Annotated in this window: 55 protein-coding genes and 2 pseudogenes (2 of these 57 cut by a window edge); 34 read left to right on the top strand and 23 right to left on the bottom strand. The window is 35.5% G+C overall.

Features of this window, described 5'->3' with window-relative positions; all coding sequences use genetic code 11:
* Together ABWU55_RS05340 and ABWU55_RS05345 are read right to left on the bottom strand one after the other, a co-directional pair.
* Positions 1-622, bottom strand: the 5' portion of a protein-coding gene (locus tag ABWU55_RS05340; RefSeq protein WP_353286211.1) for a DNA modification methylase. It extends 590 nt beyond the left edge of the window; the window shows 622 of its 1,212 coding nt (coding positions 1-622); its start codon is at positions 620-622; its stop codon lies beyond the left edge, outside the window.
* Positions 623-724: 102 nt separating this feature from the next.
* Positions 725-1,186, bottom strand: a complete 462-nt coding sequence (locus ABWU55_RS05345; protein WP_265017690.1) for a crossover junction endodeoxyribonuclease RuvC — start codon at positions 1,184-1,186, stop codon at positions 725-727.
* A 582-nt stretch (positions 1,187-1,768) separates the two neighbouring features.
* Here ABWU55_RS05345 and ABWU55_RS05350 point away from each other — a divergent pair.
* The 21 genes and pseudogenes from ABWU55_RS05350 (at position 1,769) to ABWU55_RS05450 (ending at position 20,765) form a co-directional block, all read left to right on the top strand.
* Positions 1,769-2,263 carry a sigma-70 family RNA polymerase sigma factor gene (locus tag ABWU55_RS05350; RefSeq protein ID WP_019236463.1) on the top strand — a complete coding sequence of 165 codons (495 nt, stop codon included), beginning with the start codon at positions 1,769-1,771 and terminating at the stop codon, positions 2,261-2,263.
* Between the two features lie 93 nt (positions 2,264-2,356).
* On the top strand, positions 2,357-3,178 hold the full coding sequence (locus ABWU55_RS05355; RefSeq protein WP_265017278.1) for an ATP-binding protein: 822 nt from the start codon (positions 2,357-2,359) through the stop codon (positions 3,176-3,178).
* 11 nt (positions 3,179-3,189) lie between these two features.
* Complete coding sequence (locus ABWU55_RS05360) at positions 3,190-3,978, top strand: AAA family ATPase (protein ID WP_226079816.1); 789 nt, start codon at positions 3,190-3,192, stop codon at positions 3,976-3,978.
* Positions 3,979-4,015: 37 nt separating this feature from the next.
* Positions 4,016-4,516 carry a hypothetical protein gene (locus ABWU55_RS05365; RefSeq protein WP_019236461.1) on the top strand — a complete coding sequence of 167 codons (501 nt, stop codon included), beginning with the start codon at positions 4,016-4,018 and terminating at the stop codon, positions 4,514-4,516.
* Positions 4,501-5,751, top strand: a complete 1,251-nt coding sequence (locus ABWU55_RS05370) for an AAA family ATPase (protein WP_264735618.1) — start codon at positions 4,501-4,503, stop codon at positions 5,749-5,751. Before ABWU55_RS05365 ends, ABWU55_RS05370 begins: the two co-directional genes overlap by 16 nt.
* A gap of 17 nt (positions 5,752-5,768) precedes the next feature.
* The gene (locus ABWU55_RS05375; protein ID WP_353286212.1) at positions 5,769-7,817 is read left to right on the top strand and encodes an AAA family ATPase; all 2,049 of its coding nucleotides are present in this window, start codon (positions 5,769-5,771) and stop codon (positions 7,815-7,817) included.
* 90 nt (positions 7,818-7,907) lie between these two features.
* On the top strand, positions 7,908-8,609 hold the full coding sequence (locus ABWU55_RS05380) for a hypothetical protein (protein WP_353286213.1): 702 nt from the start codon (positions 7,908-7,910) through the stop codon (positions 8,607-8,609).
* A 15-nt stretch (positions 8,610-8,624) separates the two neighbouring features.
* Positions 8,625-10,553: a DUF4815 domain-containing protein gene (locus tag ABWU55_RS05385; protein ID WP_353286214.1), complete on the top strand. Its 1,929-nt coding sequence runs from the start codon at positions 8,625-8,627 to the stop codon at positions 10,551-10,553.
* Positions 10,554-10,565: 12 nt separating this feature from the next.
* Positions 10,566-11,753 (top strand): hypothetical protein, encoded by a 1,188-nt coding sequence (locus tag ABWU55_RS05390; protein ID WP_353286215.1) that lies wholly within the window; start codon positions 10,566-10,568, stop codon positions 11,751-11,753.
* 4 nt (positions 11,754-11,757) lie between these two features.
* On the top strand, positions 11,758-11,952 hold the full coding sequence (locus ABWU55_RS05395) for a hypothetical protein (protein ID WP_015589010.1): 195 nt from the start codon (positions 11,758-11,760) through the stop codon (positions 11,950-11,952).
* Entirely contained in the window at positions 11,949-13,361 is a 1,413-nt protein-coding gene (locus tag ABWU55_RS05400; RefSeq protein WP_353286216.1) for a hypothetical protein, read from the top strand. The genes ABWU55_RS05395 and ABWU55_RS05400 overlap by 4 nt, the downstream gene beginning before the upstream one ends.
* Before the next feature lie 10 nt (positions 13,362-13,371).
* Positions 13,372-13,932: a hypothetical protein gene (locus ABWU55_RS05405; protein ID WP_265017958.1), complete on the top strand. Its 561-nt coding sequence runs from the start codon at positions 13,372-13,374 to the stop codon at positions 13,930-13,932.
* Positions 13,925-15,099, top strand: a pseudogene (locus ABWU55_RS05410) (phage tail sheath subtilisin-like domain-containing protein). The gene ABWU55_RS05405 and the pseudogene ABWU55_RS05410 overlap by 8 nt, the downstream one beginning before the upstream one ends.
* A gap of 11 nt (positions 15,100-15,110) precedes the next feature.
* A complete protein-coding gene (locus ABWU55_RS05415) occupies positions 15,111-15,617 on the top strand; it encodes a phage major tail tube protein (RefSeq protein ID WP_353286217.1) in 507 nt (168 codons plus the stop codon).
* Between the two features lie 46 nt (positions 15,618-15,663).
* Positions 15,664-15,921 carry a phage tail assembly protein gene (locus ABWU55_RS05420; protein WP_353286218.1) on the top strand — a complete coding sequence of 86 codons (258 nt, stop codon included), beginning with the start codon at positions 15,664-15,666 and terminating at the stop codon, positions 15,919-15,921.
* 109 nt (positions 15,922-16,030) lie between these two features.
* Positions 16,031-18,316, top strand: coding sequence for a phage tail tape measure protein (locus tag ABWU55_RS05425; protein ID WP_353286219.1), 2,286 nt, complete (start codon positions 16,031-16,033; stop codon positions 18,314-18,316).
* Entirely contained in the window at positions 18,316-18,663 is a 348-nt protein-coding gene (locus tag ABWU55_RS05430; RefSeq protein ID WP_353286220.1) for a phage tail protein, read from the top strand. The genes ABWU55_RS05425 and ABWU55_RS05430 overlap by 1 nt, the downstream gene beginning before the upstream one ends.
* Positions 18,664-18,689: 26 nt before the next feature.
* Complete coding sequence (locus tag ABWU55_RS05435; protein ID WP_265038503.1) at positions 18,690-18,869, top strand: tail protein X; 180 nt, start codon at positions 18,690-18,692, stop codon at positions 18,867-18,869.
* Positions 18,866-19,831, top strand: coding sequence for a phage late control D family protein (locus ABWU55_RS05440; protein ID WP_353286221.1), 966 nt, complete (start codon positions 18,866-18,868; stop codon positions 19,829-19,831). Before ABWU55_RS05435 ends, ABWU55_RS05440 begins: the two co-directional genes overlap by 4 nt.
* A gap of 151 nt (positions 19,832-19,982) precedes the next feature.
* Positions 19,983-20,411 carry an ankyrin repeat domain-containing protein gene (locus ABWU55_RS05445; RefSeq protein ID WP_353286222.1) on the top strand — a complete coding sequence of 143 codons (429 nt, stop codon included), beginning with the start codon at positions 19,983-19,985 and terminating at the stop codon, positions 20,409-20,411.
* A 141-nt stretch (positions 20,412-20,552) separates the two neighbouring features.
* Positions 20,553-20,765, top strand: a complete 213-nt coding sequence (locus ABWU55_RS05450) for a hypothetical protein (RefSeq protein WP_353286223.1) — start codon at positions 20,553-20,555, stop codon at positions 20,763-20,765.
* Here ABWU55_RS05450 and ABWU55_RS05455 read toward each other — a convergent pair whose 3' ends face one another.
* Positions 20,766-21,287, bottom strand: a complete 522-nt coding sequence (locus ABWU55_RS05455) for a phospholipase D family protein (RefSeq protein ID WP_353286224.1) — start codon at positions 21,285-21,287, stop codon at positions 20,766-20,768. It lies immediately after the preceding gene.
* Between ABWU55_RS05455 and ABWU55_RS05460 the strand changes: the two genes are divergently transcribed.
* Entirely contained in the window at positions 21,286-22,221 is a 936-nt protein-coding gene (locus ABWU55_RS05460; RefSeq protein ID WP_353286225.1) for a patatin-like phospholipase family protein, read from the top strand. The two genes, ABWU55_RS05455 and ABWU55_RS05460, sit on opposite strands and share 2 nt — an antisense overlap.
* Positions 22,222-22,260: 39 nt before the next feature.
* Here ABWU55_RS05460 and ABWU55_RS05465 read toward each other — a convergent pair whose 3' ends face one another.
* The 7 genes from ABWU55_RS05465 to rnhA all read right to left on the bottom strand — a co-directional run bounded on the left by ABWU55_RS05465 (position 22,261) and on the right by rnhA (position 29,874).
* A complete protein-coding gene (locus ABWU55_RS05465; protein ID WP_353286226.1) occupies positions 22,261-23,187 on the bottom strand; it encodes a helix-turn-helix transcriptional regulator in 927 nt (308 codons plus the stop codon).
* Positions 23,188-23,276: 89 nt separating this feature from the next.
* Positions 23,277-24,191 carry a helix-turn-helix domain-containing protein gene (locus ABWU55_RS05470; RefSeq protein WP_353286227.1) on the bottom strand — a complete coding sequence of 305 codons (915 nt, stop codon included), beginning with the start codon at positions 24,189-24,191 and terminating at the stop codon, positions 23,277-23,279.
* Between the two features lie 86 nt (positions 24,192-24,277).
* Entirely contained in the window at positions 24,278-25,465 is a 1,188-nt protein-coding gene (locus ABWU55_RS05475; RefSeq protein WP_353286228.1) for a hypothetical protein, read from the bottom strand.
* A gap of 170 nt (positions 25,466-25,635) precedes the next feature.
* Positions 25,636-26,310 (bottom strand): RadC family protein, encoded by a 675-nt coding sequence (locus tag ABWU55_RS05480; protein ID WP_353286229.1) that lies wholly within the window; start codon positions 26,308-26,310, stop codon positions 25,636-25,638.
* 171 nt (positions 26,311-26,481) lie between these two features.
* The gene (locus ABWU55_RS05485; protein WP_353286230.1) at positions 26,482-27,408 is read right to left on the bottom strand and encodes a helix-turn-helix domain-containing protein; all 927 of its coding nucleotides are present in this window, start codon (positions 27,406-27,408) and stop codon (positions 26,482-26,484) included.
* 67 nt (positions 27,409-27,475) lie between these two features.
* Positions 27,476-29,347: a DNA mismatch repair endonuclease MutL gene (mutL, locus tag ABWU55_RS05490; protein ID WP_353286231.1), complete on the bottom strand. Its 1,872-nt coding sequence runs from the start codon at positions 29,345-29,347 to the stop codon at positions 27,476-27,478.
* On the bottom strand, positions 29,338-29,874 hold the full coding sequence (gene rnhA / locus ABWU55_RS05495) for a ribonuclease HI (RefSeq protein WP_410530055.1): 537 nt from the start codon (positions 29,872-29,874) through the stop codon (positions 29,338-29,340). The genes mutL and rnhA overlap by 10 nt, the downstream gene beginning before the upstream one ends.
* 426 nt (positions 29,875-30,300) lie before the next feature.
* Here rnhA and ABWU55_RS05500 point away from each other — a divergent pair, with 426 nt between their 5' ends.
* From ABWU55_RS05500 to tnpC, 5 genes and pseudogenes are all read left to right on the top strand, one after another.
* A complete protein-coding gene (locus tag ABWU55_RS05500) occupies positions 30,301-31,647 on the top strand; it encodes an IS110 family transposase (protein WP_353286232.1) in 1,347 nt (448 codons plus the stop codon).
* Between the two features lie 262 nt (positions 31,648-31,909).
* Positions 31,910-32,155: pseudogene (locus ABWU55_RS05505) on the top strand (PD-(D/E)XK nuclease family transposase); the annotation flags it as partial.
* A gap of 633 nt (positions 32,156-32,788) precedes the next feature.
* Entirely contained in the window at positions 32,789-34,336 is a 1,548-nt protein-coding gene (gene ltrA / locus ABWU55_RS05510; protein WP_151807757.1) for a group II intron reverse transcriptase/maturase, read from the top strand.
* Positions 34,333-35,115 carry an Rpn family recombination-promoting nuclease/putative transposase gene (locus ABWU55_RS05515; RefSeq protein ID WP_353286233.1) on the top strand — a complete coding sequence of 261 codons (783 nt, stop codon included), beginning with the start codon at positions 34,333-34,335 and terminating at the stop codon, positions 35,113-35,115. The genes ltrA (ABWU55_RS05510) and ABWU55_RS05515 overlap by 4 nt, the downstream gene beginning before the upstream one ends.
* 221 nt (positions 35,116-35,336) lie before the next feature.
* Positions 35,337-36,692, top strand: a complete 1,356-nt coding sequence (tnpC, locus tag ABWU55_RS05520) for an IS66 family transposase (RefSeq protein ID WP_353286234.1) — start codon at positions 35,337-35,339, stop codon at positions 36,690-36,692.
* A 336-nt stretch (positions 36,693-37,028) separates the two neighbouring features.
* Here tnpC and ABWU55_RS05525 read toward each other — a convergent pair whose 3' ends face one another.
* The 4 genes from ABWU55_RS05525 to ABWU55_RS05540 all read right to left on the bottom strand — a co-directional run bounded on the left by ABWU55_RS05525 (position 37,029) and on the right by ABWU55_RS05540 (position 42,371).
* Complete coding sequence (locus tag ABWU55_RS05525) at positions 37,029-37,532, bottom strand: latrotoxin-related protein (protein ID WP_353286572.1); 504 nt, start codon at positions 37,530-37,532, stop codon at positions 37,029-37,031.
* The gene (locus ABWU55_RS05530) at positions 37,459-40,338 is read right to left on the bottom strand and encodes an ankyrin repeat domain-containing protein (RefSeq protein ID WP_353286235.1); all 2,880 of its coding nucleotides are present in this window, start codon (positions 40,336-40,338) and stop codon (positions 37,459-37,461) included. The genes ABWU55_RS05525 and ABWU55_RS05530 overlap by 74 nt, the downstream gene beginning before the upstream one ends.
* 628 nt (positions 40,339-40,966) lie before the next feature.
* Complete coding sequence (gene ltrA, locus ABWU55_RS05535) at positions 40,967-42,280, bottom strand: group II intron reverse transcriptase/maturase (protein WP_353286236.1); 1,314 nt, start codon at positions 42,278-42,280, stop codon at positions 40,967-40,969.
* Positions 42,243-42,371, bottom strand: coding sequence for a hypothetical protein (locus tag ABWU55_RS05540; protein ID WP_255324786.1), 129 nt, complete (start codon positions 42,369-42,371; stop codon positions 42,243-42,245). The genes ltrA (ABWU55_RS05535) and ABWU55_RS05540 overlap by 38 nt, the downstream gene beginning before the upstream one ends.
* 541 nt (positions 42,372-42,912) lie before the next feature.
* On the opposite strand from ABWU55_RS05540, the gene odhB reads away from it, so the two are divergent.
* Positions 42,913-44,085: a 2-oxoglutarate dehydrogenase complex dihydrolipoyllysine-residue succinyltransferase gene (gene odhB / locus ABWU55_RS05545; protein ID WP_353286237.1), complete on the top strand. Its 1,173-nt coding sequence runs from the start codon at positions 42,913-42,915 to the stop codon at positions 44,083-44,085.
* Between the two features lie 38 nt (positions 44,086-44,123).
* Here odhB and ABWU55_RS05550 read toward each other — a convergent pair whose 3' ends face one another.
* The 3 genes from ABWU55_RS05550 to ABWU55_RS05560 are packed head-to-tail and all read right to left on the bottom strand — an operon-like array spanning position 44,124 to position 48,126.
* Positions 44,124-45,470: a tetratricopeptide repeat protein gene (locus ABWU55_RS05550; RefSeq protein WP_353286238.1), complete on the bottom strand. Its 1,347-nt coding sequence runs from the start codon at positions 45,468-45,470 to the stop codon at positions 44,124-44,126.
* Entirely contained in the window at positions 45,458-47,533 is a 2,076-nt protein-coding gene (locus tag ABWU55_RS05555; protein WP_353286573.1) for a tetratricopeptide repeat protein, read from the bottom strand. Before ABWU55_RS05555 ends, ABWU55_RS05550 begins: the two co-directional genes overlap by 13 nt.
* Entirely contained in the window at positions 47,503-48,126 is a 624-nt protein-coding gene (locus ABWU55_RS05560; protein ID WP_353286239.1) for a hypothetical protein, read from the bottom strand. The genes ABWU55_RS05555 and ABWU55_RS05560 overlap by 31 nt, the downstream gene beginning before the upstream one ends.
* A gap of 219 nt (positions 48,127-48,345) precedes the next feature.
* Between ABWU55_RS05560 and secA the strand changes: the two genes are divergently transcribed.
* Positions 48,346-51,006 carry a preprotein translocase subunit SecA gene (gene secA / locus ABWU55_RS05565; RefSeq protein ID WP_244663065.1) on the top strand — a complete coding sequence of 887 codons (2,661 nt, stop codon included), beginning with the start codon at positions 48,346-48,348 and terminating at the stop codon, positions 51,004-51,006.
* Between the two features lie 9 nt (positions 51,007-51,015).
* Here secA and ABWU55_RS05570 read toward each other — a convergent pair whose 3' ends face one another.
* A complete protein-coding gene (locus ABWU55_RS05570; RefSeq protein WP_353286240.1) occupies positions 51,016-51,207 on the bottom strand; it encodes a hypothetical protein in 192 nt (63 codons plus the stop codon).
* 49 nt (positions 51,208-51,256) lie between these two features.
* On the opposite strand from ABWU55_RS05570, the gene ABWU55_RS05575 reads away from it, so the two are divergent.
* Positions 51,257-52,116, top strand: a protein-coding gene (locus ABWU55_RS05575; protein WP_156518142.1) for an IS630 family transposase whose coding sequence is annotated in 2 segments (ribosomal slippage) — positions 51,257-51,581 and positions 51,581-52,116 — 861 coding nt in all. Because the reading frame shifts where the segments join, the coding sequence is not laid out codon by codon here.
* A 25-nt stretch (positions 52,117-52,141) separates the two neighbouring features.
* Here the strand turns inward: ABWU55_RS05575 and ABWU55_RS05580 are convergent.
* From ABWU55_RS05580 to ABWU55_RS05590, 3 genes are all read right to left on the bottom strand, one after another.
* Positions 52,142-53,077: an ankyrin repeat domain-containing protein gene (locus ABWU55_RS05580; protein WP_264705607.1), complete on the bottom strand. Its 936-nt coding sequence runs from the start codon at positions 53,075-53,077 to the stop codon at positions 52,142-52,144.
* A 336-nt stretch (positions 53,078-53,413) separates the two neighbouring features.
* Positions 53,414-54,055, bottom strand: a complete 642-nt coding sequence (fsa, locus tag ABWU55_RS05585; protein ID WP_007552982.1) for a fructose-6-phosphate aldolase — start codon at positions 54,053-54,055, stop codon at positions 53,414-53,416.
* Between the two features lie 39 nt (positions 54,056-54,094).
* Positions 54,095-54,436: a hypothetical protein gene (locus ABWU55_RS05590; RefSeq protein ID WP_213862869.1), complete on the bottom strand. Its 342-nt coding sequence runs from the start codon at positions 54,434-54,436 to the stop codon at positions 54,095-54,097.
* Positions 54,437-54,706: 270 nt separating this feature from the next.
* Here ABWU55_RS05590 and ABWU55_RS05595 point away from each other — a divergent pair, with 270 nt between their 5' ends.
* From ABWU55_RS05595 to ABWU55_RS05610, 4 genes are all read left to right on the top strand, one after another.
* Positions 54,707-54,970: a transposase gene (locus ABWU55_RS05595; protein ID WP_010082296.1), complete on the top strand. Its 264-nt coding sequence runs from the start codon at positions 54,707-54,709 to the stop codon at positions 54,968-54,970.
* Positions 54,971-55,139: 169 nt separating this feature from the next.
* Complete coding sequence (locus ABWU55_RS05600; RefSeq protein WP_353286574.1) at positions 55,140-55,355, top strand: IS3 family transposase; 216 nt, start codon at positions 55,140-55,142, stop codon at positions 55,353-55,355.
* A gap of 84 nt (positions 55,356-55,439) precedes the next feature.
* Positions 55,440-55,604: a DDE-type integrase/transposase/recombinase gene (locus tag ABWU55_RS05605; protein ID WP_156768648.1), complete on the top strand. Its 165-nt coding sequence runs from the start codon at positions 55,440-55,442 to the stop codon at positions 55,602-55,604.
* Positions 55,594-55,758, top strand: coding sequence for an IS3 family transposase (locus ABWU55_RS05610; protein ID WP_080717620.1), 165 nt, complete (start codon positions 55,594-55,596; stop codon positions 55,756-55,758). Before ABWU55_RS05605 ends, ABWU55_RS05610 begins: the two co-directional genes overlap by 11 nt.
* Before the next feature lie 523 nt (positions 55,759-56,281).
* On the opposite strand, the gene folD is transcribed toward ABWU55_RS05610, so the two are convergent.
* Positions 56,282-57,160 (bottom strand): bifunctional methylenetetrahydrofolate dehydrogenase/methenyltetrahydrofolate cyclohydrolase FolD, encoded by an 879-nt coding sequence (folD, locus tag ABWU55_RS05615; RefSeq protein WP_209472766.1) that lies wholly within the window; start codon positions 57,158-57,160, stop codon positions 56,282-56,284.
* Positions 57,144-57,671 carry the 3' portion of a UbiX family flavin prenyltransferase gene (locus ABWU55_RS05620; RefSeq protein WP_010082294.1) on the bottom strand. It continues 48 nt past the right edge of the window, so the window shows 528 of its 576 coding nt (coding positions 49-576); its start codon lies beyond the right edge, outside the window — the gene reads right to left on this strand; it ends in the stop codon at positions 57,144-57,146. Before ABWU55_RS05620 ends, folD begins: the two co-directional genes overlap by 17 nt.

The following is a 57,671-nucleotide window of genomic DNA, read 5'->3' on the forward strand; positions in this document are numbered from 1 at the left end:
TCTTTTTATCTTCCCTACTACCATAATCAACGTTATATGGAGGATCACATACGGTAATATCTGCCATTTTATCATCTAACAGCGCTTTATATGATTCAACTACAGAGCTATCACCACAATAGATTCGATGATCACCTAAAATCCAAAGATCACCTGGTTTTGTTATTTCTACCTTTTTGTCATCAACAACTAAGTCAGAAAGATCTTCTTTTTCACCATCTAAATCATCAAGAAAGTTTTGAACTTTTTCTAATTCAAATCCAGTCATTTTAAGATCAAACTGTAAATCTTCTAGCTCTTGAATTTCTACTTTCAAAAGCTCATCGTCCCACTTTGCCCAGTTAGCTGATTGATTAGCAAGTAGTCGAAAAGCTTTAGTTTGTGGTTCATTTAAATTATCACTTAAGACCACTGGAATACTCTCCATACCAAGTTTTCTTGCTGCTTTAAGTCTTAAATGACCATCAACCACAGTGCCATCGCTTTTTGCAACTATTGGAATACGAAAGCCGAATTCCCGAATAGAAGCACACATTCTGTTGACTACATCGTCATTTTTACGTGGATTACGATCATATTCAACTAGGTTTTCAACAGGATAGTAGTGGATTGCTAAATTCATATCTTAATAATTAAAAAGTTAATATTCAAAATATCTCTGACGCTAAAGAAGGCCTGAGATCAGCACCACCAAACCCGCCAGTATGGCCGAAAGGACCCACTTTTACGGTATTTTTAATGTGTTAAAATCTTTACTAAGATTCATAACGTAGAACATTAATGCCAAAGCATCTGCTTGATTATCATCTCTAGGTGAAAAACCTTTTTCACGTATCGCTTCAATAACTTCACTCTTACTTGCATTACCTTTGCCTGCTATAAAGCGTTTTATAGTTTTAACATTAACACCTTGGTAGGGAATATTGTTCTCTTCACACCAAGCAGATAGAACGGCAAGAAAACCACCGTAGCAATGCGCTGCATCAGTTCCTAGATGTCTTCTTACTTCCTCAAAATACACTGCAGTGAACTCATGTTTCAAAGAATTAAGCCAATTGTGAAAACTTAAAAAACACATTCCACCTCCACTGAAACGGCTACCATGAAAACTTTTGCTTCCACTTTCAATTACTCCATCTGTAAGAATTGCCCAGCCTGTTTGCTTGCCGAGATCTAGCGTTAAGATTGACGTACAAAAACTCCTTTGTGTAATTAAAGTTCAATGCCCTGTATAATATATATGTACGATGACTCGCAAATTCGTCCGCAATTTTGAAAAAAAATTAAAAAAAATTTCATATCCTGCCATTTGAGTTTTTACTTATCTTAATAACTATTTTACATAACTTATATTACGCCAATATTTATATTATTATATTATCATATATTATATTTTACCTGTATTTAAATATATATATAATATATATAAGACTTCAGTAATCCGTAAACCCTCTTTACTGGCCGATTTTAGCCACTTAACTTTAGAAACGGCTTTTAGGAATAGAACATAAAAAAGACAATATTATCAATAACTTAACGATCACTGCTTTCTGAAATACTAATTAGTAACTCAGAAATTAGGTACGAAATTGGTAGTTTTTTACCTATGAAAAAGTAGCTTCAGTAGTGTATCAAAACGTTTAAATCTTATTTTAATTTTTAAAGATTTTATTCTTTTAGATAAAAAAATTATTACTACTTTTTTATAATAAATTAGTCATACAAAGTCTTGGTAAAAATCTCTATTCATGAAACTTTTGGAGTTTTTATGAAGAATTCTTATCAAGGAATCGATTCTACAATTGTTAAACATGTGAGATTTCAAGCTTCGCGCCTTAAATCCAAAAGCTGTTTTATTAACGAAAGTCTCGAAGATATAGAACAAGAGCTTTTTTGTCAGGTTTGGCAATATCTGAACCAGCACGATGAGAAAAGAAGTAGTTTTAGTACTTTCGTTGCTAGATTAGCTAATTATTGTGCTCGCAATATGTTACGCAATCAGTTGTGTCTAAAACGTAATATAACTTTTGATGATATAAACGACGATATTCCAGATCATAGGAACTCGGAAATCGAAGCGATAATTCGCACTGATATAAATAATATAATTTCAACTTTGTCTGAAAAAGATAGTAATTTATGTCAATTACTTAAGGTATTTACTATTACTGAAGTTTCTGTAATAACCAAAATACCAAAGACAACTATCTATCGCACACTAGAACGAATACGCGATAAATTCTCAGTTTTAGAGAAGTTATAAGCTCTCGATTATATTTGCTCAAAATTTTTTTTTGCAAATTGCGGACGAATTGCCTAGGTCATCGTACATATATATTTAGGTACTGGGAGAAAAATGAAAATAATGAACAGCAATGAACGGCTAAAAGTTCAAACAGGTATAAAAATGGTCATCTTTGGTCCTTATGGTATAGGTAAAACTAGTCTCTTAAAGACCATAAATGAACCAACACTTTGTCTTGATTTTGAGGCAGGTTTACTTGCTGTTCAAGATTGGCAAGGGGATTCTGTAAGTATTCGTACTTGGAATGAGGCAAGAGATATTGCATGTCTCATAGGTGGTCCTAATCCTGCGTTAAAATCTGACTCAGCATATAGCCAAAGACACTATGAGCATGTATCCAGTAAATACAAAGAGCTTGCTTCGGAGTTTCTCAAGTATCGATGTGTTTTTATCGATAGTATTACAGTAGCCTCGCGTTTATGTCTTTTATGGGCAAAAATGCAACCTGAAGCTTTTTCTGAAAGATCAGGAAAACAAGATATGAGAGCTGCTTACGGGTTACTTGCTCAAGAAATGATGGCTTGGCTCAATCAGTTTCAACATATTCCAAATAAAGACATCATTATAGTTGGAACTCTTGGGCAATACCTTGATGATTTCAATCGCTCGACTTGGCTACCTCAATGTGAAGGTGCTAAAACCGCAAGTGAAATTCCTGGCATTGTTGATGAAGTAATTAGCATGGTTGGAATCAAGAAAGATGATGGTACAGAAATTCGTTCATTTGTCTGTCAGACGATTAATTCTTGGGGATATCCTGCTAAAGATCGAAGTGGTTGCCTTAATATGGTTGAAGAACCGCATCTAGGAAAACTTCTTACAAAAATTAAAACTAAAGCTTTTGCAATTCAACCTGTCACGCCCAACATATAGGAGGTTATTATATGCTACAAAACTTTTTAACTATTGGTCAAAAAATTCCTTTTTTCAGTGTGAAAGAATACTTGGACGATCGATCGCCAATACCAGAGGATATAATCTCACCAAGAATTCTAACTAAAAGAGGTTTGTTAGTATTTGGTGGCCCTCCTAAGATTGGCAAAAGCGACTTTTTGATCTCTTGGCTTGTTTACATGGCTGCTGGTAGATCATTTCTCGGTATGACACCAAATAGACCTTTGAAAATCTTCTACATGCAAACTGAAATTGAATATGAATATATGAAAGAACGTTTGCAACAACTTGATAATGAACTTTTGAATGTAGCTGCTAACAACTTAATCATTACGCCAAAAGTGCACTTATCATTTAATCATGATGAAATAAGTGAAATTAAGGAGATTGTAAATGAACGCTTTAAACCTGATGTTTTGGCCATAGATCCATTACGTAACATCTTTAGCAGTGAATATGGAAATGAAAATGACAATAGTGCTATGCTGTTTTTTCTGCAAAAGACTCTTGAAAAGCTACGCAGTGCTGTCAATCCAGATGCTTGTATTGTACTTACTCATCATACAAAAAAATTATCAAAAAAGATGCTCGAAGAAGATCCATTCCAAGGCCTAAGTGGTGCTGGATCTTTACGTGGATTTTACAGTACTGGTATGGTGATGTTTGCTCATGATGAAGAAAGTAGTGTACGCCAGATAGTATTTGAGCTTCGTAATGGTGAACGCGTGCAAAATAAACTTGTCGATAAGATAAATGGTCATTGGCAGCTAATGGAATAGCTAATTTTCACTTTAAAGTCAACTTATAGGAGAGCGTATGCTACAAGATTTTTTAACTGATTTTAATAACGCAAAACTGCAAAGCAGTTTAATACCAAAAGGTACAATAGTCAAGGTAAAAATGGCAATAAAGCCTGGAGGTTATGAAAATTGGTTCACTAAAAACTACACTACTGGCAGTATCTATTTAAATGTAGAATTTACCGTCACTGAAGGCCCATATGCAAAACGCAAGATTTTTCAGATTATAGGTATCAAAAATGGCAAAGCAGAAGGTGAAGAAGACATCTGGGGAGAATCTGGACGTTCTATGCTGCGTAGTATTTTGGAATCATCCAGAAATATTCATGCAAATGACACTTCAGAGAAAGCAGTTACTGCTAGAAGAATAAACTCTATAGCTGATTTCAACGATTTAGAGTTTACAGCAAAAGTAGGCGTTGAAACTAATAATACATACGGAGATAGAAATAGGATTACTACAGTTATTACTCCAGAATTACAAAAAAGTTTTCAAGATGATTGGTTGCCATTTTGAAGTATGACGAAGGAAAGTTGTGGGCTGCTGTTATTACTAGAGCTATTCAGGATGCAGCAGGAAAAAACCCTAAACTTAAAAAAGAGGCTTGTCAATGGATTCGCTCACGATCTTTTGAAACTGTTTGTGAGCTGGCTAATCTTGACTTTAAACGTCTAAAAAATATGTTGAACAAATTTGGAATAAACAAGGAGAATTTTATGGATTTTTCATCTAAAAATGCTTTGAAAATAAAATCATTATTAATTAATAATATCAAAGATTGTTTATCTTATTTGTTACCTGAAGGCAAATCTTACCAAAATAAATTCTATATTGGCAGTAGAAATGGAAATAAGATAATAGTTGAAATGGAAGGAGAAAATGCAGGAAATTGGTACAACCTGATCGAAGAAAAGAAAGGAAATATAATAGACCTTTGGACTTTAGTTAAAGGTAATATAGATTCTGCTGAAACATGGTTGAACAGTAAAGATGAAAGAAGTTCCATATTACAAGAAAAACAAAACGAAGGAAAAGCATTTTCTGTAAACCATTACTTAAATGACAAATCACCAATGCCACAAGATATAATAGGCCCAAGAATTTTGACACCAGGTGGTCTTTTGGTCATAGGTGGTACTCCAAAGATTGGCAAAAGTCATTTTCTTCTTTCTCTATTAGTACATCTGGCAGCAGGAAGATCATTTCTTGGCATGAAGCCTACAAGACCGCTAAAAATATTCTATCTACAAAACGAAATGGAATATGACTATATTAGAGAACGTATACAACAACTCAATAAACTTCCTCATTTAGCAACAGAAAACTTAATTGTGACGAACAAGATGAATTTGACCTTAAATGAAGAAGGTATAGAAAAAATAAAAAATATGGTAGAGGAAAAGTTTGATTTAGTTGTGATTGATTCTCCTTATAATTCCGTTAACTATGGTCTGCAGCATGCAATAGAAAAACTACGTTCCAAGATTAATCCTATGGCTGGAATAATCATCACAAATCACACCAAAAAAGTACCTACCTCTATATTGGAAAAGAATCCATTTCAAGCTCTCGTTGGTGCTAACGCTTTAAGAAGTTTTTATACATCTGGAATAGTAATATTTCAACCCAATAAACGTACAAATATCTTGCAAGTAGTATATGAACTTAGAAACGGTAGATCTATACCAACAAAATTCATCAATAAGATTAATGGATGTTGGAAAACTGCTAACGTTATAGCTAGAACATAAAAATTCTTCAGGTAGGTATGGATATTTATTGTTCACAAAGAAATGGATATTATAAATTATTAGGGAAGAAAGAACAGTTAAGAACTCAACTCCTATCAAATATAAGGTCATGTCTTTCTTATTTACTGCCAAGAGGAACTTTTCGTGGTGATAAGTTCTATGTAGGTGATCTAAAAGGCAATCAAGGAAAAAGTATGATAGTGGAGTTAACTGGCAGTAAAGCCGGATTATGGCATGATTTTTCTACCGGAGAAGGAGGAGATATTTTTGATCTTTGGGCTGCTGTTACTGGAAAAAATCAATTTACTGATACGATAGAAGATATTGCTAAGTGGATTGGTTATTCGGAAAAAAATAACACTCTGGGGCAACCAACGGCATCATGGAACTATTACGATGAAAGTGATCAAGTGATTGCTACAGTTTATCGTTATAACACTGATTCAGGAAAAAGATATCTTCCTTTTGATGTAAAAAGGTCTAGTTTTACTCTACCAGAGACCAGGCCTTTATATAATATTTCAGGTATTATGAAATCTGATAAGGTGATTTTAGTTGAAGGTGAAAAGTGTGCAGATGCTCTGATAGAGCAAGGTATAACTGCCACAACTGCAATGTTAGGAGCAAATGCACAAATAGAAAAAACAGACTGGTCACCACTTAAGGGTAAGCATGTTATTATTTGGCCAGACAATGATGAACCAGGTAAACAATATGCTGAGAAAGTTGTGAAAAAGCTTACTTTTCTTGGTGTTTTATCACTTACTCTTCTTGAAATACCGGAGAATAAACCAAAAGGATGGGATTCAGCTGATGGTATAGAAGAAAAGATGAATATTCCTGAATTCATTGAAAATAACTCGAAAAAAATCATCGTTAAGCAATTTCTTAATATTCAAGAATGGAGTGTGGAACGTTTTATAGGTCCAGTACCAGAGCAAAAGTTTCTTGTTGAAGGGTTATTTCCTTTAGGAGTGACATCTATTCTAGCTGCAATGGGAGATACTGGCAAAGGTATGCTTCTGCTTGATTTAGCACTGAAAGTTGCGAGTAGAAAAGATCAGCCATGTGGTTTTGGTCCTTTAGTTACTGAACATGGATCTGTGGTAATTTTCTCAGCAGAAGATGATATGAGTGAAATACATCGTCTTTTAGAGCGTCTTGATTCGCAATGCGAAAGATTAAAATATAAAGATAGGCTCTTTATTGTACCATTACCAAATGTTAGTGGATCACTTACAATCATAAAGAGTGTTTCAGGTAAAGTTATAGAGACTTCTCCTGAATTTGAATCTATAACAAAACAACTTAATAAAATAAAAGACTTAAAATTAATCGTATTTGATCCACTTGCATCATTTGTGCATGCTGATTTAAATACTGACCCAGCCGTAGGCGATTATTTGATGTCTTTATTATCTGATTTAGCAGGTAGCACTGGAGCATCAATAATTACTGCCCATCATATGAGAAAGCCAAAAAGTGAAAAACCTATATCGACTGTTGAGCAAGCACGTGATGCCATTAGAGGTACATCTGCTCTTGTTAATGGTGTTAGGTGTTCATACGCTTTTTGGTCTGTAGAAGATGCAGCTAAACCGACAATTTTTAAATCAATAGGAGAATCTGTAAGACAGAACGCATTATTTTATGGAGCAATTGTTAAAGCAAACGGTTTGGCTGATCGCACTTTACGCACTTATTTAAGAAATGAAGAAACAGGATTGTTAGAGGACATAACTGAAAGATTAAGAATAAAAAATATGAACGAAAAAGATTCAAAGCAGCATCTTATAACTGCAATTACACGAGCAGCAATTTCTGGACATCCATTTACCCATACAGGAAGTACAGGAGTGTATAAACAGCGGCATAGACTACCTGAGGAGTTTCACAGTATAGGAAGAGATAGAATGGAGCGTATAGTTCAAGAGCTGTTACAAACACGGAAGCTGGTTAAGGGAATGGCTACTGGTTCAAAAGAAGATAAATGGCTTGACATTCCTAGCGGACCATTTGCTCGCGGCGTTGGAAAGTTTAGCTGTGGAGCTGAGCTATTCTCCTAAAAAATTTTTCTGATATAAAAAAATATTTTGATTTTTGCGGACGAATTTTGAACTCACCGTACATATATAATATAGGGGGCTTAATTAAAAATGTCAATTCTCACACAGTCAGGAAGAGCAGCAATAGCAGCCAGCATCAAAAAGCAATCTATCCATCTTGCTTGGGGAAGTGGTGATTCAAGCTCTGGAAGTAGCCACAAAGTAGAAAAAACTTTCGTTAAGGGTGAAATAAAATTTGATCATCAACCTATTTTTGATCGTCAACCTATTAAAGATGTGAAGGTTTTTACAGGGCAAACAACTTATCAGCCAAGTATTGACTATACAGTTAATGGCAGTACTGGTGTAATAAAACTTACGGAAAATAGCTCTATTCCAGTAAGTGATAAAGTTACTGTAGAGTATAGTGAAAGCACACCACCAGAGCTGATAACTTCTGAAAAGCTGCTCAATGAACTTGGCAGACGTACTGCAGATGAGGTTCTCTTTTGCACAGGTGATGAGAATGGAGAGCTTTTGACTCCAACAGGGAGGTTTAGGTCCTCAAATGTACCAACCAATAATTTGTACCTTAAATTTACTTTCGATTTCACGGATGCAGCAAATCAAGTGATAAGGGAACTAGGAGTTATGGTTGGTACAAGGGTAAAAGAAAAATTGCCTCCTGGACAAAGGTATTTTGAACCACAAGATATAGAAGACCCAGGGATCTTATTAGTTTTAGAACATACAGTACCGCTCATTAGGACTTCAGCAACCAGGGAAACTTTTTCGTTTGTAGTGACATTTTAGAAAAAGAGAAAAAAGATGACCTTAAATAGCTATTATAACCGCTTTAATCCTGACAAAGAATACGAAAAAAGCTTGTTTCTAGCAGGAAGAGGTCTACAGTCTGCAGAATTAAACGAGACTCAGGAGTATGCTCTCTCTAAGCTTAAAGGCATAGGCGATGCAATATTTCGTGATGGTGATGTTATAACAGGAAGCAATTGTATTATAGATAGAGAAACTGGTAAAGTTACTCTTGAGTCAGGAAAAATCTATCTTCGTGGAGCAGTTAGAAAAGTAGAAGCAAAAGAGTTTGTTATTCCACTGAGTACCACAGTGCGTATCGGTGTTTATTATCTAGAATCTACGATTACAGAACTTGAGGACGAAAATCTTCGTGATCCTGCTGTTGGTACACGTAATTATCAAGAAGTAGGGGCAGCAAGGCTTAAAGTTTCCACCATTTGGGGATACCAAGTAGAAAGTGTTACTGTTAACTCTACAAATGGCGAATTTTACCCAATTTACAATATTGAAAATGGAGTATTGATAGAACATTCACCGCCACCACAAGCAAATATAGTAACTACTGCTCTTGCTCGTTATGACAAAGAGGCAAATGGTTCCTACGTTGTAAATGGCCTTGAAGTAATGTTCCTGCAAAAGGAAGAGGGGGAAGGAGGAAAAAAAATATTTGTAATTAATGAGGGCAAAGCTCATGTTGATGGTTATGAAATTGAGTTACCTCACAGTATTCGCATTTCTTTTGATGAAGATCCAGATATAAAATCAGTTGAATCAGAACCACATACTTTTCAGCCAAATAGCCAAAGAGTAATGGAACTGAAGGTTAATGATTTTCCAATAAGTGAAATTAAAAAAGTAGATATAACTGTTCAAAAAACCATTACCATTACTCATGGTTCATATTCAGGAGCTGTTGATCCAATACCTGACTCTGCAGTACTTGAAATTATTCAAATTAAACAAGGTAATGTTATTTATGAAAATAGTGTAGATTATAAACTAAACGCAGGAAATATTGATTGGTCATTACCCGGCAAAGAACCAGCTCCTGGAAGTAGTTATCAAATAACTTACCGCTGTCGCACTCATGTAAGCCCTGAGGATATAAGTGAGCAGGGGTGTAAAGTAAAAGGAGCAGTTGATAACAGCTTGGTTTTGATAGATTATACCTGGAAAATGCCCCGCTTTGATTTAATTACTATCGATAGCAAAGGGGTGGTAAGGAGAATAAAAGGAATTTCTCACCCTTGGCGACCATCAATGCCTAGAGCGCCTAGTGGACAACTTTTGCTCTGCTACATTCATCAGACGTGGAAAAAAGGCGAAGGGGTAAAAATAGTGAATAATGCTATTCATGCTGTACCGATGAATGAGCTTGAAGCAATGAAAAAAGGAATAAATGATCTTTATGCACTTGTTGCACAGGAGCGTTTACGCAATGATGCAAATTCAAGAGAACCTACCACCAAAAAAGGAGTATTTGTCGATCCCTTCTTTGATGATGATATGCGTGATCAGGGAATAGGACAATCTGCAGCAATAGTAAATAAGGAACTAATTTTACCGATAGACGTGGAAATTATTGATGTTGAAAGAGGCAAAGAACCGTATCTTTTGCCGTATGAACTTGAGCCGGTACTTGAACAGCTTTTACAGACTAAAAGTGAAAGGATTAATCCTTATCAAGCTTTCGATCCAGTACCGGCAAAAGTTACCATGAACAAAAACATCGATCACTGGACAGAGGTAAAAACAAATTGGTCAAGTCCAGTGACAAGAGAATTTAATACTAGAGAAACAACAGAGCTATTGTCAAGTAATTCATATGAAGCTGAATTTATGAGAGAAGCAGTACAAGATTTTGAGATCGAAGGTTTTTCGGTTGGTGAGAAACTTAAAGAAATAAAATTCGATGGCATCGTCATTCAACCCGTGGCATAGAGGGAAAAAAAAGTGGAAAAAAGAGCTAACAATCAAGGACAAATAAGTGGAAAAATAAAAATCCCAGCAAATATTCCAGCGGGTACTAAATTAGTACAGTTTTATGGGGATAAAGGAAGCTATGGAGAGACAACTTATACTGGTAAAAAAACTATTACCATAGAAGAAAGAAGAAGAGTGATCGCAGCAAGACGAGTTGATCCATTAGCGCAAACATTTACGCTAAATGAAAGTAGGCACATAGGAGGCGTGGAGCTATGGTTTGTAAATAAAGGCAAAAAACGTGTTGTTGTTCAGATTCGGGAAACAGCAGTGGGAATGCCCTCGCAGACTGTTATTGCTGAAAGCTATATTGAGCCGAAAGATATAAAAGTAGATGGCATAGCAACACGTATAGAATGGTCGCCAGTGTTTTGCCATGCAGGAGAGGAGTATGCAATAGTGCTACTTACTGATGATCCTGGTACTGCGGTAAAAATAGCAGAACTTGGCAAATATGATGCAGTAAATAGCCGTTGGGTAACAAGCCAGCCATATCAAGTAGGAGTATTACTGTCATCAAGCAATGCAAGCACCTGGACTCCACATCAAAATTTAGATTTAACGTTTCGACTACTAGCTGCAAAATTTAGCGAAAATTCTTATGTTATTGATCTTGGCAAAGTTACAGCAACCAATACTTCAGATTTAATTGTTTTGACGAACGTCGAAAAAGTAGCATTTGATACCAATGTAGAATTTATTCTGACAGATGAAGAGGGAAAAGAAAATTTTCTATCTGATAACTTGTCGCTCGCGCTGCGTGAAAGACTATCTGGAAAGTTAACAGTAAAGGCAAATTTAAAAGGGTCAAAAGAAAAAAGTCCAGTGCTATATCCAGGGTTACAGCTAGTTCTAGGTAATCTTTCAGAGTCCGGAGATTATGTAACGAGAAGCATTACAGCAGGGGCTAACACTAAGATTACCATAACATATGATGCGCTGATACCTGGCACTGCAGATGTTAAAGCATATGTACAAAAAAACGTGGATTGGCAATTAGTAAATTTAACATCAGGAAAACCAATTGGAGAAAATTTGGTAGAGAGAACTCATGTGCTATCAAATTTTAATGGTAATGATACAAGGATAAAATTGGTTTTAAGTGGAACGGTTGTCTATCGTCCAAAAGTCAAAAATCTACGAATCATTATCACTTAGCAGAATGTCAGATGATAAAACAAGTAGAGGATACTCTTTGCCTCATCCAGAAAACATTGCTGTGCAAGATGTTGTTCGTATCCGTACCACAATTAAGAAAATAGATGAAGATATTACCGAAAGAGAAGATGAGCATAATCAACTTAAGAGTAATTTTGAGCGGTTTAATTTTGAGACTTTTTTAAATTTTTGGAAATGAAAGAAGCAATATACCAAAGGATAAAGGATTTAGCAGCAAACAGCACACCTGATCAACTGGCATATCTTGCAAAATCGCTGGAATTGATAGCAGATAAAAAAGCTATTGCTGACATTGTGCAGATGACTGAGGTAAAAGAGATAATTGATGCACTACAAAAGAGGCTTAAGGATTTAGCAGAAAACAGTACACCAGATCAATTAGCATATCTTGCTAAAGCATTGGAATCAATAGTCGACAAAAGTGCAGTTTCTGAAATTGTACAGATGACTGATGGTAAGCTAAAAGAACTTCTTGATAGTGCAAAAAAACACTTAACTGATCTGGATAATAAAAAAGCTAGTTCTTTAGCAGTGATCTCTGAATCAGAGAAGCAGTTATTAAAGAGAATTGATGAAAAAGGAACAACAAATTTATCGCTACTTGATACGAGAAAGAATGCCAATATTGCAGCAATAAATAGCATTAGTAACAGTCATAAAGATGGTCTTAAAGGTTTAGTAGAAGATTTTCGTGCTGTTACCACTGGCTCATCAATTATTGGGGAAATAGAAACTCGAATTGAAAACATCCTTAATGAGATAAAAACTAGAGATGATGAGCTGAAAGTGTCGCTTACACAAGAAATAAGAAAGCGCAACATGGTTGAACCTGGAGCATTACCTTTCTTATTTGGTGTACTTGGCAGAAAAAATAATTATTTTGGCCACGGAACTTTTACAACAGAGCTTGGAAAGTGGAGTAGTGATATAACAAAAACCGACTATATGTTACAACTACTAGCAGGTAGCCATACGTACAATACAGATTACGTTAGTTTTTATCGGCCAAGACAACTAAGTTTTATAGAGGGAAGTAAAGGAACATTTATTTACGGAGAGTCATGCACAAAAAGTTTTTCGGGTAGTTATGATGAGATATACTATTACCCGTATGCTGCACTTGGAGTAGTATTTGTAAAAAATACAACCAATGTGAACATAAATAAGACAATGGAATTTGTTGGATCATCGTATTCGAGTACGGAGTATGGGGGAGCAGGATTATTTGTGGGAACTCCTGATAATACTAATTCTAATAAATCAAGTATTTCAAAAATAGTATGGAAAAATGTTTACCAATACACGAGTTCTGATAGCAAGTTAGCCGGATCTGGTAATGTGGAGATTCCAGCAGGAAAAACAGTTGCAATATTACTTTACACATCATCTTATCTGTATTCCAGAACACAAGTTAGTCAAGGTATGCTTGCATCAAATTATGTACACAACTATGGTCAATTTATTCAGTGGGGGATTTATAACATACGTAGCAATTTTCTCACCACAGGGCTTGAGGTAGATGTGGAAAGGACGCTCAGGGGTTGGCAATGTCCAGGGTTAGAACGAACTGATCAAATATGGCAATGAGGAGGAATTTGTGACTATTTATATACGTTTTGAAAACCACAAGCAGATTGAAACAACAACACTTGAAAACAAGCCAACTGGAAATGATTGGTATGAAGCACCAAAGAATTTTGACTGGCAAAAAAGTTATTGTTTAACAGAAGGAGAGAAAATTGTTGAAAGGAATAAGGAAGATATTGAGCTGGAATTATTGGAAAATGCGAAACTTTCTGCACTTGATAGTGTGCGTTTTTATTTTAATAACTATACTAACGAATACGCTGGAAATTCTCACCAAAAAGCTAAATCGTATCAAATACAAGAAAAAGCCGCAAAAAGCATTCTAGCAGCACCAGAGTCTATAAGTAAAAAGGATACAGAAATTATAGAACCATTAGCAAAAGTCCGTGGTATTACAGTTATTGAAATGGCAAGAATAATTGAAGAAAAAGCAAAAAAAGCAGTAAAAGAAATAATTAAATGTGAAGAGTTGGAAGACATTACCAAGAAGAAAATTGCAGAAGCTAAAAGTGAAGTAGAGCTACAGACTTTGCTCGATGATTTCAGGAAAAAAATACAAAGAAATGGCTGAAGAATTTTTACACGGAGTAAATGTTATTGAGGTAACCTCAGGAGCAAAGACAGTACGTACAGCTAAATCATCAGTGATAGGTGTAATTGGTACTGCTCCTGAAGCAGATGAGCAAAAATTTCCACTGAATAAAAACCAGTACTGAGAGCAGGAAGCTTAAAAGAGGCTGCGAAGCTTGGTAAAACAGGTACCCTTCCACAAGCAGTAAGCTCTATCTTTACACAAATTGGTGCAACAGTAGTAGTTATTCGAGTTAAAGAAAGTGAAAACAGCGATCCAAAATTAAAAGAAGAAGAGACGCTGAAAAATATAATTGGCGGTGTTGATAAAGAGACTGGAGAGTATCAAGGGATAGAGGCATTCCTCAGTAGTGAAAGTATAGTTCATGTTGCACCAAGAATATTAATTGCGCCTCAGTTTACTCATCAATTGCCTGAATCTAAAAACCCAGTAGTAGCAGCTTTGATAGGAGTAGCAGAAAAGCTGAGGAGCATAATAGTAGCAGATGGACCAAATACCAATGATGAAGAAGCAATCAAGTGGAGAAAAGGTGTAGGCAGCTCAAGAGTTTACATCGTTGATCCTTGGGTTAAGGTATTTACTGAAGGAAAAGAAGAAATTTTGCCTCCAAGTTCATTTGTGGCTGGTTTAATAGCAAAAATAGATAGCGAACAAGGATTTTGGCACTCACCTTCAAATAAAGAGATAAATGGTATTGTTGGAACAAGCAGGCCTATTGATTTTACGCTCGGTAATATAAATTGTAGAGCAAACCACTTGAATGAAAATGAAGTAACAACGATAATTCATCAAAATGGCTATAGGCTTTGGGGAAATAGAACATGTTCAAGTGACTCAAAATGGGCTTTTCTGTCAGTGAGAAGGACTGCAGATTTAATTAATGATAGTTTACTTCGAGCTCATTTATGGGCAGTTGATCGCAATATCACCAAAACTTATATAGATGATGTAATTGAGGGGGTGAATTCCTATCTGGCAAGCTTAAAAGCACAAGGAGCGATTATCAGCGGAAAATGTTACGCAACTTCAGAATTAAACACACCAGCAAACATCGCAAGCGGAAAAGTATATTTTGACTTTGAGTTTACACCACCATATCCGGCAGAACAAATAACATTCAAATCTCATCTCGTAAATATAAGTTAGGAGAAAGCAAAGTGTTACCGAAAATACTGAGAAATTTTAACGTATTTGTAGATGGTCGTGGTTATGCAGGAAAAATCGATGAGATAACGCTACCAAAGCTTACCATAAAAACAGAAGAGTACCGTGCTGGTGGTATGGATATTCCAATAAATATTGACATGGGCATGGAAAAGCTTGAAGCAGATTTCACTTTTTCTGAATACGATACAGAGCTCTTTCGGCTATTTGGGTTGATAAATGGAAATTCAGTAGCTTTGACGCTTCGTGGTGGAATGCAAGGAAGTGGAAGTAATGATATTGAAGCAGTAATAATCAATTTAGGGGGAATATTCAAAGAATTTGATTTTGGTAGCTGGAAACCTGCTGAAAAAGCAACGCTGAAGTGTACTGTAGCTGCTCATTACTACAAACTTACGATAGGTGGTAATGAATTAATAGAAATCGATGCTGAAAATATGATTAGAAAGATAAATGGTGTTGATCAGATGGCCTTGCTGCAAACGGTTTTAGGTGTTTAGGTTTAGTTTTAAAAAGATTTTAGAATTTTATTTTTTAGGAAAAAGTATGACAACAGTAAAACTTGATAATCCAATACCAGTTGATGGAATTTCTGTCTCAGAACTTACCATTAGACGTCCAAAAGTTAGAGACTATTTGGCAATAGAACGCATTAATGGTAGTGACCTAAATAAGGAAGTAACTTTGACTGCCAATTTGACATCAGTTGCAAAAGAAGCGATTGAAGAGTTAGATATTGCTGATTATGTGAAAGTGCAGGAAGTATTAAAGGATTTTTTTTCACCAATTATTCAAAGGACTTGAGGTCAGAAGTATTAATGTTCAGCTCTGTTGTAGGGGGCGGGGTTGAGCAAATACTTGAAATGGAAATTAATGAATTTATCCTATGGAATGAAGCAGCGAGGAAGGTACAATGTCAACGTTATCTATAAAAATTGGAGCAGTCCTAGATGGCAGTTTCAGTACTGTAATAAAAGGAAGTAGCAGTCAACTTACTCATCTTGGTGAGAATATAAGAAAGCTTGACTCATCTTTAAAATCAGTATCAAAGTTTAAGCAGTTAGGTCATGATGTTTTGACTAGCAAGAGGTCATGGAAAGGCTTTGAAGATCAAGTAAAATCTTTAGCTAAACAAATGAAGGCAATAGAGAAACCGAGCAAAACTTTAAAAGCAGAATTTGACAAGGCCAAAACCTCTGCAATAAAAGCAAAAGAAGCATATTTGAAAAAGAGAGATGCTTTGCATTCATTTAATGAAGAAGTAAGAAAAAGTGGAAGAAATATTAAGTACTTAGTAAGTGACCAACATAAACTTGGCTCTTCTATTGAAGTATTAAAAGGTAAGTATGGTAAGCTTGGATCTGCAATACGTAGTCACCAAAGTTTTTTAGCAAGCAAAGCACATTTTAAGTCACAAATAATAGAAACAATTGGGCTTGGATTAACGCTTGCAGCTCCAGTTAAAGTTGCAATTGATTTTGAATCGGCTATGGCTGATGTAAAGAAAGTAGTAAGGTTTGATAGTAAAAAAGATGAAGCTAATAAATTTGCTCAAGAGCTCAAAAAGTTGTCTCGTGAAATACCCTTGTCAGCTGCAGAATTAGCACAAATAGCTGCAAGTGGTGGTCAACTTGGTATTGACAAAAATGATCTTATAAAGTTTACAACAGTAGTTGCCAAAATGACCACAGCGTTTGATATGTCGGCAGAAGAAGCTGGTAATGCTATTGCGAAAATATCCAATGTCTACGGAATTAAAGTTGATGGCATGGAAAATGTAGGTAACATAATAAACCATCTTTCAGATAATACTGCTGCCAAAGCTAAGGAAATGGTTCTTACACTGAATAGAATTGGTGGTAATGCTAAACAGTTTGGTTTAGAAATTGATCAAGCAAGTAGCTTAGCAAGTGCGTTCATAAGTTTAGGTAAACAACCCGAAAAAGCAGCAACTGCTATAAATAACTTTCTTAGTAAATTACAGACCGCAAGAGAGCAAAGTCCTGAATTTCACGATGCATTAGATGAGATGGGAACAAGTATAGAAGAGCTCGAACAAACTATTAAAAAAAATCCTCAAGAGGCAATATTGCAATTTCTTGAAACTTTAAAAAAAATAGATGACCAAGAGCGTGCCGGTATTCTTATGAATCTATTTGGCGCTGGGTTTCAAGATGACATTGCTCTTTTAGTAGGAAGCTTAGACATTTACAAGAAAGCTATTGAACATTTAGCTGATAAAGAAAAATATAACGCTTCAATGCAGGACGAATTTAACAATCGGGCAAATACTACAGCTAATAAATTACAATTACTTAAAAATGCAGTATTTGAAGCTGGCATGAATCTAGGGTCAGTAATGTTACCTACTTTAAATTATGTAGCTGGAAGTTTGAAAGCAATAACAGAGCGTATAGCTTCTTTTGCAGAAAAATATCCAACTTTAACTACAGCAATCATGAGTACTTTAGCAGCCTTGATAAGTTTGAAAGTCTTAGTAGTGGGAGTAGGCTATGGAATTACTTTATTAGGAAGTACAATTTTTGGTCTTAAAGCAACGATACTGACAACATTTTCATCTTTATCAAGTATAGTTTTTCCTGCAGTAATAACAGGGCTAAGAGCAATAACACTAGCTGTAATGACTAACCCAATTGGACTTTTAATAGCGAGTCTTGTTACTGGTGCAGCTTATGTTCTAACTAACTGGCAAAAAGTGAAAGACTTTTTCTCTAGCTTTTGGAAATCACTCATTGAACCTATAGGAAAAGCTTTTTCATGGATGGGAAATACAGTTAGTAGCATATTTGCTGAGAATAGCCCGATTAGAAAATTTGAAAATAATGGAAACGTTGTTAATAAGCTTTCTAAAAATAGCATTTTCAGTAACGGAAACCAATTGACAAGTAATAGTGCTATTAAACAATTTTCAGAAAATAGTAAAGGCAATTTTGAGAGTTTTAAAGTTAAAGGTGTTATAGAAGAAAAAAGAGCTATAGAACAAGAAGAAGTTGAGAAAGCATTCAAGAAAAGTAGATATGAAAATAGGGAATCTAAAGTATATAACCAAGCATTCTATCAAACGTTTAATATCAACATTAAGTCTGAAGATGTCCGCAGCGTTGCTGATGCAGTAATAGAACGATTTAGAGAACAAGCACGTGGGGCACTTTTTGATATAGTTGAAGAGTTACATTGATGTTGCTTGGAAAATGTAAGCTTGAACCAATAAGCCTAAGATACAGTAAAGAAAAAAGGTGGTATACAATTGAATGTATTGAAAAAACGTTGCTACAAAACATTGGCTCAGGAATTGAATGTATTGATCTGACAGGAGTGATTTATCCGCGTTATCAGAGTAACGGCTTAGAACAGCTAAAAAATATACGCGATACTCAAGAACCGCACGTTCTGGTTGATAATTCAGGAAATATACTTGGAAATTTTGTCATTACTAATGTAGAAGAAAAACAGATATTATTTTTTCCTGATGGAAACCCGAGAAAAGTTGAGTTTATTTTGAAGTTAAAAGGTTACAGTAAGTGATTTATTATTACACGAAAGAAAACGAAATGTTAGATGAAATTTGCTGGAAACATTATGGATACAGTAGTGGAGCAGTGGAGGAAGTATTGCTTGAAAATCCAGGCCTTGCAGAACATGGAAGTTTTTTGCCCGCTGGATTAAGAATTAAGCTTCCTAAAATTCAAAAAATACTGAAAGAATCTGTTATAAATATTTTAGATGAATGACACCAGATTTTGATATAGTAGCAAAAAATAACCCAGTAACAGAGGTTTTAAAAAAGAGTTTAATATTACTACGTGTAACTGATGGATCCGGTACTACAAGTGACGAAGCTGAGATATGCATTAATTATAGCTCTAGCGCTTTAGAACTTAAGGGTAATTTACAGGTTTTTCTAGGATATAAAGAAACAGGTTTATTACCTATGGGGGTATATAAGGCAAATCAAATTACAATACAAAGTCCACCGCAAACTTTAAGAATAAAATGTGATGCTGCAAGTTTAAGAGGATCATTAAAGGAAAGAAAATCAAAGGAATGGAAAGACATTACCTTGGGAGATTTGATTAAAGAAATAGCACAAGAACATGGGTATGAAGGTAAAGTCGCTGAAAGATTTGAAAATATATTTATACCACATACCATTCAAGCAGAAGAAAGCGACATGAGTTTTTTGGAAGGATTAGGCAAAAAATATGATGCGTTAGTAAAACCAGCAGGAGGATATATAATTTTTATTCCAAAGGGAGAAGCAAGATCAGCGACTGGAAAGATGTTAGGTACAACAGTATTAACACCTAAAGATATTATAAATTGGGAGGTAAATTTTAATGTGCGTAACAAATATGGATCTGTTATTGCAAAATGGCACAGTTATGAAAAGGGAGAAACTATAGAAGAGAAAGTGGGAAATGAGGGCCCAAGTTATACCTTGCAAACGCTTTACTCTACCGCAGAATCAGCAATTAGTGCAGCAGCAGCCAAGTTAAAACAACTAAAACGTAGTACATCAAGTTTAAATGTAACTGTTCCTGGTAATCCAGAATTATTTGCAGAAGCTAAGATCAGCCTTTCAGGATTTTGTCAGGAAATTGAAGGTGAATGGGTAATCAGCAGGGCAGAACATATTCTGAATAATAGAGGATATCAAACTATAGTAGAGGCAAAAGTGAGCAAAGCTATTTAAATGAAACTTAAGCAAATGATTATTTAATTCTAAAAAAATGTTAGACATGAATAAAATAAGTAAGAACATAAAGAATAAGATAAATTTTCTATGGCTTATGATAACAATTATATGTGTTGTTGTTACATGTTGCTATACAAAGAGTAAAGCTGTGAGTAATTATAAAATAGTACTACAAATTGCTTCTGAAAATTGTAACTTAGAGGTTGTAAAACTTTTGGTAGAAAATCTATTAGATGTTAATGTGCAGGTTCCTAAATTAACAGCATTACATTATGCTTCAGAAGCAGGTTGTTTAGAAGTTGTGGATTTTCTAGTGCAAAAAGGAGCTGATATAGGCGCTTCTGGGGGGTATGAGGGATGGACACCGCTGCATTATGCTGCAGATCAAGGACGTTTGGAAATTGTTAAATTTTTATTAGACAAAGGAGCAGATCCTAGTGTTGTAGCTAAAGATGGAAGAACACCTAGAAGCATGGCTGTAATATCAGAAGAACGTAATAAAGATAAAAACAAGCAATACAGAGAAGTAATAAAACTACTTTCCAATGCAGAAGGCTCGCTCAAAGATAGCAAATAATATCAAAGATATATTGGAGTCATAAGGATCTGCAGAAGAGCAATACGAATTCAAATAGTGACTACCACAGCAAAATATAGAAACTGAACATATTTCTTCTTTTATCAGTAATTTGCAATTATTTTATAACCAGTAAAAAATATGCTAAAAAAAATCCCAATTACAGTAATTATTACCATATTAATCCAAACCGTAGCATTGATATGGTGGTTATCCAAGCTAGACTCAAGGGTACAATTTCACGATAAACTTATTGAATATGGTTTAATGGAAAAAGTGTTAGTGCTTGAGGAAAGGGTAAAAAATCTTTCTGAGGAATTAGATGAATTCAAAGCTAATTTGAAGTACAAGTAATTATTCTTCTACTTTTGGTGTGTAAACATCAGATTGAGATTGACGATCCTTCCAGTTTTTGATGTATTGCTCGACTAATGGAGGATCTCCTGTTATAATTAGTAGATTCTCAGCGTTTTTTTTCTGTGCGGCATCAGAAAAATTGAAAGACCCAGTTATGATTTTTTGGTTATCAATAATCATGACTTTATTGTGAGCGATTGCTGATTTGAAATCAATATAAATCTTAATACCTTGCTCGAATAACTCATTGATGACACTATATTTTGAATGAATTTGCGACTTATCAAGAATTATCTTAACTTCTACACCTCGTTTTTTGGCTTGAATCAAGGACTCAGCAATAGGCTTTGAGGTAAATTGGTATGCTTGAACCAACACAGACCCTTTAGCATGCTCTACGGAATCAATTATTAGATTGGTGCAATTTTCCCCAGGAGTGAAACATACAGTAGTACTTGGACAAGAAACACAACCTGATAAAAGTGAGCAAGTTAACAGAATTAATAAATATCTAATCATGAAAAAATACATCCTTTCAGTTGACGGCGGAGGCATAAGGGGCATAATACCATCCATCATTCTAGCAGAAATAGAAAAAAGAACAAGAAAGAGAGTAGCTGAAATCTTTCACTTAATGGCAGGAACCTCAACCGGTGGAATTGTTATAGCAGGATTATGTAAAAAAGATAAACAAGGAAACCCTCAATATTCAGCCAATGATTTAGTTGAATTTTACCAAAAATACGGGTCATATATTTTTAAATCTTCATTTTTGAGAAGATCAATATTTTCTTGGCTTAATTGCGCACAATACCCACATAAAAATATTGAATTTGTATTGGATAAATATTTTGGTGATGATACTTTACAAAGCACCTTAAGTAATGTACTGCTTACCAGTTATGATATTCATAACAATCGTCCTTTCTTTTTTAAGAATTGGAAAGAAGATAGAGATTTTGTCAAGTTAAAGGATGCACTCAGAGCTACAACTGCAGCGCCCACTTATTTCATACCAAAACATCTAAAAATCGATCAGATAGACAGAGTATTAGTGGATGGCGGGGTATTTGCAAATAATCCAGCGGCTTGTGCATATGCAAGTGGTAAGAGGTTATTTCCAAATGATGATATTCTACTGTTATCGATAGGTACTGGCAGAACAGATAGAAGCATAGAGTATGCCAATTCAAAGAGATTTGGAAAAATAGGCTGGATAAAACCACTAATACATGTGATGTTTTCTTCAAGTTTAGATGCAGTAAACTATCAACTTAATCAAGTTATAGCTGATAAATATATACGTATACAATCACAATTGAAAATAGCATCAGCTGACATGGATAATATTACATCAAAAAATATCAAATCTCTTCAGCAAGAAGCAAATGCAATGATAGAGGACAATCAAGAAGTGATAAACAAATTCTGTATAGAAGTATTAAATATATAACTATTTTTACTTATATCTTAATATATTGTTTAACACAATTCAATTTTCACACTCATCAGCAGTTAGGCCACTTGCTCGCACAATAATATCAATAGCAATACCTGCCTTAACTAGATCTTTTGTAATCTTGATTTTCTCTGCTTTTTTAACCTTTTCTTTACCAGTTTGCATTCCTTCAGATAAAGATCTGGCTACCGTATCCAGTAATTCTTGATCCTCAATTTTTTCGCATTTACCTACAAACCGCAAAACTGGCTCATTTTCATATTCTGTTAGTCCAAGAGCTTTAATGTTAACTGATAATGTCTTTGCTATCTTATATAATATTTCAATTGGAATGTCTGTATATCCTCGTTCATAGTCATGTATTTCTTTAGGTGTTGAACCGATTTTATTTGCCAAGTCCTCCTGAGTGTATTCCCGTATTAATCTCTCCTCTTTTATCCTTTTCCCCACTTTGTAGAGTATAGAATCAGTACAAATTTCTTTCTCTATATCATCATACTCATAAGTAGATAAGCGAGTCACTTGGGAAATAATATCAACTGAAACTCCTTCTTTCACTAGATTCTTTGCTACTTCTATTTTCGCTTCTTCTTGGCTAATTTTCTCGCTAATATATACAAACCTTACTAATGGATACAGCTTCTTGCGTAATTCCTGATCCTTAATTTCTCTATGTATTTTTGTTAGATAGACTATTTCTTTATCCTCATCTTCATACCAACCGTTTTCTCTTAGTACTGTTGGTCCTGGAAGTAGATCTACAGCATTAACTGACAATGCTCCTGCTATTATATACGATTCTTTGATTGTAATAGCCTTGCACCCTAGTTCAAAGTTATGTATTTCCTTATGTGTTAAACCAATTTTGCTTGCTAATTTTGCCTGAGTATACCCTTGTACTACCCTACAGCCTTCTATTTTTTTCCCTAGCTCGTAGCTCAACATGCTCTGAATTATCATAGATAAATCCTCTAAAAGCTGTTTTTCCTACAGAAGCAAACATATATTCTATCACAAAAAAATCCACTATTGGCTAAGTTTTTATGAAATCACAAAAATTTCTTAATCATATAATTTGATAAGCCTGTCGTTTGCAAGATAATATCAACAGAAATTCCTTCTTTCACTAAATTCCTTGCAACTTCAATCTTCTTTTCCTCTCTGACCTTTTCTCTACAAACATGTATACCTTCAAATAAAGACTTGATTAGCATATCGCGTAATTCCCGACTCTCAATCTTTTTGTATTCTTCTATCAAGTTTGATAGCTTTTCTTCCGCTTCACTATCCTCATCTGATTCGGGAAGTAGATCTATGATACTGATTGATAATACCTTTGCTATTTCATCTAACATTTCAAGTGAGACAGCAGCTCTCCCTTGTTCATACTCGTATATTCCTTGATTTGTTATGCCAACTTTATCCGCTAAATCTTTTTGTGTATATCCTCGTATCAATCTCCACTCTTTTATCCTTTGCCCTACTTTGTATGGAATAGAAATTTTTTTCTCATCATTATCATATTCATCAATAGATAAACTGGTCGTTCGAGAGATAACATGAGCAGAAACTCCTACTTTCATCAAACCCCTTGCTACTTCTATTTTTACCGCTTTTCTGCTTTTTTCCTCACTCAAACGAATAAATTTGGTTAATAAATAAAATACCTCGCTTAATTCTTTATCTTTATAACCCTTTACTAAATTTAATATTTCTTCATCTTCAAAATATCTTTTTTCATCTGGTAGTGTTTCTCTACAAACTAGACCTTTAACATTTACTGATAATGCTTCTGCTATAGCATATAACTTCTTAATTGGAATTTTACGGTTCCCTTTCTCATATTGCAGTATTACCCAGTACTTTACACCAATTTTCTCAGCTAAACCCTTCTGAGTATAACCTCGCTCTAACCTCCAATTTTTTACTTTTTGCCCTACCTCACAGTCTAGACTTTTTTCCATACAAAGAACCATACATATAATATTTTCTACTATAGCTCAAAGGCTCCAGATATAATGGTAGACTCTGGAACCTTAAAATAAATGAATTAAAGCCCCCTAAAAGTTTCTTTACTATTTTCACGTACTTTATCTACCCATGAAGACAATTTTTCACTTGGGCTATCAACCTCCTTCATAAGCTGCTTGCTATTCCATATGCCACACCTCATAAAACTTCCCTTTTCTACTGCTTCTTTAAGTTTTACTCCAGCAAAAAGACAATTTTTTCCTATTTCTTCTCCTATCTGTTGTAGTTCAGCCCACATTTCCTTGTTTTCTACTCTTACTTGTACTTGATCATATTTTTTTACATCATGGTACAATATAATATTTAGTTTACCAGCGCTTGTAGGAAATTCTAACATGACAGAGCTGCCATCTGACATATCGGTATAGTTTCTTACACCTCCTTTCTCACTTTTAACCTCAACTGCATCATTGCCAATTTTTAAAATATTACTTCCTAACTCTCTAAGTATTTTGGCTACCTCTACCTTGCTATCTTCAGAGAATTCCATAAAAAGCATTTTATTATCTATCTCGATATCTATTAATTCTCCTTCCTGAACAGCACTTTCGCCAGCTTTCTCTAGTTCTTCTAGTTGCTTATCTATCTGTGGCTGAACTTCTGGTTGTAGCTCATTATAGATTTCACCTATCAATTTATTCTCCAATAAAGTATCATGAAACTCTGCACCGCTTAGCATTAATTTACGTATTAGCTTTTTACGATCAGCCTTATCAAATTTATGAAAATGTGTACCCAATATCACATATTCCGCGAAGCTCCACTCTCCATCATTACATGCATTTAGCCTTCCTCCAGAAGCTAGTACTTTGTCTATAACTTTGTGCAATTCATTTACATTCTTTGCCTCTACCACTTCACTTTTAAACCAGCTCAAAGTTTCTGCACTCGGCTTTATTTTTTTCAAAGCTGAAGCAAATGGATTTTTATCTTCTTGATCACTTACAGGTTTTGTGCCATAAACATAGTCAAATCCTTTCCCATAGTTGATTTTGTTTTCGCGAACTTCTCTACCAGGGAAAGGTGCTATTTCTTCAGGCTTTTTAGCCTTATTAATTTTGCTTACAAAGGTGGATTGCTCCTTAGTACGACCAATTCCTACAATAGCATTTAACACCTCACCTTTTGATAATCTATCAAGATCAATGTTTAACTCGTAAGTACCTCCTTCTTGATCATCAAAAGGTACAATTATTTTATTACTCATATTAGCCTCCGCTATTAAATATATTTAACTAAGTCTATAACCGACTTTATTACTTTATTATTAATCCAATATATACTTTCTCATTAATTATAAGTAAGTATTAATGCATTTGCAAATACTTTCTTCATTCAAGTAGTTAAACAACTCATGAAAATCTTCTAACATCTGCTTTATAACAGTCCTTGCTCTTTAAAGCTAAAATACCCAACACTTGTGATGATAATGTGATCCATTAACCTAATCCCTATAGTCTGACAAGCTTTAGCCAAGTCTTTAGTTACAGCTTCATCCTCATCAGATGGCTTTAACCTTCCTTCTGGGTGGTTATGCGATATTATTATTGACGTCGCTTTTCTTATTAATGCCTTTCTTGTTACTTCTCTTATGTAAAAAGGTACCTTATCCACTGTACCAGTGAACACTTCTTCCCCCTTTAAACGGCACTTTTGATCAAAATATATTATTTTCATCTTTTCCTCCTCTGAATAACCAATACTCACCCTTAAATATTTTACGATGGTTTCCAAGTTATCCATTACAGGTCCTTTCTTTAACTCTTCTCTTGGTACTCTCTTTGCAGCTTCCTTTAGGCATAAAATTACTGCTACTGTAGAGTCAGTTATCCCTTCTATAGTTTTCAAGTCATCTATTTCCTGGCCTAAAACTCCTCCTATTCCAAAACTATCTATTAGCTTTCTAGCAATAATTCGAGCTTCTTCCCTGTCATGCACTGCACTTAGAAACGTTTCTATTACTTCACGATCAAGTAGAGCTTTACCGTTGCTTTCTAATGCTCTGAATTCTATTTCTTCTCTACGATCTTTACTGTTTTCCTTATTATTCATAAAAATTACCCTTCACTAATAACAAAATGTTTTTATATATTTACTGCTGTTTTTTTGTCAGCATTGGCATAAAGCCATAGCTTTTGAGTGAAGTCAAATCAATTTCTCAATCTTTTTTGCTTATTTTTTCATTAAAAAGTAAAGATATTAATAGATACTGATTTTTTTATTTTAAATTTGTTGAATTTCGTCTAAAGAGATGCCTACTGTTTTTAAAATAATATTGATAGAAATTCCTTCCTTAACTAAATTCTTTGCAATTTTCATCCTTTCTACTCTCTCCACTTTCTCTTTGCAAATTTGTATGCTTTCAAACAGAGATTTTATTAGTATACGACGTAGTTCTTGGCTTTTAATCTTTTTGTATTCTTCTATTAACCTTGATAGTTCCACTTCACTATTCTCATTTTCTGTTGTTTCTGGAAGTAGATCTATAACACTAATTGATAGTACCTTTGCTATTTCATCTAACATTTCAAGTGAAACACCAGCTCGTCCTTGTTCATATTCATATATTCTTTGATTTATTATGCCCACTTTACTTGCTAAATCTTCCTGAGTGTATCCTCTTCTCAACCTCCATTCTTTTATTCTTTGACCTACTTTATACGGAATGGAAATTTTTTTCTCATCATTATCATATTCATCAACAGATAAATTGGTTGTTCGAGAGATAACATGAGCAGAAACTCCTTCCTTAACTAAACCCTTTGCCACTTCCATTTTTACTGCCTTTCCACTTTTTTCCTCACTAATACGGATAAATTTAGTTAATAAATAAAACGTTTCACGTAATTCTTGATCCTTAATCTCTCTATGTCTTCTTACTAGATTTAATACCTCTTCTCCCTCATTTGATACTTCTTGTACGCAAGCTAGATCTCTAGCAGTTGTTGATAATGCTTCTGCTAATTCATATAACTTCTTAATTGAAATTCTGCGTGTTCCTTTTTCATATTGCAGTATTACCTGATATGTTGTTCCTATTTTTTTTGCTAAATCTTTTTGAGTATACCCCTTCGCTATCCTACAACTTCTTACTTTCTGTCCTACTACTTTATAATATAAAAAATTAGAGTAATTATTCTCTTTTTTCACATTTTATACTCATAATCAGAAGAGCCGTTACGTATACCTAATTGGGAACCTTTTTGACAAACTGAACTCATCTCCTTTCAAACAATTTTTCTATATCACTTAGTTTCATTTCTATATACGTTGGTCTTCCGTGATTGCATTGCCCAGCATAAGGTGTTTCCTCCATTTGTCTCATCAACTCATTCATCTCCTCCAACTTCATTGCCCTTCCAGCTCTAATTGACCCATGGCACGCAATGGTAGCTAGTATCTTGTTCACTTTTTCTTCTATAGGTAGCGTATCTCCTATCTCCATTAATCTATCAACTATATTCATCACCATCTCTTTCACATTTATTGTTCCTAAAATTGCAGGTATTTCTTTCACCCTTACTTTATCTTCTGATTCTATTTCAATACCAAAACCCATTTCGAAAAGCTTATCTTTATACATTTCAACCATCTCCATTCCTGCTTGGTTTTTAATCTCGACTATTTCAGGAAGAAGAAGCTTTTGCCTTTTTATGCTTGATTTTTGTTTTAAGCACTCATAGATCAACCTCTCATGAGCTGCGTGCTGGTCTACTATAATTAATTTGCCTTTAGCCTCAGCAATAACGTAAGTATTGTAGACCTGACAGCGTGCATATCCCAGAGGATAATCCTCTATTAAATCAATTTGCTTCCTTTCTAAAACCATCGTTCCCTTTTGGGGTGGAGATTCTCCATATTTAAACGTTTCTGGTAAGCTTTGCCTTCTTTCATCTGGTGCATTGAATTCTTTCATTAGACGATTTTCTAAAAGACTTGGCCTCCTTTCGTAAAATTCTTTTTGACCCTTTACTTCTCTGCTTTTTCCATTATTAACACGCTCATTATTCCTTTGACTTTCACTAACATCAAAAGGCGAACCACCCAGTTCTTCTCCAATACCTTGACACCTAGATCCATCAATATCACTCACTGAAGAGGTACCTATTCTCATTGACAACGCTTTTATTAGCCCTCTTCTCACTATTTCATATACTAGCCTCTTGTTCTGAAACCTTACCTCTGATTTATTTGGATGCACATTTACATCTACTTGATCGTATGGTATCTCTAAGTGCAGCACTGCAAAAGGATACCTCCCACTTGGAATAAAGTCCTGATACGCATATCGAATTGCACCAATAAGTAGATTATCTTTTATTGGCCTTCCATTAACAAACGTATAGATCTGAGTTGAATTACCACGACTAATAGTTGGTTTACAGATGTGTCCCGTAAGTTTGATGCCGTCTTCTTCCTCTTTAACTTCCAGCGAATTGCTCTGAAATTCTTCTTCTATTTCACATAATCTGTTAAATAATGAAGTTTGTTTAACATATTTTAAGAGCTTTTTATTACCGGAAGTGAGAGTAAGCCCAATACTATAGTTAATCATTGCTAAGTTATTTACAATGTCAACAATACTTTGTGTTTCTGCCCTTTCGGTTTTTAGAAACTTTAGTCTATTTGGTGTAGCAAAAAATAAGTCACGAACTTCAATATATGTACCTTGCAACAAAGAACAAGGGGTAATCTCTCTTATTTTTTCTCCTCCCTCATACCTTATAGACCATGATTCCTTTGCTCCACTTGCCTTAGACGATAATTTCATTCTACTTACTGCTGCAATTGAAGGCAAAGCTTCTCCTCTAAAGCCAAGATGTTTGATTTCTATTAACTCACTATCGCTTAATTTTGAAGTAGCGTGGCGCATAAACGCAAGTTCCAAATCTTCCTTTTCTATTCCATTTCCATCGTCTGTTACAGTTATAAGATTACGCCCACCACTTTCTATTTTGATCTCTATCTCTGAACTTCCAGCATCTATTGCATTTTCTACTAATTCCTTTACTACACTTGCTGGCCTCTCTATTACCTCTCCCGCTGCTATACGATTTATAGTTTTTGTGTCTAAAAGAATTATTGCCATAATACTCCACCCAATCTATGAAACTTAGAGTTCCCTCTATTTTTTGGTGATTTCTTGATCTCACAATCTCTATATTTTAGCTTTTTAGATTCCTTTCTAGCAAGTCTATCTGCCTCTTCATTATAGGTATTACCACTGTGAGCCTTAACCCACTTCCAGTTAATATCATGCTGCAAGACAATTTCATCCAATTCCTTCCATAACTCAACGTTTTTTACTGATTTTTTATTGGCTGTCTTCCAACCATTTGTTCTCCACTTATTGATCCACTCTGTTATACCTTGTTTAATATACTGACTATCAGTGTGTAAAACAACTTTGCAAGAAACTTTCAACATCTTTAGCCCGTTAATCACAGCCTTTAACTCCATCTTGTTGTTCGTTGTGTTTTCTTCACCTCCAGAGATACGTTTTTTGATAAAGACACTTTTATTTTCATACATCATCACAGCTGCCCATCCACCAGGACCTGGATTTCCAGAACATGCTCCATCTGTATATATTATAACCTTCTTTTTTTCGCCCATACTTACAGAATATAGATTCAACGTAAATTTGCCACCGAAATGTTGACATTAAGTTTCAAGATCTTTATCATGTAAAGGTGTGGGAGGCTAATGAACCTGTCCTCACGATGTTAGGTAAATCGTAATTGAGCTTTTGGGCTCGTGTTTTTATTAGGAGCGTCGAACAAGAAAAAAATCTTGTTAAACCGGAAAGAAACTATTTCTTCACTTCCATAGCAATTTTTATATATAATTTATCAAGAAGTACTTCTGCAGTTATAACCGACTGATCAATGGTGCTTAAGTGCCCGTTTAGGAGCGTGGTTTTGGAGGAACGGTTAAACCACTGATGGAGTCTATTATGACTACCTCGATTAGAAGATTGTATAATCTAACCGTCCCAAGCTTAAGTGCTTCTTCATTATAAGTTATAGTAGGATAATTACCATGATAAAGGCAAAAAGTAAACTAGAAATAGTGAATCCTGATACAGCAGGAATTGATATCGGCTCAGCTGTACATTATGTATGTGTACCTGAAGGAAGAGATGAACAACGTGTCAAAAAATTTGGATGCTTTACAGTTGATCTTCATAACTTAGCAGGGTGGTTAAAGAAATGTAAAGTTAGAACAGTAGCTATGGAATCAACAGGAGTATATTGGATTCCTTTGTTTCAAATACTTGAGTCATATGGATTTGAGGTAAAATTGGTAAATGCACGATATATTAAGAACGTGCCTGGTAGAAAATCCGACGTTCAAGACTGTCAATGGTTACAACAATTACACAGCTATGGATTACTCCATGGGTCGTTTAGACCTGATGATCAAATGTGTGTGTTGCGTAATTACGTTAGGCAACGTAGCAACCTGATTGAAAGTGCATCCACACATATTCTACGTATGCAAAAAGCGTTAATTCAAATGAACGTTCAATTACACAAAGTCATAAGTGATATTACTGGAGTGACCGGTATGCAAATTATCAAAGCAATAATTGAAGGTGAAAGGAATCCTGAAAAATTATCAGAATTGAGAGATGTACGGATAAGAAATGATAGATCTACCATGGCAAAAGCGCTAAAAGGCGACTACAGAAAGGAACTCTTATTTGTGTTAAAGCAAGAATTTGAATTGTATAATATTTATCAGGAAAAAATAGCAGAATGCGACAAAAGCATCGAACAATATTACAAAACATTTGAAACAAAATCTGACGAGAATAAGCGATGCAGCAAAATAAAGAATAGGTTTTCAAAAAACAGACCAGACTTTCCTTTACACGAAGAACTGTATAGAGTAACCGGTATTGATTTTACTAAAGTTCCTGGGCTTGATGTGCTAACTATACAAACAATTATCTCAGAAGTTGGTTTGAACCACGATAAATGGCCATCAGAGAAGCACTTTACTTCTTGGTTGGGGCTAAGTCCTGCTAATAAAGTTACAGGGGAAAAAGTATTTGGGACGAGAACTCGCAAAGTTATTGCTCGTGCTGCAAATGGTTTTAGGATGGCTGCCCAGTGTGTGTCAAGAAGCAACAGTGGGATTGGTGCATATTGCAGAAGGTTAAAAAAACGACTAGGAGCACCGAAAGCGATTACCGCTACGGCTAGGAAATTGGCGTGCATTTTTTATAGTATGCTAAAGTATGGACAGGAATATGTAGAGAAGGGCATTGATTACTATGAAAAGTTATATAAGGAAAAAATAGTGAAGACTCTAAGCAAGAAAGCTAGTGAATTTGGTTATGTCTTGATTAAAAAAGAGCTACTAGCAGAAAGAGTTTCTTAGAAGGTTAGTCTCTTATACCCAAAATAATTGTTTTTAAAGCTCTTTATAGCTCATGAATTCATTTGCTGGGGTTTATAGAGGGAGTTGTAAAAGATGATAAAATATAACATTAAGGTGCGTAGTAGCATTCTAGGGTCATTTATGAAGGTAGTTTTTTGCCGACTCTTGAAATTTAGCTAACCTTAATAGGCTTTAGCACAAAAACGTTGAATATTTCTTCACAATTGTGTATAATTACTAATGCTTTTTAAGTGGATTTCCTATGACTTTATCTAAATTTCTTGATCCAAAAAACGATCTTAGTTTTAAGAAAATCTTTGGCTCTGAAAAGAATAAAAATATCCTCATTCACTTCCTCAACGATATCTTAGGTTTTTCTACTTCTGATCAAATAATGGAGATTGAATTCCTCAGTACTATCATGGATCCTGAAATTGCTTCTGACAAACAAAGCATTGTTGATGTTCTTTGCAAAGACTCTATTGGTAATAGATTTGTCATCGAAATGGTGCGACCTGAAAGTCTTCGGTCATATTGTTTAAAAGGAGAGGAATTCCTCCAGAAAGAAACTGAAAGGATTCTAAAACTTATTAAACCAGATGTTTTGCCATCTGAGTCTACGCATCAGTGCGAATCGGGCAACCGGTTGGTGCCAAGCGATGCGGACAATGAACCTCCTCTTGAAAAAGAAGATGCTCAATCGTGAGAGGAGCATAAACTACAAGCATCATGTGGTTGGAGAGCTAGGCTAGTGGTATGGTGAACGTAAGTGAAACTTCAAAGTATCGTAATTATGAAGGAGCTAAAGATGCTGATAAGCTCTAACCAAAAAGGTAATGTGGATAAGTTACATTTCTCATTTCTAGATGTACGCAAATAATAACTCCACCGGTATAGAGAAGTCACCTAACCCACTGTTGTATGACAGAAGGAACAGGGTAAGCCTGTATTTTCGCCTACATGGCAAGCAAACCGCAAGGAATGCTGATGGAAGTGCAGGTAAAGGAGAATGGAGAAAGCGAATGCCATTTTGTAACGAAATGGATAGAATTTGTAACATTAATTCGCGTGAAAACGAGCAGACTTCCGTTTGGTCCCTCGTGACAAGAAACTTTGTTAACCACTTAAGGTAGGAAAGCAGATGATTACAAGTAAACCTGTAAGTGCATCTACCGAAAGCTTTGAAGCATGGAAGCAGTTGCCATGGAAGAAATGCCAGAAAGTTATTGTGAGGCTACAAAGACGTATTGTTAAGGCTGTCCAAAAAGGAAGATGGGGTAAGGTAAAAGCTTTACAACATCTTCTCACACGCTCTTTTAGCGGAAAAGCTTTGGCTGTTAAGAGAGTAACTGAAAACCAAGGAAAAAACACAGCGGGTGTAGATCGTCAATTATGGTCAACTTGCAATGCTAAATTTCAAGGAATAAAGCAGTTAAAGCAAAGAGGATATAAACCTTCTCCGCTAAAACGGATTTATATCAGTAAATCTAATGGCAAAAGAAGACCTCTTGGAATACCATCGATAAAAGATAGAGCCATGCAAGCATTATATCTGTTTGCTCTGGAACCGATAGCTGAAACAATCAGTGATCGTCACTCCTATGGCTTTAGGCCTAAAAGATCCTGTGCAGATGCTACAGTAGCTTGTCATTTGTTACTGGCAAGTCGTAATCAACTACAATGGATACTTGAAGGTGATATCAAAGGATGCTTTGACAACATTAATCATGAATGGCTTATGAAGCATATTCCTATGGAGAAGAAAATTCTGCATAGTTGGTTAAAAGCTGGCTTCCTAGAATCGAAAACTCTGTATCCCACAACTGCAGGTACCCCGCAAGGTGGTATAATTTCTCCAATACTAGCCAATTTAGCCTTAAACGGACTTGAAAAGTTATTGGAAAGTCGATTTGGTAAACTCGGCAGTAGAAGAAGAAACAAAATCAGAAGTGGAGTGAACGTAATCAGATACGCAGACGACTTTATTATTTCAGGTTTCACACATGAAGTACTGGAAAATGAAGTTAAGCCTTTAGTATCATCTTTTCTTCATGAGCGAGGTTTAATTCTTTCAGAAGAGAAGACAAAGATTACATCTATCACAACAGGGTTTGACTTTCTTGGTTGTAATGTACGTAGATATAATAAGAAGTTAATTATTAAACCTTCGAAAGAAAGTATTAAAAGACTTCTTAATAAAGCACGTACATTGATAAAAGCAAATATAGCGAACACTCAGGCTATAGTAATTAAGTCACTCAACTCTCTACTGAGAGGATGGGGAAATTACTATCACCATGTGTGTGCTAAAAAAGCGTTTAGAAAGATCGACAATGAAATTTGGCATAGTTTATGGAAATGGGCAAAGAAAAGACATCCTCGTAAAGGATTACGTTGGATAAAGAATCGTTACTTCAAAGTAATGGGTCAACGCCAATGGGTCTTTGCTGCACCCATATGCAAGAACAAACCAAAAGAGATACGGTATTTAAGACTGCTTAAGCTGATTGATATACCTATCAGACGACATGTTAAAATCAGAGCGGATGCAAATCCCCTTGACTTAAAATGGAAAAAGTATTTTGATGAGAGAGTGAAACGAACAAGAATGTTAGCAAGCTCTTTCTCAAGAGAAGGTTCTCTACTGTTGGTGTCACCATTAAGAATGATGTTTCCTGAGGAATCATGAAGGACAAGCCGGTTCTAGAAAAGAAGAACTTAGATAAGGGGCTCAAGCGTAGTGTGGGGAAACCTGCATGCTGCGTTTCTAAGGGAGGGGGTAGTAGTAATACTGCTTCCTTACCTGACCAGCTCGCTAAAACTAAGGGCTTTGAAAAACGTGCTCAATACTATGCTGCTAAAGCCTATTCAAGACAGGCTGACAAAGGCGATCAATATCATGACCTTAAGGAAATTATCTTTATTGCTATAGCAGACTGTATTTTATTTCCTGATAAGTCTGAGTATAAGTCAAAGCATACCATTCGCGATGAAGATACTAATGAACATGATCTAAAAGATTTTTACTTTATATTTATTGAGTTGCCTAAATTTCCAAAAACCAAAGAAGATCAGCTTTCAAGTATAGTTGAAAAATGGGTCTACTTCTTTAGATATGCAGATGAAACTAGTGAACAAGAGCTAGAGAGAATAATAGGAAGTGACCTAATAATTAAAAGAGCATATGAAGAACTAAATAGGTTCAACTGGTCTGAAAAAGAATTTATTGCCTATGAACAAGAGATCAAGCGTATTCGTGATGAACAGGCTGTCCTTGCTCAAAAACTCGATGATGCTACTCATAAAGGTAGACAAGAAGGCATCCAAATCGGCCATGAAAAAGGTAAAATTGAAGGTAAAATTGAAGTTGCAAAAAACTCACTCAAGGCCGGTGTCTCTATAGATGTTATCGCTCAAATTACCGGTCTCTCTCATTCTGAAATTTTACAACTCAAGGAAAAAACATAATTATTCACTTCAACATTTATGAAAACCTTCTCTAAGTTCGACATATCACCTAATTAAGAATCTAGTGAACTATCTAAAATGGCTATGAAGATTGCACATAGAATTATATAAATTACTATCATAACGTTACCCAAACTTCGTAACCGTTCACGGAGATAAGGTGGTTTACAAAGTAAGTATAAAAGTGTAAAGAGATAGGAAGCTAAATATGGAATGGGTAAATGACAACAGTGCTGCAAGAAAAGGTTGTAGCAGAAAACGCTAATCTCAAGGAAGAAATAAAAGCACTGATCAGAGAAAATGATAGCTTGAAAGCAAAAATAGTTGAATTAGAAGACAAATTGGGCTTAAATTCGCAAAATTCATCGCTGCCACCATCACGAGATATATATCGTAAGAAAGCAAAAAAGAAAAGTGATAAAAAACCAGGAGGTCAGCCAGGACATAAGGTGCATAAGCGTGAATTAATGGCTGCAGACGAGGTAGTGAGATGCACAATTGATACAATTTGTATGTGTGGAGGTAAGATTACTTTAGAAGATGAAATTATTCATCAGAAGGCAGAGTTGCCAGAAATTAAGCCAATTGTAACTGAGTACAGGTTGCAAAGAGGACATTGTAGAGTATGTAATAAAAGAATTACAGCAAATTTACCCGAAGGTGTTGCAAGAGATTTTCTAGGACCCAATGCTAAAACAATTATAAGCAGCCTTAGCGGCTTTTTTATTAACTCAAAAAGAGAGGTACAGCAAATTTTGGGCAGTATTTTTAATCTAAATATAAGCCTTGGTTTAGTCTCAAATACTGAACGCAGGGTATCGAAGAAGTGTGCATCTGAATATGAGAAAATGAAGGAAGAGTTGCAAGGAAGCGAGTATTTGCATATAGACGAAACAGGGCACAGAAATCAAGGAAAGAGAGGCTGGAGTTGGGTAATAACAAACAAAGCGTTGACACTTCTGAAGGTAAGCGAGTCTCGTGGTAAGAAGGTGTTGAAGAGTTTACTGCCAGAATATGATGGTATAGTTGTGAGCGATAGATACGCTGTATACAATTACTTCAATCGTGAAAATAGACAGATATGTTGGGCACATCTGGCAAGAGATTTTGAGAGATTTGCCCATAGTAAAAATGTTGAAGTGAGCAAAATTGGCCAAGCACTAAAATCGCTCAGCAATAAGGTGTTTGTAGTAGATAAGGCAAAAAAACAAAATTTGATAGATAATTTGAGATTTTATCGACTAGTGCGAAAAATTCGGAAAAGGGTAAAACATTTTTTACGTAAAATGACGAGGGTTGCAAATAGCACTCAAGCTTCAAGAATGGCCGCTAAGATGTTACGATCTGAGGATATGATGTGGAAGTTTTTAAGAAAACCTGAAGTGATAGAAACAACTAATAACCTTGCAGAACGGCAAATTAGACGGTACGTAATTTATCGTAAAAACAGCTTTTTCATCTGGTCAGAACGTGGAGAAAGATTCGTGGAAAGAATGTTGTCGATATTTTTGACATCACGTCTAAATGGCCAGAACCCCTTTCAAAAGCTACAGAATCTAGTAGCTGTCACTGCTTAGTTCTTTAATTCATTCTCACAATCCGTGAACGGTTACAAAGATTCGTGGAAAGAATGTTGTCGATATTTTTGACATCACGTCTAAATGGCCAGAACCCCTTTCAAAAGCTACAGAATCTAGTAGCTGTCACTGCTTAGTTCTTTAATTCATTCTCACAATCCGTGAACGGTTACCAAACTTCTATATCAAAGCTACGTGCTGTAAGTTCAATAATGTCTACTTCATCCATTTTAGTATTAAGACTATCAAACTTGCTACTGGTTGTTTCCCTAATTATTTTGGCTACCCTCACTTTAAATTTTCCACTACTTGGTATATTACCCCTTACATTATAACCTACCTATTAAGATTACCTCCAAGCTTGGTTACTCCTACATCAGAAAGACAAGTTGATACTTTTGAATGTCTGTGAACTGAAGCATTACTTAAATAACTTTGAGGCTCTAAACTCATTTGCTGTTTTTTAGCACCACCAACTTCTAATGTGCCATTTTCATTGTGTAACATCTGTTGAATTGGTTGATTTAGCACAACATTTAGCCTGCTATTAAATTGAACCATAAACTTGTCAAACTTCTTCGGACTTAATTTACCAGCTTCTCCGCCAGTACATGCTTTCTTTATGTATGATTTTAAAATCCCTGAAATCTCATCAAATTTACCACTCATGATTTTTCCTGTAACTTCTTTCTGTATTTCCACAAAATCAATATTTAATCGATGCATTAACACACCACTTTTTAATCCAGCTTGCTCTACTACTTTCTCAAATCCCTTTGTAATATTTAATGCATATCCCTGTGCTTCTAGTGGAGATATAGGCTGATCTACTGTAGAAATATACTTCTGACCTGTAACTTCTAATTAATAAATCAAGTAACATTATTGTACCATTTACATCGATTGGTGCACTAATTTGTGAGATTGAACTTTGAGTGAATGTTTTCTCAGGTAAAGCAGCTCTAGAACCTAATAACCCACCTATAGAGCTCTTTACCCAACCAAATAAATCATTTATCAATGAAGATGGTCTTGTGCCACTGCTTGCTGCTATCTCAGGTTGATTACTTGAATCTATAGCAAGAGGTTTTCTTGACATATGATGACGAGCATGATCTCCATGGTGATGACGGCGTCTGCGTTGTACAGGTTTTTCCCTCTCTTTATTAAGTTCTTCCTTTAAATAATTTACAATATTATTATATCCTTGATCTCTAGCAATATCTAGAGGTGTTCTACCGTCAGCAGTTGAGGCATTAACATCAGCACCTCTCTCAACAAGACGCTCAACGATGTCTAATGAACCCAGTTGCACAGCCCAATGAAGAGGTGTCCAACCTTCATTATCTTTGACCTTAATATCAGCATTGTTATCTAAAAGAAGTTCAATTATATTAAAATTGTTCTTTTGAATGGCCCAGAACAAAGGAGTCCAACCCTGCCTACCCTGAACATTAACGTTAGCACCTTGTCTGATACTGTCTCTAATTTTTTCAATATTTCCTTTTTCTGCAGCAATTAATAATTCTTTATCTAGATCCAACTGTTTTTGTTTTAAAACTTCTACTATATTTTCGTAACCCTTTTTAATAGCTAAGTCTAAAGGTGTTTGGCCATACATATCTGCAGCCTTGATATTAGCGCCTCTATCAAGAAGTAGTCTTACTACTTTTAACTTGCCTGCCTCAACAGCAAGATGCAAAGGTTTTTTATTATATGCATTTTGAGCCTCAATATCAGCACCTTTATCAAGAAGAAATTGAACCATATTTGAATTACCTTCTTGAGCTGCAAAATGCAAGGGTGTTCCTTGATATGTGATCTCATTATTAAACTTGGCACCCTGAGCTATAAGGAACTTGACCGCATCCCATTTACTTCCCTGAGCGGCATAGATTATAGGTGTCCAACCATTATTACTATCTTGAGTATCTAAGCTAGCGCCTCGAACTACAAAATCCTTAACTTCATTAAGATTACCACCTTGTACTGCAGTTAACAACTGCCTATCTAGACCTAATTGTGTTTGTTGTAAGTATTCTACAACATTATTATATCCTTTATCTCTAGCAAGATCTAGCGGTGTTTTACCATTCCTATCTTTAGCATTGACATTGGCTCCCTTACCTACCAGGTATTCTATTATATTAAGATGGCCATTCCAAGAAGCCCAGTGCAGAGACATCCAGCCGTCTTTGTCAACCTCATTAACACTTACTCCTTTATTAAGAAGAAGTTCTATAATGTTTTTATTATCGTGCTCAGCAGCAATGTGTACAGGCTCTCTGCCATAAACGTTTTGAGGATTAATATTAGCCCCTTTGTCAACGAGAAACTTTGCAACTTCTAAACAGCCTTTCGACGCTGTATAATGTAGCGGTGCCCAACCATAGTTACTGGTATCATCAACGCTTACCCCCTTACCGAGAAGGAACTCTATAATATCTTTGTAATTTTTTTCAGCAGCAATGTGTATAGGTTCCCTACCAAAAATGCCCACATCTATAGCATTAACATTAGCACCCTGACCAACAAATTTTTTGACTTCAGAGAGATCTCCATTTTCTGTAGCAGTCAATAATTTTTTGTCTAATTCTGTTTGTTTTAAAAATCCTACTATATCTGTATAATTCCCTTGAATAGCTAAGTCTAAAGGTGTTTTTCCATCGTTAGTTTTAGCTTCAATATTAGCCCCTCGACTTGAAAGTACTCTAACTATATCAAGCCTGTCTTTGAAAACTGCATAATGTAAAGGTGTCCAATCATCTTTGGTTTTAGCTTCAATGTTAATACCTTTATCTATAAGAAATTCAATTATTTTAGGTGTAGTATTATTGTGCTGAATAGCCACATGCAAAGGCGTTAAACCATCATTAGTTTTAGCTTCAAGGCTAGCCCCTTTATCTACAAGAAGCTCAATTATTTTCAATTGACCATAAGCATTTGCTATATGTAAAGGTGTTTCCCCAATGTTAGTTCTAGCCTCAATATCAGCATTTCGATTTAAAATTGCCCTAGATATATCAAGCTTATTATCATTGTCAGCAGCACAGTGCAAAGGCGCCCAACTACGTTTATCTCTAATATTAACATCTGCACCCATACTGAGAAGATTCTCAACTTCACTAAGATTATTTCGTCTCACAGCATCAAACAGTTGCTCTGTAGATAGAATTGCTTTTTCTTTATTAAATTCCACTATAACATCTTCTGAGTTACAAATAGAAGCTATACACTTTGAGTTAGAAACTATTGCATCATTAAAAGCAAACATCATTTCTCTTGCTGGTTGATAAATTTTCCAATTCTCTACTTTTACAAGAGTGTTATTTTTATGTGATAGCAATAAGGTATCATTTATAACTCTCATATTGAAATCTAATATAGACTTATCTTTCAAATCAACTAAACCAATATCATTCTTGTTAACAGGTTGATTATGATAAATCTGTAACCCTTGCTCATCTGGCTTATAATATCTGAAAGAACTAAATTCATCAGCTCTTTCTCCAAATTCTTCTGGTTCCATAATTCTATTGTTCAGTCCTATAGATAAATCCCAGTTTTTATGAACAGAAGAATAGTAATCCGATATTGATAATGCTCCTCTATCTGATAACAATAGCAAATCATTATTTAGCTTCAAAAAAAGTACTTTGTCTGAGTCAAATGTGAAACAATTATGATGATTTAAAAGGTTAGTACCATTAACACTAAACCTTCCATCTACTTTTAAGCTATGAGAGCAATAATCTCGCTCTAATTCTCCATTCTGAAGTTTGTAATATTCTTCCCCATTAAATGTAACTGTAACATCTTTATAATTTGGTAGCAGGGTTACATTTAGGCCATTTTTATTAATCTTTATTTCTCCTTTTTTATTTTCTATAAATAGTATATCATCTAATGTACAACGTAATTGGCTAAAATCTAATATACCATTTGCTTGAGCAATCGTAATATTAGCCTTTCTGTTATCGAAAAGATAAAGATGACTTATATTACTTGGAGCTTCCCAGTAAAAATTATGATGTTCTTTATCAGGATAAAAAATATGATTACTGGAACTACCTATAGTACTATGATAATTAGCACTTGATAATTGCTTTGTAATATTAAAGTTTGAATTTTCTATTTTTCTTAAATTATCTAATTCATCATCTAGTCTGGTAGAGACTCATGACCTTGAAACCAGCGATTTGGTCTCATAACCATAGTCTCCCCAAAAGAACCGTGCTTGCGGATTTTCCGCACACGGCTCCACAATACAGCGTTCACACTAGTGCTCCTGTGTATAAAGAAACATATACCTTTGGTTTTGGTAATGGATTTACTTTTAAATAGTGTATAAATTGTTCCCAATCCATACTTTTCTTTTGACTACGTCGGTTTATCCACTTAAATGCTAACTTTGTTACCGGTCGATAGAATTGAATCAAACACCGATAATTTCCGCTAACTCCGAAGTAGCTATAGTGTCCTGTTAGTTTGGCTTTAAGTTTCTGCCACCAATCTTTGAGACAGATACGACTTCGTACCATCTTCAACCATTCTTTGATTTCTTTAATCTTTCTGGCTAGGCTTATTTTTGAAGTTTTCTGCTTCATCATAAGTTTACCATTACGACTTTTTCCACAATAATGTGTAAATCCTAGAAAGTTGAAGCTAGCCGTCCTACGTTTCTCTCTTTCTGCTTGATACCATTCTTTCTTACCAAACTTTACTATTTTTGTTTTATTTTCAGCTATTTCCAACCCAAATTTACTTAGTCTTTGTTTCAGTAATTCTAGAAATTCTTTTGCGTCTTCTTCCCTCTCGCAGCCAACTACAAAATCGTCGCAAAACCTTATTAGCTGTAAATATCCTCTGGCTTTTGGCTTAAATTTCTTTTCAAACCATAAGTCCAGCACATAGTGTAAGTATATATTAGCTAATACAGGGCTTACTATACCACCTTGTGGTGTGCCTTGATCGGTTGCTTTATAACATCCAACTTCGACTATTCCTGCCTTTAGAAATCGTTTTATTAACCACAATAAATTTGGGTCAGCTATTCGTTCCCTTAGACAATTCATTAGCCATTTATGTTGAACATTATCAAAGAACTTCTTGATATCCACTTCTACAATATAGTTAATTGGTTTGTGCATAACTGCTTTATCTAGAGCGTTTATCGCCTGATGACAATTTCTTCCTGGTCGAAATCCATACGAGCTGTCCATAAAGTTTGCTTCATAAATATTTTCTAATATCTTCTTTAGCATTACCTGTACCAACTTATCTTCCGTTGATGGTATTCCGAGACCGCGCTTCTCTTTGCTCCCGGCTTTGGGTATGTATACCCTTTTCACTGGTAGCGGTTGATATTGTTTTCTCTTCATACTATCCACTAGTGTTTTAAGTTTCTCTTCTAGATTTTCTCCATAAGCTTCCACTGTCACACGATCTATACCACAAGCCTTGTTGCGTTTTAGTTCCTTATAACACTCTGCAAGATCCTCTTCATTAATCAAATGAACTAATGATGTAAATTTTACTCGCTTATCTTGCTTAGCCCTTACTGCTATCTGGTTTAGTTTTCCTTGCATACTCCTCCAATCTCTGTTGTATTGGTATAGCAATCCCTATACCAGTCACTATATTGCTAACCGCTTCCCCTTGTATGTGGCTTTCCCACACTCCGAGTACTATCAGTTAGTCCGACTTCCTTTGCATCTTCCTCCAGTCCTCGCCTTTATTGACTTGTTCCAGAGTACCCTTACAGGAATACAAAGGATCTCCCAAGTTCACGTAAGGTCCATCTCAACACATGACGCGGCCTTCGATCCCGATGAGGTGAGTAATATCTTGCCTTAGCGTTATTACCCATGTTGCCTTCCACCAAATGTAAAGTGTCAGCCCCCATGACGCGTGAATTACGGGACTCAATACCTTCACTTTCGTTGCACCCTATGTTGTCCATTCCATTAGCTTTACTACGCTCGTTACCTTACGCAGCATAATGGTTTGTTCCAGGTTGCCGGCTAAGCTTTACCCGTGTTGGATTTTCACCAACTGTTCCTTACGCACTTCTTGGCGCACACTTAGTGTCACACGCTGGAATGACATTTGGGAGTTGTTGTCCACTTCTAAATGATAAGAGCCTCAATGAATTTATTAGTTTATTACATGTCTCTTTTCATGTATAAATCTATAGAAAGTTTTATACGGAAGTTGTTTTATGAGCAAAATTATAGAAATCAGAGCACCAAAAACTCTTGGTGGTGAATCAGTTACAGAAGGTATAGTAAAAATAAAGAAGGGTATTGGAGAAGCAGTAAAAGTAGATGACTTGATCTTTGAAATTGAAACTGACAAAACAGCACTCGAATTAACTGCAGAAGCTTCGGGGCAAATAACTGAATTTCTTATAAAAGAAGATGATGTAATAAGTCCTGATGAATTGTTAGCGAAGCTTTCCGTGGGAGAAGTAAAAGAGGAAGCAAAAAAAGAAGATAAAAGCGAAAGTTCTGCCAAAAAAGATGCTCCATCAGCTCGTAAAATTATGGAGGAAAATGCAATTAATGCAGAAAGTGTCAAAGGAACTGGCATGGGAGGCAGAATAACAAAAGCAGATGTAATAGGCCATATAAACAAAACAGAACAGCCTGCAATAAAACAATACGAATTGCCAAAAAGTGTAGTAAATGGAGAGCAAAGAGAGGAACGAGTAAAAATGAGCAAAATAAGGCAAGTAATTGCCGCTCGTTTGAAAGCATCGCAAAATACTGCTGCAATACTGACCACGTTCAATGAAATTGACATGAAGAATGTCATGGATCTAAGAGCAAAATATAAGGATGCCTTTGAAAAAAAATATGGAATAAAACTTGGTTTTATGTCGTTTTTTATAAAGGCAGCGGTGCAAGCATTGAAAGAAATTGCTGAAATTAACGCTGAAATCTCAGGCGATGAAATCATATATAAACATTACTATGACGTAGGTGTTGCTGTTGGCACCGATAAAGGTCTTGTTGTACCAGTTATTCGGGGTGCCGATCAGATGTCATTTGCAGAAATTGAGTTGACTTTAGTTGCTCTTGGCAAAAAAGCTCGTGAGGGTAAATTACAAGTATCAGAAATGGAAGGTGCAACATTTACCATCTCAAACGGTGGAGTATACGGTTCACTTCTTTCCACTCCGATAATAAACCCTCCGCAATCTGGAATACTTGGAATGCATTCAATACAAAACAGGCCAGTTGCTGTTGGTAATGCAGTAGAAATCAGACCTATGATGTACATTGCTCTCTCTTACGATCACAGAATAGTTGACGGCAAAGGAGCAGTAACTTTCCTCGTTAAAATAAAAAATTATATAGAAGATCCAAATAGATTAGTTTTGGAAGTGTAGCTCAAATGAATTGTTGTTAATCCAGTATTGCTAAAAACCTAAATGTCATCTAGTTCTGCCAGCAGTTTAGCAACTTCCGGATGATCAGGGCCATAATGTTTCTCAAAAATAGGCAAGGCCTGTTCAAGCAATTCCTCTTGTTTCTTGTGATCGCCCAAAGCGCCATAGGCAATACCAAGATTTGCCAGTAGTTTGGCAACTTGAACATGACCAGAGCCATAATGTTTCTCAAAAATAGGTAAAGCTCGTTCAAACAACTCTTTTGCTTTCTGATGATCGCCAAAAGTGCCATAAACGATACCGAGGGTTGCCAGTAATTTAACAACTTCAAAATGGTCGAGGCCGTAATGTTTCTTTCGAATTGCTAGAGCCTGTTCAAGCAACTCTTTTGCCTTCTGGGGATTACCTAAAACCCTATAAGAATTACCGAGGTTTGCCAGTGTTCTAGCAACTTCAAAATGGTCAGGCCTGTAATGTTTCTTTTTGATTGCTAAAGCCCGTTCAAGTAACTCCTTTTGTTTTTTATAGTCACCTAAATCCACATGAGAGATACCAAGGTTTGTCAGAGTAATAGCGACTTCAAAATAATCGGGGCCATAATGTTTCTCTTGAATTACTAAGGCTCGTTCAAGCAACTCTTTTGCCTTCTGAGGATCACTTAAATTCCTGTAAGCATTACCTAGATTCACTAGTGTCCTAGCAACCTCAAAATGATTAGGTTTATAATATTTCTCTTGAATTACTAAAGCTCGTTCAAGCAACTCTTTTGCCTTTTGAGGATCACCTAAAGTACCATAAACGATACCCAGGTTTGCCAGTGGTTTAACAATTTCAAAATGGTCAGAATCGTAATGTTTCTTAAAGATAACTAAAGCCCGTTCAAACAACTCTTTTGCTTTCTGAGGATCACCTAAAGCATAATGAGCGGTGCCGAGATTTGTTAGTATGGCAGTAACTTCGAAATGGTCAGGGCCATAACGTTTTTCATTAATTGCTAAAGCCCGTTCAAGCAATTCCTTTTGTTTCTTATGATCACCCAAATCCCCATAAGCGATACCGAGGTTTGTTAGTGCTATAGCAATTGTGAAATGATCGGGGCCATAATGTTTCTCAGAAATAGGTAAAGCCCGTTCAAGCAACTCCTTTTTTTTCTTGTGATCACCTAAATCTCCATAAGCATTACCTAGATTTATCAGTGTTTTAACAACTCCAGAATGACCAAAGCTATAATGTTTCTCTTGAATTATTAAAGCTCGTGCAAGCAGCGTTTTTGCTTTCTTGGGATCGCCTAAAACTATGTAAACGCCACCTAAGTTTGTCAGTAGTTTAGCAACTATAAAATGATCAGGGCCATAATGTTTCTCTTGAATTATTAAAGCCCGCACAAGCAACTCCTTTTTTTTTCATGATTACCTGACGCACCATAGGCAATACCAAGATTTGCAAGTGGTATAGCAACTTCAGGATGATCAGGACTGTAGTGTTTCTTAAGGACGGGTAAAGCCCGTTCAAGCAACTCTTTTGCTTTTTGAGGAGTACCTAAAGCCCTATAAGAGTTACCAAGGTTTGCCAGTGTCCTAGCAACTTCGAAATGGTCAGGGCCATAATGTTTCTCTTTAATTGTTAAAGTCCGTTCAAGAAGCTCCTTTTGTTTATCATGATTGCCTAAAGTCCCGTAGGAACTACTTAGGTTTGTCAGTATGGCAGCAACTTCGAAATGGTCAGGGCCATAATGTTTCTCAGAAATAGGTAAAGCCCGTTCAAGCAACGTCTTTTTTTTCTTGTGATCACCTAAATCCCCGCAAGCGATACCGAGGTTTGTCAGTGCCGTGGCGACTATAAAATGATCAGATCCATAATGTTTTCTAAAGATAGGTAAAACCCGTTCAAGCGACTCCTTTTGTCTTCTAGGATTACCCAAGTAATAATATCCATCACTCATTCGTATTAACAAATCCACAAGATAATCCTTCTCTATTGTTTGCTTTTCTAAAGGATTTTTTCCTAGCCAATCATCTATATGTGATAAGAACGTTTCTAAATGTGGTAACAACTGTCGTTTCTTAGCATAATCTTCTAATTTGTCACTGTCGTCAGGGAAGCTTTCTTTTAATAATTGAAAAACGGTTTTTATATCTTTTTTAATTTTTCCACTTTCCTTTGACTTTAGCCTAATTACATCTTGTACTAAACAGTGAATAGAAACACTACTACTCTGCTCATTGGACACTAGCATCGAATATCTCAATAATATACCTAATACTTCTTCAAAAGGTTTTTCTTCAGAATTGTTCTCTACAATCTCAGGAAATATTCTTAACAAATCTTTAGGAATATCATTGTCTAAATATGCACAAGCTACTAACAACTTGCTTGCTAGTTTAGACTCATTACGAATTGCGTCCATTGTAATATCCCAAGTAATAAACACAGGCTCATGGTTAGAATCCTTAGGTAGTGTTTTATGAGATAATAAATAAAGCTTCCTTTCTGCATAAATTTCTAAGTAACGTGAGATAGTCATTTTGTTTTCTTTGATGTAAGCGCAAGCCTGAGCTAATGCCAAAGGTAATCTACCTAACTTTTCTGCCAATATACCTATATTTGGCCTATCGCTTTCTGAAACCTGGCCTAGAATTTTCTTAACATATAATTCTGATTCTGGGGGAGTAAAAACGTCTACACCTATACTCCCTTGTGGCCATTCAGTATTACGAGACGTAACTATTATTTTGCCGCCTTTTGTAGGTCTGAGCTTAGAAATGACTTCATAATTTGATACATTATCATAAATCAACAACCAGCCTTCACGTTTAGAATCTTCTAGCCAGTTTTTCACATAATAAGCTCGCTGTGCAATAGAAATGTTGTCTTCATCGTGAATAATATTTAATTTTCTTCCTAAATTAACATATTCACTGAGTAGTTGATCTTCATCTTTTGCATTAAACCAACATATTGCCTTGTATTCTTTCCCATGCTTTTGAATAAAATCTAGCACTGACTGTGTTTTACCTACTCCACCTAACCCGTACAAAGCAGTTAATATAACTGGCTCATTTTTTGTCTTTAGATGATTTACTATTTCTTCATTGAGATATTCTCGTTCAATGAAATTTCCACTAGCTATTTTAGGTGGAATGTTCCACCGTTCAAATAGATCTTCTCTAGGTTTGAGACTATAAAGATGTTCTATAACTTCCCTAAAATAATCGTCTTTTCTTGTTAGATAAGAAACTTTGCTACCCTGTTGTGCCCACCATTTCCCTACCTTGTCATATACACGGACAAAAACTGTATCAATATCTTCTTCCCCTGATATTTTGTATATATTCCCTATTTCTTTCTTAATAATATCATCTAATTTTGAATGATTAGGTTGATCAACTACAAACCTTATTCTAAGTAAAAAATCTTCTATTTCATCGTCACTACCACACTGAAGTATTTTTTCAGTTCAGTATGATTTTTTATTTTGTAGCACGTTCCTTTTTGACCTTCATAAATATTTAAAGTGTTATCATTTGTTAACTTTGACTCTTCCAGATACTTCTCTAATGTTTCTACGCTTCCTTGTTTCTCTGTACCTTTTTTTAGGTTCACATTGACATTAGTATGAATGACAAGCGTAATATCACTGTTCTTACACTCAGGGTTTTGCTTAATCTCAGGATGAGATTCAAAATATTTGTTTAACCCGAAATCTTCTTTCTGTTGCTTTCTATCATTTCCATCAATAAACAAATCTTCAAAAGTAATATTCTTCGAAGAGCGATGTGTATTGCAGTACTTAGCTTGAACCAAGATAATTCTCGATTTGTTCTTCTGATCTTTATACTCAAAAAAAATATCATCAAAGGCTCCAAAACCTTCTATGTTTGATGCTAACCAAAAGTCAATTTTACTACTTAACCCATGAAGTAGATACAGCATTAATAATTTTACTTCATACTTGCGACCATGATCACCTGTTGATGTGCCATCTCTCTTCTTAAATGTACGATTACTAAGTACTTCAGACTGTTTGTTTTCTACATTCATACCCTACTAAACCTACGAATAACTTCTTTCTATAAAAAATTAAAGTCACCAAGTGCCTAAGATAATGCAACAGATTCTTTAACATTGTAATAACAGTGCCGAACAGGGTCAATTTTGTTTGCTGTCTTAAGCATAAAGATTCCCCGAATCTAATATGTCATTGCTGTAGGCTGCATTTAGTAATATAATCTCATATTAAATAAGACTTTACTTAAGTTTATGCTAGATTCTCCGCTAATTTTGACAGCCATTCTTATATTTTTTATTTTTACGTTGTCATTCTTTTTTATAAGAAAGATATTTGGATCAACAAACAAGAAGATAATAAAATCCTTTAGGAAAATTGTTCAGCAAATAAATGCATTAGAAACAGAAATGCAGAGCTTATCTGATGAGGAGCTTGCTGGTAAAACTGAAGAATTCAATCGAGAATTGAAAAATGGGAAAACGTTAAATGATCTTCTCGTACCTGCATTTGCAGTTGTGCGTGAAGCCTCTCGAAGATTTCTTAACATGAGGCACTTTGATGTTCAACTGATTGGTGGAATGGTGCTCCACAATGGCATGATATCAGAAATGAAAACAGGAGAGGGAAAGACACTCGTTGCAACTTTAGCAGCATATCTAAATTCCTTAGAAGGGAAAGGCGTACATGTCGTAACTGTTAACGACTATCTTGCAAAACGAGACACAGAGTGGATGAGCAAATTATATAATTCTCTTGGGGTTTCTGTTGCGTTTATTACGAATAACTTGACAGACGAAGAGAGGAAAGAGGCTTACAGTGCAGATATCGTGTATTCCACAAATAACGAGCTTGCCTTTGATTACCTGCGAGACAATATGAAATTTTCTCAAGAAGACATGGTTCAGAGAGGCTTTCACTACGGAATAGTTGATGAAGTGGACTCAATACTCATTGATGAAGCTCGCACTCCGCTTATTATTTCTGGCCCGGTTGAGGAAAACAATCAGATATATAAGCATATCAATAAAATAGTAACCAAATTAGTTGACTCCGATTATGAAGTAGATGAAAAAGGTAGAACGGTATTCTTGACTGAAGATGGTATTTCACGAGTGGAGGAACTACTAAGGTCATACAATCTCATTCCTGAAAATTCCTCGCTCTATGATACTGACAGCATGATAATGACTCATTATATAGACCAAGCATTACGTGCATATAAGCTGTTTACTGCTGATAAAGATTATATAGTAAAGGATGGCAAGGTAGTGATTATTGATGAATTTACTGGGCGTATGATGGAGGGCAGAAGATATTCCGATGGTCTTCATCAGGCACTTGAAGCGAAGGAGAATCTTGAAATTCAGCATGAAAACCAAACTTTAGCATCGGTCACATTTCAGAATTACTTTCGTATGTACAATAAACTTTCCGGAATGACGGGAACAGCAGCAACAGAGGCAGAAGAGTTTCGTGATATATACAGATTAAATGTAGTAAAAATTCCAACCAATGTACCTGTAAAAAGAGTTGATATTGATGATGAAATTTACGGTACAGAAAAGGAAAAATTTAATGCTGTGTTGAAGTTTATAGAAGAATGCTACAAACGCCTTCAACCGGTCCTTGTTGGCACGGTGAGCATCGAAAACTCTGAGAAGCTTTCTGCGCTTTTGCAAAGCCATTCTCTTAAGCATTCAGTATTAAATGCTCGTTATCATGAACAAGAGGCGTACATAATAGCGCAAGCTGGAGTGCCAGGTAGTATCACTATAGCAACTAACATGGCAGGACGTGGAACTGATATTCAGCTTGGTGGAAATGCTGAAATGATTGCAAAGGTGGAGCTAAAGAAGATAAAAAATGCTGATGAAAGAGAAAAAAAATACCAAGAAATAGTTGAAAGAGTAAAAAAAGATAAGGAAATTGCTATAAAAGCTGGTGGTTTATGTGTGGTTGGAACCGAAAGACATGAAAGCAGGAGAATAGATGATCAATTACGCGGCCGTTCTGGTCGTCAGGGGGATCCTGGACTTTCTAAGTTCTTTTTATCGCTCGAAGATGACCTAATGAGAATATTTGGCTCTGATAGAATGAGAAGCTTTTTACAAAAAGTAGGGTTAAAGAATAACGAAGCTATTCATCATCCATGGATCAATAAGGCACTCGAGAAAGCGCAAAAGAAAGTTGAAGCTAGAAACTATGACGTGCGGAAATCTCTACTTAAGTTTGATGACGTAATCAATAACCAACGTAAAGTTATTTTTAAACAGAGAAACAATATCTTAGGCAACGAAATTAATGATATATTTGAAGTGTATAGCGAAGTAAATGAGAGCGTAGTAGAAGGTATAATCCAAAGTGGCTATTACGAAGATTATGTTGAAGATATAGCCAAAGAATTCCATACAAGGTATGGAATAACGCTTGATAAAGAAGACTTGGCAAAGTTTTTGAATAAACAAGAAGCTTTGAATTATATAAATGATAAGATACAAGAATTTTTTACTGAGAAAGAAAAATATTTCAACAGTCAGCACACTACAGATTTGTGGAATACGATCGTGAAGCAAATGATGATAATGACACTTGATCATTTATGGAGGGAACACCTTTCAGTTCTAGAGAGCCTAAGACAAAGCATAAGCTTACGTGCTATGGGGCAGAAAGATCCACTGAATGAATTTAAACGCGAAGCTTTCTTGATGTTTGAGTCAATGCTTGAAAAATGGAAGGAACTCACCATTCACCGCTTAGCACACTTTAAGTTGGCAGACAACCAAGAGATAGGCAATAGGTTACATTCTGCTAGAAATAGCAGACTTCCCAAAGTCTCAAGAAATGACAAATGTCCTTGCAACTCCGGAAAGAAATACAAACACTGCCATGGTGCGGTTACTGTGGTGAACTAATAATTATGGTTATACAGTTTGTTTATTTCCATCAACATTACTGCAGCTAACCTCACTTAGCTTACTGTTTAATGAATGCTCTGATGACTTATATGCAACTCCATAGGTAATACCACCAACTATCAGTACAGATGCTACAGTAATTCCAATTATTGCTAGTGCAGGTAATGCAGTGGCATAGGCAAGTATAGCTCTTTCCACAGAAGTCCGGATATGATAAGATAAGGATAGATGGCGATAAGGAGGTTGGATGCCGGCAGCATATAGTTATGATTTAAGAAAAAAAGCAATGGAAGCACTAGACGAAGGGGAAAGCAGAGAAGCAGTGGCAGCAAGATTTAAAATTGGACGAACTACTTTGTGGGAGTGGCAGCAAAGAAAAAAAGAAACAGGCGACTTTCAGTCAAAAAAACTCGGTAATGGAGGTTACAATCAGAAAATTATCGACTGGAATAAGTTTATCGAATTTGCTAAAAAACACGGTAGAAAAACTCTGTCGGAAATGGCTAAACTTTGGGGCAACGTTAGTATCCAAACGATCCACCGAGCTCTCAGAAAAATTGGATTTACGCGCAAAAAAAGACATATGGATACAAGGAAAGGAACGAAGAAAAACGTGCTGAATTCTTAAAAATTATAGCAACAAAAGAACCAGAAAACTTAGTGTATATAGATGAGTCTGGGATTGATAACACGGAGGACTATCCATATGGGTATTGCCAGAAAGGACAGCGATTTTATGCCCTAAAATCTGGAAAAAAAACTCAACGAATCAGCATGGTTGCAGCCTTAAGTAGAAGAAAGATAGTTGCTCCATTAACATTTGAAGGCCACTGTAATATGGATATTTTTAATGGATGGTTTGAGCAATTTTTGGCACCGATCTTAGAACCTGGACAAACTGTCATTCTTGATAATGCTACTTTTCATAAGTCTGATAAGCTTATCAAGCTCGCTAAAGGAGTCGGTGCAGAAATTTTGTATCTGCCGCCTTATTCTCCAGATTTTAACAAAATTGAGCATCATTGGTTTGCTATAAAAAACAGAGCCAGGAAAAACATTCCTCTATTCGAATCCTTTCGTCGTGCTGTTGATTCTGCCTTCCTATGACCTATTCGGACTATTATGAGAAATGCTATACTAGTGGAACTACAACAGCAGATATAACACCCACAGTAATTCCTGCTGTTATAGCTTTAGGTCTATGGATGCATGATGGATTTGCACCATAATTTAGCAGGAGTTTTGCCATCCTTGGACTAGGTTTGTAAGGTTCATAAAAATTACCTAGTAAAGTTGTGTCACAATCTAGTAGCAGTTTTCCTCCTAACCTTATATTACGGTAACTATAATTAAGAGTAGCATAGTATAAAGGTGCCCTTCCATCCTTGTCTTTTATATTAGCATCTGCACCTTTTTTTAATAGCATTTCTATTGTTTGTATAAGTTCATAACCAATAGCATAATGCAAAGGAGTTTTTCCATCCTCGTCTTTTATATTAACATCTACTCCTCTTTGTAATAAAAGTCCCGCTATCTTTGCTGCACTATCATCCTTCATAGGAGTACATATGTTAGCATTACATGTAGCATAGTGCAAAGCAGTTCCTCCAGATTTATCCTGTAGATTAACATTTGCCACTTTCTCCAATAACATTTGCACTATTTCTATATCTCTTTTGCCAGCAGCTACATGTAAAGGAATCTCTTTATCTTCATCTTGTGCATTAACGTCTGCTCCCTCTTCTAGCAAAACTTCTACTACTTGCGTATACCCATACTGAGCAGAATAATGTAAAGAGGTTTTTTTCCATACATCTTGTACATTAACATTAGCCCCGCTTTTTATTAGGTGTTTTACTACTTTTCCACAACCATTTTTAGCTGCTATAAGTAATAAACCACAATTAAGTACTTCAAATGTGTGATTTATATCAAACTGGTTACTTTCCCACTCACTGTAGATATCTGGAAGCTTCTGCTGTAGTTCATCTTTGATTTTCTCAACTACATTTTCTGCACTCAGGTCTGGACTACTGTTGACTTCTTGTAGTATTAACCTTAATGTCATTTCCTTCTCCAAGATATAAAATTTTATTATGGCATATGGAGTGGATTATGTCAATGAAGAACTAAGAAACTGGTTCTTCTTTTTTTCTATAGCTTTAGGTTTACCTACAATTTGAAAAACAACAAATTCGTCATTCCGCTACTCGTTAGCGCCGCGGCGGTATGATGTAGGGAAACCTTTCTTGGGTTAGCTATAAAGTTAAAATTCGACCAGGGCAGCCGCAATAAGGTAGCAAACGCCATCATGTCTTTAGGAGAGTTTGCTAATGAAGGCTCTTAAGTTGACGCCATTGCCTGAACGGATACGCCAATTTTTATGTTCATTTGTAACCGTCTATTATTTTACACCCCAGTCTTTTTCAAATATTGCTAGCCCTTGGTCAGTAAGTGGGTGATTAATTAATTGTCTAAGTACTTTTGCTGGCACAGTAATTGAATCAGCACCAAGCCTTGCAGCTTCTATTACATGCGCTGGGCTTCTCACTGATGCAACAAGAACTTTAGTATCAAAACCGTAATTAGAATATATAGTACATATATCTTCTATTAGCGATAAGCCATCATAGCTTATATCATCAAGGCGACCAACAAAGGGGGAAATAAAACAAGCACCGACCTTAGCGGCAAGCAGTGCTTGTCCAGGAGAAAAACATAATGTGATGTTAACAGGTATTTTATGCTCTGTCCATAACTTTTTACAAGAAATTAATCCTTCATGTGTAAGAGGTAATTTGATCACAACATTATCAGCAATTTTTGCTAAATTCAGACCTTCTGTGATCATCTCTTCATGGCTATCTGCAACAACTTCAACACTAACAGGCCCTTTTATAATAGAGCATATTTCACGCACTAAATCCTCGTATTTATCTTTACGCCCGGACTTTGCTATTAAAGAAGGATTAGTTGTTATGCCGTCAATGAACTCCTTTAGTCCTTTAATTTCATTTAAATCAACGCTATCAAGAAAAATTTCCATATTAATCTCCTATAAAAAAAATACCCTTGCAAAATCTTGTCATCCTACCGCTTGACTTACAACCGTATGAACTTTCTGCGTTGTAAACATCAAACAGCCGATAACACAACTGTACAAATATTGAGACATAAGAGTAATTTGTACCAAGAAAAAAGATGTCATCCCAGTGCCCAGACCCCTTAGACAATGTACCATCTTTTGATTTTGTCCATTCTGGGCGGGGTTTTCAAGTTCTTTGATCTTAAATACTACATCTACTTTATCAAGATCAATGTTGACTTCTTTTACTAATGTTCTAATAAGACTACGTTTGGCTTGCCAATCTAGGTCCGATTTAACACTAGAATAAAAGCCCTTTATGCTATTTGTAATAAGATTCATTTTCTGCCGTATTCCCTTTTACCTTTTTCTTCTCTCCTTCAATCTCTTTTAAACGTTACTTCATTTTTTTTATTGCCTGCTTAAAGTCTTCCTTACTTATAGTTAGTGCATACTTTGTTGCCGTAAAAACTTCTGGTACCCAAACAATTGTAATAAGTATACACAATCTTTGTCAACTATTTTCGGCACTGGTATATTGACCTTACCCAGAAAAAGTGGAGAGAAAGAAAGGAGTTTTTTCGGGTAAAATAAAATTTTGGAGGATTAGAAATGGTAAGAGAATATACGGCAGAATTCAAATTGGAAGCTGTTAAGCTGGCAAATGAACAAAGAAAGGTAGGTCAACCAGTTGCAAAAGTAGCAAGAGATCTAGGAATAAGGGATAGTGTATTAGGAAAATGGATGAAGAAATATAACGAAAAAAAGTCAGCGGCAAATGCATTTCCAGGTAGAGGTAACATGGCTCCTTACGACAAAGAGAGGTTTGATTTACAAAGAGAGTTAGCAAGAGTAACAAGGGAAAGAGACATTTAAAAAAAAGCCCTGGCCAGTCAAAAAGAGTAAAATATTTTTTTATATAGTAACTGCTATAAAGTACAGGAATTATGTAGGATTTTCTGCTAGTGGCTACTATAAGTGGACCACAAGAAAAATAAGCAGTAGAGAATCAGCAAATAAAGAGCTACTCGCAGCTATTCAAAAAATATATCAAGTTTCTAAATGTAGATATGGAGCTCCTAAAATTCATGCTGAATTGAAGGCTTTGGGTAAAAGTTGCAACTTAAAAACAGTGCAAAGTATTATGCAGAAAAATGGTATTCAGGCTATATTGAGAAGAAAATTTAAAATTAAGAAACAACAAACGGACAGTAGCTCCCAATATATTAGACCAAAACTTTATTGTCGATCAACCAAATAAAGTATGGGATTACTTATATAAAAACCAAAGAAGGATGGCTATATTTGGCAACAATAATCGATCTATATTCACGCATGGTAGTTAATGAGCAGTTCAATAAATAAACAATTGGTTATGGACTCTTTATTAATGGCCGTTAACAAGCGTAAACCTGCCAAAAATCTACTATTACATAGTGATCAAGGTTCACAATATACTTCGCAAGGTTATCAATATCTCTTATCCATAAAAAACATAGATGAGTTATAAAGGTTGTTGTTACGACAATTCTGTTGTGGAAAGCTTCTTCAGTTCTCTAAAAAGGGAGTTACCAATAGACACCTCTCGGCACTCTAAACAGCATATCAAAACTGCTATATTTGAATATATAGAAATTTTTTATAACAAACAACGTCACTATTAACTATTGCATTCCTGAGCATTTTGATTCATCATTCTCTTTGTGAAAAACATTCCAAACTTTCTCTCCACTTTTTCTGGGTAAGGTCAGATACTATAAACTATAAAAAAATTTCTCCGATAGTTCATATAGCAAGTAAATTCACAAAATGAAGACTATTATTTTTATTACAGGTGTATCTACGGTTGGAAAATCAAGTTTGGCTCATATATTAGGTTCAAAGCTTTTTATGCCTAGAAACTTTGCAATTCCACTAACTATAGCTAACCCAAGAAAGGTTTCCCTACGTCATACCGCCGCGGTATCTCAGCATAGATTCCGCTAACGAGTAGCGGAATGACGAATTTGTTGTTTTTCAAATTGTAGGTAAACCTAAGCCACTTTAGCTATACTTGTAGAGAAAAAAGAATAGATGATGATCCTAAATATTTAATAAATTTGACTACTGAGGAATTTCAAAAATCTCAATTTTTTATTAATTGTGATATGGTACATTCTATCTTCATATAGCTTTCCTCTTCATACCTCAACTAATGAAATCAGAAGCATCAACTCCCTTTTGCAAGCAAGCAGCAATAACAGTGTTCATCATTAGAAATGCAATGGTCATTGGGCCAACGCCCCCGGGTACTGGGGTCATAGCTTTGGCTTTCCCTTTTATTCCTTCAAAGTCAACATCACCTACAAGCTTTCCTACGTTAACGCTATTTATGCCAACATCGATCACTATTGCACCTTTCTTTATCCAGTCTGCTTGAACAAAATTTGGCTTTCCGACTGCTGCAACTACTATATCCGCTTTAGAGCAATATTCAGCTAAATCCTTGCTTTGTGAATGCAAGATGGTGACAGTGCAGTTTTCTTGCAATAGCAGGTAAAACATTGGCTTGCCCACGATATTTGACCTACCAATTACCACTGCGTTTTTACCGGAAAGGTTCTCTTCAATTGACTTAATTAAATGCAAAGAACCTTTAGGAGTGCAAGGTATAAGGCAGTTTTTTTCACCTTTAACTAATTTGCCAACGTTTTCATCATGAAAGCCATCTACATCTTTTTCAACACTTACTGTGTTAATTACTCTGCTTGCACTAATATGATTTGGTAAAGGCAATTGCACTAAAATGCCATGCACAGATGGATCTTCATTTAATTCATTGATTTTTTCAATTAATTCATCTTCTAAAATATTATTAGGCAAAACAATGGTCTCAGAACTTATGCCTATTGATTCTGCTTTTTTCTGTTTGTTGCGAACATAAACCTGACTTGCTGGATTGCTACCCATGAGAATTACTTTCAGGCAAGGAAAAATGTTATACTCTCTCTTTAAAATATCAATTTTTTGTGATAGCCTCTCACATAGGTCGTTTGCTATTTTTTTACCATCAATAATAATTGTCACTTCCTTGCCACTCCTTAAAGTCGGGTAATTTGATATCAAATAAATCCAATACTTTGCCAACAGAATGATTAATAATATCATCCAACGATTTCGGTTTAATATAAAAAGCAGGCACTGGTGGAGCAATAATTGCTCCCATCTCCGTTAATTTTAACATATTTTGTAAATGCCCAAGATGCAGTGGTGACTCTCGCACCATAAGAACTAACTTTCTTCTTTCTTTTAGCGTTACATCTGCAGCCCTTGTCAATAGATTGGAAGTAACACCTGATGCGATTTCAGACATTGTCTTCATAGAGCATGGTGCTACAATCATCCCTGAGGTTTTAAATGAGCCGCTTGCTATTTTTTCTCCAATCTTTTCTTCAGAATAGTAAAAATCTGCAAGTGATGTAATATCTTCAAGTTTTTCTTTAATCTCGTGAGCTAAAGTTACTTTCCCAGCACGACTTATCACTAAATGAGTTTCATAATCGACGTCTTTCAACGCTTCTAAAATACGCACACCGTA

Origin of the sequence: Wolbachia endosymbiont (group A) of Crataerina pallida, assembly GCF_964028475.1 — a bacterium.
GTDB classification, from domain to species: Bacteria; Pseudomonadota; Alphaproteobacteria; order Rickettsiales; family Anaplasmataceae; genus Wolbachia; species Wolbachia pipientis.

Excerpts from the sequence above, each read along its gene's own strand:
- ABWU55_RS05360 (WP_226079816.1), top strand. The coding sequence starts at position 3,190 with ATGCTACAAAACTTTTTAACTATTGGTCAAAAAATTCCTTTTTTCAGT.
- ABWU55_RS05470 (WP_353286227.1), bottom strand. The coding sequence starts at position 24,191 with ATGGAAAAAAGTCTAGACTGTGAGGTAGGGCAAAAAGTAAAAAATTGG.
- ABWU55_RS05580 (WP_264705607.1), bottom strand. The coding sequence starts at position 53,077 with ATGACATTAAGGTTAATACTACAAGAAGTCAACAGTAGTCCAGACCTG.
- ABWU55_RS05350 (WP_019236463.1), top strand. The coding sequence starts at position 1,769 with ATGAAGAATTCTTATCAAGGAATCGATTCTACAATTGTTAAACATGTG.
- ltrA (WP_151807757.1), top strand. The coding sequence starts at position 32,789 with ATGATTACAAGTAAACCTGTAAGTGCATCTACCGAAAGCTTTGAAGCA.
- ABWU55_RS05420 (WP_353286218.1), top strand. The coding sequence starts at position 15,664 with ATGACAACAGTAAAACTTGATAATCCAATACCAGTTGATGGAATTTCT.
- ABWU55_RS05440 (WP_353286221.1), top strand. The coding sequence starts at position 18,866 with ATGACACCAGATTTTGATATAGTAGCAAAAAATAACCCAGTAACAGAG.
- ABWU55_RS05355 (WP_265017278.1), top strand. The coding sequence starts at position 2,357 with ATGAAAATAATGAACAGCAATGAACGGCTAAAAGTTCAAACAGGTATA.
- ABWU55_RS05365 (WP_019236461.1), top strand. The coding sequence starts at position 4,016 with ATGCTACAAGATTTTTTAACTGATTTTAATAACGCAAAACTGCAAAGC.
- ABWU55_RS05455 (WP_353286224.1), bottom strand. The coding sequence starts at position 21,287 with ATGATTAGATATTTATTAATTCTGTTAACTTGCTCACTTTTATCAGGT.
- ABWU55_RS05475 (WP_353286228.1), bottom strand. The coding sequence starts at position 25,465 with ATGAGTAATAAAATAATTGTACCTTTTGATGATCAAGAAGGAGGTACT.
- secA (WP_244663065.1), top strand. The coding sequence starts at position 48,346 with ATGCTAGATTCTCCGCTAATTTTGACAGCCATTCTTATATTTTTTATT.
- ABWU55_RS05515 (WP_353286233.1), top strand. The coding sequence starts at position 34,333 with ATGAAGGACAAGCCGGTTCTAGAAAAGAAGAACTTAGATAAGGGGCTC.
- ltrA (WP_353286236.1), bottom strand. The coding sequence starts at position 42,280 with ATGCAAGGAAAACTAAACCAGATAGCAGTAAGGGCTAAGCAAGATAAG.
- ABWU55_RS05560 (WP_353286239.1), bottom strand. The coding sequence starts at position 48,126 with ATGAATGTAGAAAACAAACAGTCTGAAGTACTTAGTAATCGTACATTT.
- ABWU55_RS05460 (WP_353286225.1), top strand. The coding sequence starts at position 21,286 with ATGAAAAAATACATCCTTTCAGTTGACGGCGGAGGCATAAGGGGCATA.
- tnpC (WP_353286234.1), top strand. The coding sequence starts at position 35,337 with ATGACAACAGTGCTGCAAGAAAAGGTTGTAGCAGAAAACGCTAATCTC.
- ABWU55_RS05590 (WP_213862869.1), bottom strand. The coding sequence starts at position 54,436 with ATGAATCTTATTACAAATAGCATAAAGGGCTTTTATTCTAGTGTTAAA.
- rnhA (WP_410530055.1), bottom strand. The coding sequence starts at position 29,874 with ATGGGCGAAAAAAAGAAGGTTATAATATATACAGATGGAGCATGTTCT.
- fsa (WP_007552982.1), bottom strand. The coding sequence starts at position 54,055 with ATGGAAATTTTTCTTGATAGCGTTGATTTAAATGAAATTAAAGGACTA.
- ABWU55_RS05375 (WP_353286212.1), top strand. The coding sequence starts at position 5,769 with ATGGATATTTATTGTTCACAAAGAAATGGATATTATAAATTATTAGGG.
- ABWU55_RS05400 (WP_353286216.1), top strand. The coding sequence starts at position 11,949 with ATGAAAGAAGCAATATACCAAAGGATAAAGGATTTAGCAGCAAACAGC.
- ABWU55_RS05430 (WP_353286220.1), top strand. The coding sequence starts at position 18,316 with ATGTTGCTTGGAAAATGTAAGCTTGAACCAATAAGCCTAAGATACAGT.
- ABWU55_RS05450 (WP_353286223.1), top strand. The coding sequence starts at position 20,553 with ATGCTAAAAAAAATCCCAATTACAGTAATTATTACCATATTAATCCAA.
- ABWU55_RS05500 (WP_353286232.1), top strand. The coding sequence starts at position 30,301 with ATGATAAAGGCAAAAAGTAAACTAGAAATAGTGAATCCTGATACAGCA.
- odhB (WP_353286237.1), top strand. The coding sequence starts at position 42,913 with ATGAGCAAAATTATAGAAATCAGAGCACCAAAAACTCTTGGTGGTGAA.
- ABWU55_RS05425 (WP_353286219.1), top strand. The coding sequence starts at position 16,031 with ATGTCAACGTTATCTATAAAAATTGGAGCAGTCCTAGATGGCAGTTTC.
- ABWU55_RS05610 (WP_080717620.1), top strand. The coding sequence starts at position 55,594 with ATGAGTTATAAAGGTTGTTGTTACGACAATTCTGTTGTGGAAAGCTTC.
- ABWU55_RS05395 (WP_015589010.1), top strand. The coding sequence starts at position 11,758 with ATGTCAGATGATAAAACAAGTAGAGGATACTCTTTGCCTCATCCAGAA.
- ABWU55_RS05595 (WP_010082296.1), top strand. The coding sequence starts at position 54,707 with ATGGTAAGAGAATATACGGCAGAATTCAAATTGGAAGCTGTTAAGCTG.
- ABWU55_RS05385 (WP_353286214.1), top strand. The coding sequence starts at position 8,625 with ATGACCTTAAATAGCTATTATAACCGCTTTAATCCTGACAAAGAATAC.
- ABWU55_RS05465 (WP_353286226.1), bottom strand. The coding sequence starts at position 23,187 with ATGATAATTCAGAGCATGTTGAGCTACGAGCTAGGGAAAAAAATAGAA.
- ABWU55_RS05435 (WP_265038503.1), top strand. The coding sequence starts at position 18,690 with ATGTTAGATGAAATTTGCTGGAAACATTATGGATACAGTAGTGGAGCA.
- ABWU55_RS05380 (WP_353286213.1), top strand. The coding sequence starts at position 7,908 with ATGTCAATTCTCACACAGTCAGGAAGAGCAGCAATAGCAGCCAGCATC.
- mutL (WP_353286231.1), bottom strand. The coding sequence starts at position 29,347 with ATGGCAATAATTCTTTTAGACACAAAAACTATAAATCGTATAGCAGCG.
- ABWU55_RS05605 (WP_156768648.1), top strand. The coding sequence starts at position 55,440 with ATGAGCAGTTCAATAAATAAACAATTGGTTATGGACTCTTTATTAATG.
- ABWU55_RS05480 (WP_353286229.1), bottom strand. The coding sequence starts at position 26,310 with ATGAATAATAAGGAAAACAGTAAAGATCGTAGAGAAGAAATAGAATTC.